Below are 57,671 nucleotides of genomic sequence, written 5' to 3' on the forward strand. Positions count from 1 at the left end.
GGGAGTCTATATAACTATTTCTATGCATCACACCATATCTTAGAATTTCCGCGTTTTCTAACCCAGGAATTAATTGAATTATTCTTCTTTGCTCTCCCCACTTTAATCTTGTCTGGAACCCAACGATATTGTACATAGTCCCTTCAACGTTTTCTTTTCTCAATTGAATGACAGCATATGGTTCTTTCCCCGTTTTTGGATCTACAATACCAACAGGTCTCAGAGGACCGTAACGCATGGCATCCTTACCACTTCGAGCTATTTCTTCAATCGGTTGGCACCTCTCAAATAAAAGTTTTCTGTCAAAATCTTCTATCTCTATAACTTGAGCGTTTACAAGTTCATTCCAAAACCTTTCATATTCTTCTTTTGTCATAGGGCAGTTAATATAGTCACCTGTGCCTACACCGTATCTATCAGCAACAAAACAAACGTCCATATTAATACTTTCTGCACTAACAATTGGTGCAACAGCATCAAAGAAATTAAAAAATCCACCAGTTTGTTCCCTTATCCATTCAGCAAGCTTTCCATCTGTAGTTGGACCTGTAGCGATTATCCATATATCATCGGTATAAGGTTTTTCCACCTCTTCCCACACTACTTTAACAAGTCCAGTTTGAAGAAGTTTTTCAGTAACACACTGAGAAAATTTTTCTCTATCAACAGCTAAAGCCTTACCAGCAGGCACGCTATTATTGTAAGCACATTCTAAAATTAAACTTCCCCATATTTCCATTTCCGCTTTTAGTAAACCTTCGGCATTCTTCAAGTCAGTAGATTTTAACGAGTTACTACAAACAAGCTCTGCAAAATTTTCACTTACATGCACTGGTGATTTCTTTACTCTTTTCATTTCATGTATAACTACATTAAAACCATTTTTTACAAGTTGCCAAGCAGCTTCAGAACCTGCAAGCCCTGCTCCAATGATGTGAACTAATTTATTCATAGAAAAAAATAACTCCTTTCTTTCATTAAATAATTTTCAACAGCAAAAAGATTATACCACAACATCCACAATGGTAATAGTATAAACAAAAACCCCCTGAATCGAAATGATTCAGGGGGTGAGGATTTAAGAAATCCTGGGCACTACCTACTCTCGCAAGCGGTCGCCCGCTTACTACCATCGGCCCACGGTGGCTTAGCGGCCAGGTTCGGAATGGTTCTGGGCGTTTCCCACCGTAGTATCGGCACCCAGGTCATTCAAAAGTGCATAGGGCTTAAAGGTGAAGGTTTCGGCCTATTAGTACCGGTTGGCTCCACGCCTCTCGGCGCTTCCACCACCAGCCTATCTAGGTCCTCTTCTCGGACCGGCCTTATGGAGGCCTCATCTCGGAGCGCGCTTCCCGCTTAGATGCTTTCAGCGGTTATCGCTCAGGAGCGTAGCTACCCAGCGTATGCACTTGGCAGTACAGCTGGTACACCAGTGGCTCCCTCACCCTGGTCCTCTCGTACAAAGGGCGACCCTCCTCAAGCCTCCTACGCCCGCAGCAGATAGGGACCGACCTGTCTCACGACGGTCTGAACCCAGCTCACGTACCCCTTTAATAGGCGAACAGCCTAACCCTTGGGACCTGCTTCAGCCCCAGGATGGGATGAGCCGACATCGAGGTGCCGAGCCTAGCCGTCGATGTGAACTCTCGGGCTAGACTAGCCTGTTATCCCCGGGGTAACTTTTGTCCGTTGATCGACGACCCTTCCACTCGGAGTCGCCGGGTCACTAGGACCGGGTTTCCCCTCTGCTCGACCCGTCGGTCTCGCAGTCAGCCCGGCTTTTGCCCTTGCACTCAACGGTGGATTTCCAACCCACCTGAGCCGAGCTTTGCGCGCCTCCGTTACTCTTTAGGAGGCGACCGCCCCAGTCAAACTGCCCACCTGGCACTGTCCCTCGCATGCTCTCCACATGCGTAGGTTAGAACTCCGCTGCAACGAGGGTGGTATCCCACCGCCGGCTCCACGTGCCCTGGCGAGCACGCTTCTTCGCCTCCCACCTATCCTGTACACGCCGCAACAGAGCACAATACCAGGTTACAGTAAAGCTCCACGGGGTCTTTCCGTCTAGCTGCGGGTACTGGGCATCTTCACCCAGACTGAAATTTCACCGGGTCCCCTGCCGAGACAGTGCCCCAGTCGTTACGCCATTCATGCAGGTCGGAACTTACCCGACAAGGAATTTCGCTACCTTAGGACCGTTATAGTTACGGCCGCCGTTTACCGGGGCTTCGGTTCGGAGCTTGCACCCCTCCCCTTAACCTTCCGGCACCGGGCAGGCGTCAGTCCCTATACTTCCTCTCATCGAGTTGGCAGAGACCTGTGTTTTTGGTAAACAGTCGCCAGGGCCATTTCTCTGCGACCACCTCGGCCTCCGTCAGTTTCCACCTCGCGGCTTCCCCTGACTTCAACCTACCGTGGCACCCCTTCTCCCGAAGTTACGGGGTCAATTTGCCGAGTTCCTTGGCAAGGGTTATCCCGCTCCCCTTAGCTTTTTCAGCCCGCCTACCTGTGTCGGTTTGCGGAACGGGCACCTGCTAACCACTACACGCGGCTTTTCTTGGCAGTGTGGCGTCAGCTCCGTTGACCCCTTTCGGAGTCTCCCCTTCACGGCTCAGCTCAGGCTGCGGACTTACCTACAGCCCTCTTCGCCTAACCGCTTGGAGGGATTTGCCACTTATCCCCGGAGCTTAGCCTCCTGCGTCCCCGCTTGCAGTATCGGTTAGCCGGTGGTACCGGAATATTAACCGGTTTCCCATCGGATACCCCTTTCGGGTTTTCCTTAGGTCCCGACTTACCCTGGGCGGACGACCCTTCCCCAGGTACCCTTAGGCTTTCGGGGGGATGGATTCTCACCATCCTCTCGTATACTCATGCCTGGATTCTCACTTCCGCTTCGTCCAGTAGCTCTCTCGAGTCTACCTTCTCCCTACCGCGGAACGCTCCCCTACCAATCTACCTAACGGTAGATTCCGTGGCTTCGGGGGGTGGCTTCAGCCCCGCACATTTTCGGCGCAGTGCGGCTCGACCGGTGAGCTGTTACGCACTCTTTAAATGATGGCTGCTTCTAAGCCAACATCCCGGTTGTCTGGGCCACACCACATCCTTCCTCTTCACACTTAGCCACCTCTCCGGGCCCTTGATAATGTTAACTAAAAGTATTGAAACTTTCCAAAAACCGCATTATCCTTATAAAGAGGGGACACCCCCCAACCAACTCTCGACAAAGGAGGTATCCCGATATGAACAACTCAACGCTCTCTTGTCCAAAATGCGGTTCCACCAGCTTATACAAAAACGGTCATGACAAATACGGTAACCAACAATTCCTTTGCAAACTCTGCCATCATTCTTTCAAACTCTCCCATTCTCAAAAACGCAAAAACTTCCCTTTCCCTTATCCCAAATGCACTTCTTGTGGTAAATCTATGCAAATTTACAAAGTCCGTCGCTCTTTCGTTGTCTTCCGTTGTAGAGCTTGTCGTACCAAAGATAGAGTACCTTTTAACCTCCCCGAACCAGTCACCCTTATTCCTGAGAAATTTAAATATTTCCGCTTCCCTATCTTTTTCGTCTTAAAGGCTTTTGTTTTGTATATGAAACACAATATGTCTTATCGCTCTCTTGCTCATTCTCTTAATATCAAAGTATCTCATGTCACCATATACAAATGGGTTATTAAATTGTGTACTTTATTCTCTGTACTTTTTCCAACATTTACCATCGAAAATGTTTTCTCAGTTCATGCTGATGAAACTGTTCTTGTGTTCAAAGAACAAAAGTACTATGTTTGGCTATTAGTTGATCACGAAACTAACTTAATTCTTTGTTGGCATGTCTCAAAGTATCGTGATATGGGACAAGTCAAAGTATTGCTCGAGAAGTTCTTTGGTAATTCAAAACCTAGAAACATTGAACTTATTACTGATGGACTTGGTGCATATGAAAGTGCAGTAAAGCTGTTGTTCAGAAATATCAATCACGTAGTGGTACCGCTCGGTAAAAACAATCAATGTGAATCTAAGTTTTCATTGTTGAAAGACTTTTTCCGACTCAAGCGAGGGCTGAAGAATACGAAGAACTTAGCGAAATATATTCAAGGATTTTGTGTAGTGAAGAATCTTTGGAAAACGCACAATGGCAATATCAATCGCATTCTTTCACAATTACACTCTTTCATCACTACAAGTTAACACTATCGGGCCCTTAGCCGACGGTCTGGGTTGTTCCCCTCTCGTCCGTGAAGCTTATCCCTCACGGGCTCACTCCCAGGATCTCGTGTGGCGGCATTCGGAGTTTGACAGGGTTCGCAGGTTACCCCACTAGCCCTACCAGCGCTCTACCTCCACCACAGAACTCCTGAGGCTGCACCTCAATGCATTTCGGGGAGAACCAGCTATCACCGAGTTCGGTTAGCTTTTCACTCCTACCCACAGGTCATCCGAGGATTTTTCACGATCCACCGGTTCGGACCTCCAGTGGGTTTTACCCCACCTTCATCCTGCCCATGGGTAGCTCACCCGGCTTCGGGTCTATCGCTACTGACTCGCGCCCTATTCGGACTCGCTTTCGCTCCGGCTCCGCCTTTATCGGCTTAACCTCGCCAGCAGCGATAACTCCCAGGCTCATTAATCAAAAGGCACATCGTCACCCTCGCGGGCTCCGACTTCTTGTAGGCATGCAGTTTCAGGTCTCTTTCACTCCCCTTCCGGGGGGCTTTTCACCTTTCCCTCACGGTACTGGTTGCGCTATCGGTCGGCGAGGAGTATTTAGCCTTGGAGGGTGGTCCCCCCTGATTCACGCGGGATTCCTCGAGTCCCGCGCTACTCGGGATCACAGTCACTCCTTCATCACTCATTTCGCCTACGGGACTGTCACCCTCTTCGGTCAGCCTTCCCAGACTGTTCAGCTATGAGTGATTACGGAGCGGACTCAGCCTAACTGTGTCCCACAACCCCAGCCTTTCGGCTGGTTTAGGCTCCTCCCCTTTCGATCGCCTCTACTCAGGGAATCTCGTTTGATTTCTTTTCCTCCGGGTACTGAGATGTTTCACTTCCCCGGGTCTCGCGCCTCTCGGCGTGCACGCTTTCACGTGCACAGGTTGCCCCATTCGGGTATCCCGGGATCAACGCTCGCTTGCAGCTCCCCCGGGCTTTTCGCAGCTTGCCACGCCCTTCTTCGCCTCTCGCCGCCTAGGCATCCACTGCATGCCCTTACTACCTTCACCTTCTTCCCTATGCACTTTTCAATGACCTGTCCCATTGGTGGAGACAAGGGGATTCGAACCCCTGACCCCCTGCTTGCAAAGCAGGTGCTCTCCCAGCTGAGCTATGTCCCCACCCATGGTGGGCTCGGGAGGAATCGAACCTCCGACCTCACGCTTATCAGGCGTGCGCTCTGACCTTCTGAGCTACGAGCCCAATCACTCAAATACGAATAGCAGCCACCTGTCTCTCCTTAGAAAGGAGGTGATCCAGGCGCACCTTCCGGTACACCTACCTTGTTACGACTTAGCCCCCCTCACCACGTTCACCCTCAACGGTATGCCTAAGCATTACCGTCTTCGGGTGCCCGCAACTCGGGTGGCTTGACGGGCGGTGTGTACAAGGCCCGGGAACGTATTCACCGCGGCGTGGCTGATCCGCGATTACTAGCGATTCCGGCTTCATGTGGGCGGGTTTCAGCCCACAATCTGAACTGGGGGACGGTTTGAGGGTTTTGCTCACCATCACTGGCTCGCTTCCCGCTGTCCGCCCCATTGTAGCGCGTGTGTCGCCCAGGACATAAGGGGCACGAGTATCTGACGTCATCCCCTCCTTCCTCCGGCTCGTCGCCGGCAGTCCCCTTAGAGTGCCCACCTTTCGTGCTGGCAACTAAGGGCAGGGGTTGCGCTCGTTGCGGGACTTAACCCAACACCTCACGGCACGAGCTGACGACGACCGTGCACCACCTGTGCTGGCTCACTACCTTACGGTAGCGTCCCTCACCTTTCGGCTCGGTACCACCAGCATGTCAAGCCCTGGTAAGGTTCTTGGCTTAGCTTCCAATTAAACCACACGCTCCACCGCTTGTGCGGGCCCCCGTCAATTCCTTTGAGTTTCACCCTTGCGGGCATACTCCCCAGGCGGCTCACTTATCGCGTTAGCTTCAGCACGGAGCCTTCCGGCCCCACACCTAGTGAGCATCGTTTACGGCTAGGACTACCCGGGTATCTAATCCGGTTCGCTCCCCTAGCTTTCGTGCCTCAGCGTCGGTTACGGCCCAGCAGACCGACTTCTCCACCGGCGTTCCTGCTGATATCTACGGATTTCACCCCTACACCAGCAGTTCCATCTGCCTCTGCCGCACCCAAGCCCTGCAGTTTCCAGCGCAATCCCACAGTTGAGCCGTGGTATTTAACGCCAGACACACAGGGCCACCTACGCACCCTTTACGCCCAGTGATTCCGGGTAACGCTCGCCCCCTACGTATTACCGCGGCTGCTGGCACGTAGTTAGCCGGGGCTTATTCGCTAGGTACCATCAGTACTTTTTCCCTAGCAAAAGGAGTTTACACCCCGAAGGGCTTCGTCCTCCACGCGGCGTCGCTGGATCAGGCTTTCGCCCATTGTCCAATATCCCCCACTGCTGCCTCCCGTAGGAGTAGGGCCCGTGTCTCAGTGCCCTTGTGGCCGACCATCCTCTCAGATCGGCTACCCGTCGTCGGCTTGGTAGGCCGTTACCCTACCAACTACCTGATGGGCCGCAGGCCGCTCCCCTGGCGCCTTCCGGCCTTTACTCTCCCGAGTCTATGGCGGATTACCTACAGTTTCCCGTAGCTATCCGCCTCCAGGGGGCACGTTCCTACGTGTTACGCACCCGTCCGCCGCTATGCAGCCTTCAACCGAAGTCTCCAGCTGCACCGCTCGACTTGCATGTGTTAGGCACGCCGCCAGCGTTCACCCTGAGCCAGGATCAAACCCTCCAAGCTAATCTTCAGGTTCAACCCTGCTCTTTATCTTTTTTTCGGTGGCTGCTATTCATATTTCAATGACCGGACTCTTTCCTTCACTTCATCGTGTCAATCTTTTATCGCGCGTTTCATACTTTACCACGTTCGCTTATTTTTGTCAAGGGGTATTTTTATTCGTTTTTTCATTTCGCTTTTTTCTCAAGCGTTTCTTAATTTACCACATTCACTTGTTTTTGTCAACTGACTTTTTTATTTTTTTGTTTTTCTTTTTCTTGCGCTTTGCTTTTTCGCAGCGCGAGTTTCATTCTACACCATCTTTTGTTAACTGTAAAGCCTTCTCGCGTAACAACTATCTACCTTTGTCTGTTACAAATTACATCATCCTTCCTATTACTCAGGCGTTTTAACACATCAAAAATCTTTATCTAATAATAATATAAATCCACATTAAGTTATTAATTTTTTTGTTTCAACTCATCAAAATAATCTATCAACTATTTCCTGCTTTTTATTGATTCAAATTCATGACTTTATTTTTTATCTTTTTGTGATAAAATTATATAAAGTATACAATTAAACTCAATATAATTTATGGAGGCAAAATTATGAAAAAAAGGATTGTAAACAATAATCTAAGTGAATTTGAAAAATTTGTCCTATTTGAGAAAGGAACTGAACCACCATTTACCGGAGAATATGAAAATCATTTTGAGAAAGGAATTTATGTATGCAAAAACTGTGGCATACCACTTTACAATTCTAACGATAAATTCCACTCTGGTTGTGGTTGGCCAGCGTTCGATGATGAAATACCAGGAGCCGTGAGAAAGCAGTTAGATAGAGATGGTAAAAGAACGGAAATTGTTTGTGCTTACTGTGGCGCGCATCTTGGACACGTTTTCTACGGAGAGGGTTTCACACCGAAAAATGTTCGACACTGCGTAAATTCAGTATCAATGAAATTTATTCCCGAAGGCCAAAAACCACCTATTGACAGGATGTTCTTTGCAGGTGGATGCTTTTGGGGAGTGGAACACCTTTTCAAACAACTTGACGGTGTAGTTGATACACGCGTTGGATATATGGGTGGACATAGAAAAAATCCGACGTACGAGCAAGTGTGTACAGGTCTAACAGGTCATTATGAAACCGTTGAAGTTATCTTTGATCCGCTAAAAATCGACGAAGAGACTTTGGTTAAGTATTTCTTCGAAATTCACGATTTCACACAAGAAAACGGTCAAGGACCAGATATAGGCGAACAGTATAAAAGCGTTATTTTCTATACAAACGAAAAGCAAAAAGAGGTGGCAGAGAAAATAAAGGACGAACTTAGTAAAAAGTATAAAGTCGCAACGCAAATAAAAAAGGCAAGTGACTTTTGGCTTGCCGAGGATTACCACCAAGATTATTACGAAAAAACGGGAAAAACCCCGTATTGTCATTACAGAAGGAAGATATTCTAAAAGTGTCTTCTTACTTCTTTCGCAAAGTCAATCAGGTCAATATGAATTACTAAATCAGCGTAATCATCAAGCACCGTTTCATTTTTATTAATTATACACAATTTTGCTCCACTGTGCTTTGCGTAAATAGGCAATTGCGCCGCTGGGTAAACAACAAGTGACGTGCCCATAGCTATGAATACGTCACTTTCTTTAGCCCAGTTCTCTGCTTTAGAGTACTCGTTCAATGGCAACATTTCACCGAAAAATACTATATCCGGTTTTGTTACTCCACCACATTCACATCTAAAATTTCTGTCAATCAAAAATTCTTTATGCTGTGAATTGAATAAATCATATCTTTTACCACATTTCAAACAACTCCAAGTGCGTACATTTCCATGGATTTCCGCAACTTTCTGACTTCCCGCTTTTTTATGAAGATTATCTATATTCTGGGTTATAACCCCTTTTACTATATTCAACTTTTCAAGATAAGCCAGCAAATAATGGATTTCATTAGGTTCGACATCGAGCATTTTTATCAGTTCTTGCTTTGCAAATTCGTAGAATCTGTCAGGATTTTGATGGAAAAGATCTATATCAAAAATTTCCTGTCCCCATTTGGAATAAACTCCATTTTTACTTCTAAAGTCAGGAATACCACTCGGTACACTAACTCCAGCACCGGTAAGCACTGTGGTAAATTTTGAATTCTTAAGCCAACTTACAAGCGTCAAAATTTCTTCCAAATTTTCCACCTCCTTTTGCGGTTTTACAAATTCCGCAAAAGTTATAAAATTTATAGCCTTATCTCATGATAACCTTTGCCTATAAATTCCTCATCGTGGGTTATTATAAACGCTTGAGATATATTTCCAAGTAATATTCTCAAATTCTCAGCTAACAATTTTCTTCTTTCCTCATCAAGATTGACAGTTGGTTCATCAAGTATGTATATATCTGCGTTAGCTAATATTTTAGCGATAGCTATCCTCAACGCAATAGCCGCGCTAACTTGTTCACCACCTGATAGTTCACTAAATTCTCGAACACCTTTAATCGGATCTGAGAGTCTGAATATGTACTTTCCTTCGGAATGGTCAACTTCTATACTTTCCTGATTCCCTGTCATCTTTCTGTAATTTTCTGTAGCTTCCAAAACAATTTGGCGTGTCAAGTACTCCGTAACTTTAACACCCATCACTTTTATTTTCTCTCTGAACTCTTTCGTTAGTTCCAGCTTTTTATTAAATACTGATTTTTTGTCTTCGTAATTTCTTAACTGATTGATTTTCTCTTCTCTTTCTTCAATTTGACTAACTAATTGATTTTCATCTCTTCCCAATTCCCCTAAACGTACCTCTAAATTTTTTAGTTCCTCGTTTTTCTTCTCAAGTTCGTCCTCAATACTCTTTTTTTCTGTTTCTAATTCTTCTAAAGGTTTCAACATATTAATTTTCACCTTTAAATCGTCCACTATCTTCTTGCTTTGTTCTATTTCACTTTCCAATACCTTTTTCTTTTCGTTCAACTCTTCGAGTTTTTCAGCCATTTTTTTATTAATCATATATTCTTTGTAATCAACCTCGCGCTTATTCTTCTCTGACTCAAGTTCTTCAATCTCTTTGGTTACTCTATCTAATTCTTCATCTATACCAACATATTTTCCAAGTTTTTCCTCGAAAGTTTTTAGATTATCTTCGTATTCGCTTTTTTCTTTCAAGAGTTTATCTATCTCGTTTTTAATACTGAGATAACGATTTGTCTTTTCACTGATTTCTTTTTCAATATTTTTTAATTGATTAAATTTACTATCTATTTCCGCATTAATCGAACCTATAGCTGAGTTAATCTCATTTAATCTGTTATCAGCTTCTTCAACTAACTTTGAAATGTCTCCGTATTTTTGCGCTATATCTTCAATGAATTCACTTATCTGCTTTAATTTTGCTTTTTTCTTATCCATCTCATCGATTTGGTGAGATAACGTGCCAGCTTCCGTTTCTTTTTCTTTTAACTGCTTACTAATCTCTTCCTTTTTGTTCTTTGCTGTATTGATTTCTTTTTCCTTTTCTAGAAGTTCACTCAGCTTTTCTTTGTAGTAATCTCGCTTGTTTCCAAAATACACATCTGTGCCCTTGGCTTGAAGTATATTTTGACAAGGCTCATTTAAAAGCGGACAATTTCCACTGGAAAGCTGTCTTGAGGCATTTTCTAAATTTTCCAATTCGTTTTCGATTTTGGCTTTCTCACTTATTATATTAGCTTCTTCTGATATCTTTTTATTCAATTCATCAATAGCATTTTGCAAACTTTGGATTTGTTCAATCAGTGATTGATATTTTTCCCTCTTTTCTTCCTCATTTGATAACTCAATTTCAATATTTTCCTTCTCCTTTAAATTGTCACGGTAATCTTGATATATTCTTTTTATACTCTCTTTTACCTTTTTTGCTTCATCCATATCTTTCTTGGCTTTTTCTAAATCTGTCCTTTTGATTTCTATCTCTTCAATAAGTTTTGACTTATCACCTTGGAGTTTTTGTATTTCTACATCGTAAATAGACAATCTTTCGTTAGTTTCATTTATTTTTGCTTCCGCGACACTGATTTTATTCTTAAGCTCTATAATCCTCATTTCAATATTTTGCTTTTCTTGTTGCTTTTTCCTGAGTTCTTGCTCGAGCTTTCTTTTTTGACTTATTTTCTCACTTAAGGCTTCAAATTCTTTGTAAGAAGGTTCCAACCTTTCGACAATTTTTCGAGCGTTCTCGGCTTCCACAATTTGCTTTGAAATTTCTTCTAAATTCGCCTGCGTGCTCTCCAAAACTTTCAAGTTTTTTTCCAAATCATTTTTTAGATTCCGAGCGTCTTCTATTTGCTTTTCCAACTCAGACTTTTTAGACTTTAGAGAATAAATTAACGTTTCCAAATCTTTCTTTTCAGTTTCTTTCTTTGAAATTTCATCACGAATATTCGATAATTTTTCGTCGATACCTTTGTATTTTTCAATGTCATTCTTCAAAATGTTTATTGAACCATCTAACTCACTAATTTTCGCTTCATATTTATTTATGACATCTTTGAAATTGTTATAAATCTTATCGTACACATCTACCTCGAATATCTTGTTAAAAAAACGTTTGGATTCTTCATTTTGCATCGCGAATACTGTTGTAATATCATTTTGATAAGCGCACATTATGTTCTTGAAAAGTTCTTTGAAATTCGTTACCCCAAGCCCCAAGAGTTTACTAACATACTTTGGAACTTCATCTAATTTGTTAGTAATCACATTGTTACTCCCCACTTGCCTTAGTACCCAACTATTTTTTCCCGATTTGTACACTCTTTCTACTTCGTACCTTATTCCATCTTCTCCCGTAAATTCAACATTTATCTTAAAATAACTATTTTGACTACTCAAACGTGAAATAAGGTCCTTAGGCTTTTTCTCACTTATACCAAACAAAGCCATCCCAAGCGCTTCGAATATGGAACTCTTACCCGCGCCGTTTCTTCCAACGATAACATTAATCCCAGAGACAAAATCAAATTCTCTATCTAAATGACATTTGAAATTCTCCAATTTAATTTTATTAATCATTTCTCTGAACCCCCATGATTCTGCCGATAAATTCATCGAATATCTCGTAAATATATTCGTCTGAATTATTCAAATCTTCGTCTTCAAAGAACATCTTAGCCTTCCTTATAAACTCATACGTTTCATTAACTCTCTCTTCGCTAATTGAAAATACATTATTCCAAGATGATATTAACTCTTTTTCTATCAACTCTTTACTTCGATACCTCATCTCACTGCCATTTATATCGTTGACATTGTTAATCTCGATTCTGCTTTCTACTTTTAAAGCTCCCTTATCCAACAATTCCTTTTTTATTCTATCAACGTCAATAAAATCGTCGTTATCAAGAAAAACCCTCAGGATTACTATCTCTCCATCCTCCACTTCTAAATTGGCGACAAAATCATAAATCTTAGAACTTTGGATCTTATGCATACTTCTTTTTCGTTTGCGGGATTGGAAAAAAGAATGAGTAAAGGTATCTGTGTCGAATATGAAAAATCCCTTTTCGCCATTTTCGTACAAATCCCAGTATTCTGGACTTCCGGGGATATAAAAGAATGGTTGACTTGCTGGATAGATTTTCTTAGAATGAAAATGCCCACCAGCAAAATAAATAACTTTACCACGGAAAGAATCTATAATCTCTTTCGTTACACAACCTGGCAGCAATTCTTGATTAGTCTCCTCGCTAACGATAGCAGTATGACAAATCACGATATTATTATCTCCGCTTATTTGCTCTGAGAGACCTTGCAAAACTTCATCGATAAGATTACCTTGGTACGGAACGCCGTAAATCCTAAAACCCCTAAATTCGCATTCTTCGAATTTAAAAATTTCTCCATCACGCTCAAAACCAAGGTTTACTAATAACCCCTTCTTCTCCAAATAATCAACCCAAGAATCTCTATCGTATGCGATATCATGATTTCCAAGAACAGTAAAAACAGGGATATCTTTATCTTTGAGCTTTTTGAGAATACCTTCCGTGCGCTCGAGTATATCTGGATTTATTTTATTAGAGTCGAATAAATCACCAGCGATAATGAACAAATCAACATTCTCTTCTATAGCCCTATCGACTATATACTCGGCAGCATTGAAATAATCGTTATATCTAAAATCAGAATACGAATTTTCACCTATGCCACCAACTGGCCTTTTACCCAAATGCCAATCCGATGTATGCAAAATTTTCATTCTAAGTATCCCCCCAATTAGTATAAACAATTCACTTTAAAATTATACCAAATACCAGTTGACTTTTCCAAAATTGAGTTGTAAAATATACCTGTCTTAGGGAATTTTAAAAAAATCAAAATTAAAAATTAGGGTATTGACAAATTTTTAGGTGTGTGGTATAATATATACTACCATGAAAAAAACAAGCCCCAGGTTCAAAAACCTGGGGCTTGTTTTTTTCTTAATATTTTCCTAATCTTCCTCAATTATCCTCCATTCCAAATGTTTTCTCCCATTGTATGTTACCTTGACTGTCTAATTTTAGAATATATACATCCTGCCATTCAGCACCAAATGTAGTATATCCAGCAACGATGTATCCTCCGTCTACCGTTTGTTGAACTGAATAGGCCTAATCGTCATTTCCCCCACCAAAAATTCTCCACCATTCTTCGTTCCCTTTACTCTTCGGTCAGTCCCTTAGGAATTAGAGAATAAATATGGAAAATCATTTTTTCTCCAAAAATTCTAAGAGGTGATTACGATTAAATAGAAGATATATACGTTTTTACAATTAGAATTTGTTATATTAATCTTAATTATAATTAAACCAAATTTTGAAAAAACACCATTTAGTGTTAATATATAGCTGAGAATAGTTGAAGTATCATTTGCCAAAGGGGGGATATGGATGAATGGAAATTTTGGCAAGTTTTACTTTTATGTCTTTCTACTCTTTACTTTGTCATTTCTGCTCTTTCCTGTCAATAGTTTTTTCGCTCGGCCAGTTATCGATGTCGCAATAAGGGTTTACGCACCTGACAATGTGTTAAAAACGGTTTCTGAGTCTGCGATTTTCCCAGAGATTGTTGATTCTAAACGATTTGAAGTTGCCCTTCAAAATGCTTTAAAATTGCTTTATTCAGAACTTTGGCTCCAGGATTTACTTTCCTCCGCCGAACAAATTCTCTCCAAGCAAACTTCCCCGCAGGGAACATTCCAAATTGATGTACACGTTCAACAAATCCGTAAAGAAAATGTATACAAAGAATTCATACAAAATAATATTTCTGGTGATTACATTTACAATTTTGGAGATTATATAAGGGTTTATCCAGGAGTTAGATATAAGCTTGAATATGTAAATGGAAAGGAAAATTATGTTCAAAGCTCTGAGGGGAGTTATGTAAAAGGCGTTGATGGGAAGTATTACAGTGTGATTTTTGATTCATTTTACTCGAGAGTCCCACATACGAATGTTGTGTACATAGTTGAAGGAAACGCAGATTATTCACTCTATATAAATAACAATAAAGCTCTTTCTGGCTCATTTGAAATTTCTTCGTCTATTTACGCCGTGAAACACTCATACGATCCGTACAACAACCGATTGCTAAGAGTGGAAAATAGCTTCAACGATGTTATTTCCGGTCTTGCTTCCGATATTGCCAGCAAATTACACTCGGTATTGGAATTTAAAGAAAAGTTGTCTGGTGTCGTTGAGGAAGTTAAATTTCCAAGGGTTATCTTAAATATAGGTGAGGATGATTTTGTAAAGGTTGGAAAGGTTTTCAGTGTATATAGGAACAATAACAAAATAGCGGAAGTTGTTGTTAGAAGGACGGGGAAGGATTACAGCGAATGTGAGGTTGTGTATATAAAAAGAGGGGAAGAAATAAAGCCTCAAGATGAAGTAAAAGAAGGTGGGCAAGAACCTTTTCCAATGGGATTTAAAATGTTGTTTATAACAGATCAAAGTTTTTCTCTCACTGAATCATATATTTTGTTAACATTGCCTATTAAGCAATTCAATATACATCGTGAACCAATCTCTTACTTTGAGACTGGAGTTGGGCTTAATTTGGAAAGTATCATAAATGGAACGTACGATAAATTCATTTTTACATTTAGCGGATTAATCAGGTTAATAGGTACGGGAGATGATGGTCTCTACCTGCTCAGTAAACTTTCCATATCTACGTCTGAAACAATTCCATACGAGGTAAAAATAGAAACACTGTTAGGTTTATCAACCAAATTTGGCTTGTTAAATTTCGAATTTTCTATTCCAATTGAGCAATTAACATCTTTCAACACCTTTAAGATAGGTGGTGGGGTCTCATGGTAAAGAAGTCTTTATCCTTTACTCTTATTATTTTCTTGGTTTTAGCTATTTCAAATATATTTGCCAATAATCTTTACGTTATCATCGATAAGAATTTACCATCTTACTATGAAAATATTGATATTTCAAAAGAACTCTCGAATATTTTTTCAGATGTACCAGAGAAAACTGTAAGAATAGTTCACGTTGTTGGAATACAAAAAGAAACTTACAGTTACAAAGTAAATGAGTTTGTACCAGATAGAGAAGGCACGTATGTTTATCACAAGGGAAGTTATTATTATACATCTTCAAAAGCAATGTACAAATACGATTCCAACAAAAAAATATACGTCCCTGACCCTTATGGTTTGTATGTTTATCTTAGCGATTATCCTTGGGCAAGGAAGGAAGAAGAAAAATATATAATAAGTAGTTTTTACAGAAGGTATGAAAAATACATAACCGAAACAAGTTATTACATCGCTTTGTACATAACGGATATTGATGTTGAGAAGATATTTGTGAAATCTGTAACTCCAATCATCACTAGTGGGGATAGCTTTTCTGAAGCATTGAAATCAACCGGTAGATTATACAGAGAGAATCCAAATAATTACAGTCCATATAAAGTGGATGTCGCGGTAATATTCGATGAAAAATTTGATAAAACACAAAGGATGTATATACTAAAAGAATTACAAAAAGATACACGGTATAACATATACGATAGGTTGTACCTTAATGAATTATTTAAAACAATAGCTTTTGAGGATTTGTTTGGAAAGGGTGTTTTCTTACAATTTAAGCCACCAAAATATATGATAACGTTTGAAAATTACGTTGAAAGAACTGAAAAAGTTAGGTCTGAAAGATACTATTTCTTTGAAAATGATGTCAACGGAGGATATATAAAGAAATCAGCTATTGGATATTATACTGATGTGCCTGTTCGTGTAGAAATTGGAAGGTATTATTCATACGATTCTAAAAATAAAACATATGTTTTAGATATGGAAAAAGGAAACTATGTTAGATACTACGGCGGGCCGTGGGAAAAAGAAACTTATACAAGCGCCTATGGATTTTACGACTATATCTTGACCACCGTTGATATTCTAGAAATGTATACTGGATTCTTACTAAAAGTATTTGACACAGAAAGAGGAACACTAATAGGCTCATACAGTATTTCGAAAAATTACTCAACAGCTTTAAAAGAACCTAAAGATAGGTTTGGCTCAGAATCGGCAAGTTCAGAATATTTATCGAAGATTTGGAGTTACTCAAATAATGCAAGATACGTAGCAAGTTATATTCAAAAACTATTCCCACTTATTTCCATGGTTTCTAGCGTAAGCGATGGAATGGTTACACTTTCATCAGGCGAGAATATTGGAATCAAGCAAGGATATGTTTTCCAAATAATAGATAATGGATACACTTCCGGCTATGTAAAAATCGATAAAGTTTTTGAAAATAAATCTTCTGCAACCGCTTTATATCTTATTCCATATGAAAAAATTTATCCGAACACTTTGGCCTTGGAAACGAAAAATTACCCACAAATTACAGGAATAACATTCCAATTATTTTTAAAGGATAACGGATTTGGTATGGCATCTGGATTCACGAATTTTGATATATACGGTAATTATTACTGGGGGATACTTTTTGGAGCAGGTATTGAAATCACATATGAAGTTTTAGAAGATTTTTACCCATACATGTATCTAGAATACTACAATCCTATTTTTAGTAATTTAAGCTTATTTGGAAGATTTGGTGGAAAATATATCGAATTGGAAGATATTTGGGAGATTTTTGCTGAAAGTGGAGTGAGATTTACAAGTTACTTAAGAGATAGTATATTCTCACCTGGAGGAACCGGTGTTTATACCGATGTTGGATTCGGGGTTTACTTTAGAAACGAAATAAAAATAAAGCCAGCAGTATCATTTGGTATAGAGATGAGGTTTTAGTTTTTTTCTAATTATACAGAATATTAACAAATATTAACAAAAGCCCCGAATGGGGCTTTTGTTAGTTTATTTACTTTTCCATTCTTCGTAAGCTTCATCTGGTTTACAAATTCCGCAGGATGTGTAACCTTTTTGTCTAGCCTCTTCTATATTCACTGGAAAGTATTTACTATTAACGTACCTACAACTTTTTAAGTGGTATTTCTTTCCATCTTTTGATATGTAAACTACAAAATCACTTTTCGTGTTTTCATTGTACATACTCAATCCCCAAAGCCCTTTTTGCTTTTCAAAAGCCTCTCTTTGGAATTTTACAAAATAATCAGCATATTTGACGTTGGGTGGTACGGTCATAACCTGCGCGTACCCTTCGAGTAAAAGTATCGCATTGAACATTTTCTTTCTAATTTCTTCCTCCGAAAAGTTAACTGGTTTTTCCAACCAGACATACGCAAGCAAACGGTTGTATTTATCTTTCTCCTCAACGTCCAATTCAAGCCAAACGGTTTTTTCTGTTAATTGTTTAGTTGTAAATTCTTTGGCTTCAGGTCCATATGGTTCAACTCCTTTTGTTGGATGATTAGTTTCGGGAGTGTTTACTCCTATTAATCTAACTGTGTACGTTTTACCATTTGCTTCAACTTTAATGGTGTCTCCATCGACAACTCTAGTTACACATGCTTTCATTAATCCTTGTTTTTGAGTAAGTATTAAGATAATGGTAATTATTGATAAAACGATAGCAGTTATTAAAGTGTTTTGTTTTGCTTTTTTTGGCATAATTGATATGGAGCACCTCCTTTATAACTCCTCAAAAAAATGTTATCACATATTTAGAATTAGAAAAGAGGTGTGGTTTGAAAACCACACCTCTTCTCTAATTCAGAATAAATTATTAATTTATTTTGCAACGATAGATGGGAATTGAACAGTTGTTATCTTTGTTAACCTCGCAACAATTTTCGCTATATCTGTATTGTCAAGTACTCCTGTGAAGTTCTCAGCGCCAGGTCCAAAGGCATATACTGGTACAGGTTGCGCGGTGTGGTCGTACGTTGTCCAACCAAAACCGACTTTGAAACTAATGTATCTTGCGAGTTCTCTTCTTAAGTTATTTGATGGAACTTTCTTGAGTGTTTCATATTCGGAATCGCTCATATTTACACCGTACCATTCTTTTATTCCAGCGATGAACGCATCTTTATCGTTTATATTAAATTGTTTTAAAAACATCGTTGTTGTTCCCTTTGCTTTTCTCGCTTGTTCAACGTTTATCGCATATCCACCTGTGGAAAGTGATAAACCACCTGTTTCATGGTCACCAAGGACAATCACAAGTGTGTTTCCATCTTTCTTGGCAAAATCAAGAGCGACCTTAACCGCGTCATCAAATTCGACAACTTCTTTCCATACACCATAGAAATCGTTGGCGTGCGCTTCCCAGTCGATTTGCGAACCTTCAACCATGAGCATAAATGGTTTTCCACTTGCGGAGAGAATTTCTAAAGCTTTCTTTGTCATGAGATCGAGTTTAGGTTGCGATGAGCTTCTTTCAGATACTGGGTCTAAATAATTTTTAGCAAATAAGCCAAGAACTTTTTCATTCTCTGCGCTGATATTTTCCAATTCATTTACTGTTGATATGTATTTATAACCTTTTTCCATAGCAGCTTTAATCAAATCAAGTTCGTCTTTTCTTGAACCACCTTTTGAAGCAGGTGTAAACCATTGCCATCCTCCACCAAACGCAACATCTACCACTTCTTTATCAACAAATTGTTTCGCAATTCCAAGCTCATCGTTTCTGTTATCAACATTTGCGTAAACGCCCGCTGGTGTTGCGTGAGTAATTTGGCATGTAACCGCTATCCCTATTTTGTAACCTGCTTTCTTGGCAAGTTCAAATATGGATGGAACAGGTTCACCATTTGGAAGCACCCCTATCACCTTATTCAAAATCTTAAACCCACTGAAAAGAGCACTCGCTGCTGGCGCTGAATCTGTAACCCAAGAATCTGCGCTGTATGTTGTTGTTATACCTGTGTAAGGAAGAGTCATCGTGTTTAAAATTCTTCCTTCAAGAATACTTGCGAGAAATAGTTGATTTGTAGACATACCATCCCCAACAAGAATTATAACGTTGAGGGCAAAAGCAAAATAAACAAAAAGTAGCGTAGCAAAAGTTAAAACCTTTTTACCCATACCTCACACCTCCAATATTTTAATGTGGAACTGTTGAATTTTAGATTATATCATTAATTAAATATTTATTTCAAACTTAAATTAAAACAATTCCCATAAATTAACAAAAAAATAGGCTTATTTTAATTCAATAGTTTATTTAATCGCGAATTTTTTTGTAAAGACGTAAATTTAATTTAGGCAGGCACTTATTACAAAAACCTATGGTACAATTTGTATTGTATCGTTTAAATGTTAAAGCAAAAATAAAAAACATTAAAATAAGTTAAAAATCGAAAATAAAAATTGCGGCTTGGATTGCTCTAATGGTTTTTTGTTTGTTTTTTCAACTCAAAGAAGGGAGGAGCTCGTATGAAAATTAGGGTTTTTAGGACTTTATTTATAACGTTACTCCTAACTTTGGCTTTACAAATGGTTTTTTCAATCCAAGTTCCGGAAAATTCTAAATTTGTACTCTATTTTTCTTCATTGGATGATTTGTTAAATTCTTTGGATGTTCAAGTCGATTACAACATAGGACCTGTAACTATCTTTGGTGATACTTCTATAAGCCTTTTAAAAATTCTTCAGTTATATTTGATTAGTGAATCAGAAAACGAAGAAGAAATGATGGTCAATTTAATTTCTGCTCTCCCAGTAGTTGTAGATATTCAGAAAGCAAAAATCAATGATATACTTGAAATTCTAAACAATTTGATTGGTGAAGAAACGTCGATTATTGTCAGTAAACTGTCTCAAATTACAAAAAAAGTCATTTTAGGTCCAATAACATTTTATTTAATTGAAGGGCCAAACGATGTTTATATCACAGCAAATGAATTACAAAGAAGAATTGTCGAAGACATGATTAATTCAAAAACTCCGACAATTAAAATTGACATCCCTCAAGACGCTTATATATACTACAAAGGATTTGGTGAAAATAGTATTTGGTCATTCCTCACGGTGGACTTGTACGGTAAGACCGTGTCTGACGAGATGAAAGTTAAAGTAACTGACAACGAGATGAGTGTTGAAATTCTAATTGAAAAAGAACTCACGGAATATGAAAAGTCGTTGATGAAGGAATTTGAAACTTATCTTTCTGGTTTGAACATAGTTGAAAATTCCGTCGCTGTAATTGGAACAACAAAGGATTATAAATTATTTTTAGATATGTTTTTAAAAGAGGTCGTTGGTGAAAATATAAGCCAATACTTAACAGATGCTGTATTTTCAGTTAATATGAACCAAGAGATGATATTATCAGGAACATATGATCCAAAGTTTGAAAGAGATATAATAAACCAATTTTCGGATAAACCATTTTTTGTAGAAGTCGACAAAAACAACAGTGTAATCAATGTAAAAACTAAAAACACAAATGGCGTAAGTATAGATAATGCAAACGAAATAAAAAATAGTCTCCTGTATGCTTATATTAATTTGTCAGTTATGGAAACTGGATTAGACAGTATAATAAAATTAAATGTTCAAAGGTTGGAAAACGGTAATCTGAAGATATCGGCAAATATTGAAAATTATCAAAATCTTCTAAAAAGTTTATTAGAAGAGGTTGCATCAAACGAGCTTGAGAATTTGGAATATATCGAAGAATGGAATGAAGAAGAGTATACAGAAGAAGAAATAACTACAACTGAAGAAACAATGACAGAGGAAGCAACGACTGAAGAAGCAACTACAGTTGAAGAAGAAGAAGAAGAAGAAGAATATTATGCAGAAAGTTTCGAAGAAGAATTTGATCCTTATGAAATAAGTGGAATGATAAATGAACTTATTTCAATAACATTTGATAAAATGTATGAAGGTGTCTTGCCAACTTTAAGAGCTTTCCAAAATGTTTTTCCAAGAGAATTTCTAGATAGGATTGAAATTTTCCCGGCTTTCGGTAAAGATGGTACAATATATTTTGTATTCGTCTATTATACCGACTATATTGAGCAAGCGAAAACTATAAGAGATGTATTGTACTATGATTATGGAATTAATTCAAACATAGTATACGATAAGCTCGTTATAACTTTCTACGAACAAGCAGGAGAATAGTTTGAATTTTCGAATTTAGTAAAATATTAGACATATCAACCTAAAAAGGAGGGTGAGTTAACACTGTGAGTATCAAAAAGTTCATTACTGTATTTTTCCCTTTATTAGTATTGATTGTTGTTTTAGTTTCAATTATCATCAGCATCTTTACTCAGAATTCAGCAAATAAAGTTTGGGAGAAGGTCCTTGCGAATGAAATAATGAGAGACTTCTCTGATAAAATAGAATTGGAAAAAGAAAAGGCAAAAAAATCGTTGATAAAATTCTTGCTGATGAAAACATAATAGCCGCATTTCAGAATAAAGACAGAGAAAAGCTTATCGAAACTATAACTCCATACCAAAAAACATTCGAAAGTATTGGCCTCTACCAATTTCATTTCCATACGGAAGATGGTATCTCATTCTTAAGAACATCCAATCCAAACAAATACGGAGATGATTTAAAAACTTACAGAAAAGATATATTAGAGATATATTAGAAATCAAACAATCTCTCAAACCTATAGCATCTATCTACAGTAATGATTCAGGAGTTATTCTAAGATACACTACACCAGTCTTTTTCAACGGAAAATATATTGGGAACTTAGAAGCTGATATTAAAATTTTTGACGAAAATACATTTTTAAAGTCTGAGTCTGAAAAAAGAATATTGGTAATCGTGTATGATGAAAATGTAAATAAGATAGATAAAGTAATAAAACCATCTGATGTCGAAGATTTCACAAATAACCTTAATAAAAACAAAATTTACAATGGATTTTTAGATATGATGAGCAAGCGGAAGTCTCTCTATGTTGGAGTGCCTATAAAAAATGACAAAGGTGAAACTTTTGCGGCATTGTACATTAAGAGAGACATAACAAATGTTTCTTATTATAGGCTATTAGGACTTATATTACAAATTTCGATTATTACTCTCGTCACAATATTTGTCCTCATAATTACTTCTAAAACCGGTAAGAAAATTCAAAAGAGATTTGATAAATTCATTTTAGAAGTTGAGAAGATTGCCTCTGGAAATTTTGATATTCAACTTGAAACAACAGAGAATGACGAAATATCTCAAATGGGAAATAAGCTCACAGAAGCCACCAAAAAATTTAGAGAAATGCTTGATAACATTAATGAAACTGCAACTAATGCCGAGGAAAGAATTAGTGAATTTAGTAAGATATCAGAGAGTATTATTTCAACAGCTTCTTCAACTTCTGAAATTAAATCAATGAGTGAGAATACGGAAAATGCATCAAAGGAACTTGACAAATCACTTGAGGAGTTCGCCGCTTATGTCGAAGAAAGTTCAGCAGAACTTGAAAGTATACTCAAAAGAATAAAGGAGTTCACAGATATAATCGAACAAATTACAAGTTCAGCTTCACATCTTGCTTCACAAACTTCCTTGCTCAACAATTTTACTGAGAAGATAACGGAGATATCAGATAACATAACAGTTCTCGCGATTAATGCTTCCATTGAAACAAGTAAACAAAATATCGATAGAGACGGACTTTCAAGAATTTCTGAAATGATTATGGAGCTCTCAGAATCATCAAGACAGTTAACAAAAGAGTCAAAACAATCGCTTAAATCTCTCGAAGAATCAATAACTTCAACAATTCTTTTAGCAGAAAAAGTCACGGAAAATCTCAGTAGCGTTAAAGAGTCTTTAAATATAATTTCGAATGTAATGAATGCATTGGTGGGAAACGTAAGTAACTTAACAAAAATTTCAAGGGTAACACATGAAGCTGTTGAACAAACTTACGCTGGAGTGGAACAGCTTGAAGAAGCAATAAATGTAATAAAAGATGAGATTGAAAAATTCCAAAATTCATTTGTTGAATTAATAGACGCTTTTAAAAGGCTAAAAACATGATTTCCATGCTGTCTACATTTTCTGGGCTTTTAATCTTCTAATCTTTCAAAGGAAACACCCCCTTAATGGTTTTTTATGCCATTTCGGGGATGTTTCTTTTAGTTTTTTATTCTTGGTTTATTACACTAAAAGGATAGAACTTAAAAAATGAGGATTTTTATACTTCTATATTTTCTTTGCTATAGAGATTAAATAATCCACTGTATCTTGGAACGACATTTTTTCTTTTATTCCTTGTCTAAGGAATTTGTTTATTTCATCGATAAGTTCTATCGATTTGTCTATTTTTGGATTTGCACCTTTTTTGTATGCGCCTACATCTATAAGGTCTTTGGCATCGTTATATGTTGCTATTATATCTCTTATAGCTCTCGCTGACTGTATGTGTTCTGGTTTAGTAATATCAACCATGAGCCTGCTTATGCTCATAAGTACGTCTATAGCTGGGAAATGGTTTGATTCAGCAAGTTTACGAGATAGTATTATATGTCCGTCGACAATTCCGCGAACTGTATCCGAAATAGGTTCATTAAAGTCATCAGCTTCGACAAGCACAGTGTATATACCTGTTATACTTCCTTTATCTGAATTACCGGCACGCTCTAGTATCTTTGGTAATTGGGCAAACACACTCGGTGGGTATCCTCTTGTTGTAGGTGGCTCGCCTATTGCAAGCCCAACTTCTCTTTGTGCCATCGCCCATCTGGTTAGGGAGTCCACCATAAGCATAACCGCATAACCTTTGTCTCTGAAATATTCTGCTATCGTTGTGGCTGTTAACAACGCTTTTATACGAAGAAGAGCAGGCTGATCGGATGTTGAAACAACTACTACGGAACGTTTTATACCTTCTTCTCCAAGGTCTTTTTCAATAAATTCCCTAACTTCTCTTCCACGTTCACCGATAAGTGCTATAACGTTTATATCAGCTGTCGTATTTCTGGCTATCATACCTAAAAGTGTACTTTTTCCCACACCACTTCCTGCGAATATACCTATACGCTGTCCTTTACCCAACGTTAGAAATCCATCTATTGCGCGAACTCCAACGGGAAGTGGTTCCAAAATACGTTTTCTAATTAGTGGATTTGGTGCTTCACTCACAATTTGTCTGTATTCTTTCAAAACAAGTCTTTTCCCATCAATAGGTCTTCCTAGAGCGTCTATAACTCTTCCTTTTAATTCTTCTCCCACAGGTACGCTAACAGTTCGGCCTGTTTTTAAGACTTCACACCCTTTTTTCAATCCAGTCACATCTTCTAAAGGCATTAAAATCGTTAAATCTTCCTTAAATCCGACAACTTCTGCTAATGCTTTTTTATTCCCAACTAATATTTTGCATAATTCCCCAAGTGCAGCATCAGGACCTCGGGATTCAATTGTTAACCCGATTATTTTTTGAACTTCACCAGCGTATTCATATGGATTAAGTTTTTTGACTTTGTCTTCTATAATTTCAAGAAACTTTATATTTTCCTGTAACTTCGGCGTATAAATTCACCTCTATAATTCTTGTTTAAAAACTTCATCGAATATCTCATCAAGCAAAGCAAATTGAAATTTCAAAGTGGTATCAATCGTACCTAAATCCGTTTCAACAATTACACCTTGGCTTACGGAATCATTTAATACAACTTCGTAATTTTTAGAGCGAATTTCGTCTAGGATTTCTTGGTCGATTAATTTTGCATCTTCCGGATTTATATGAATTTTCACTTTTGTCGCTCCAACCACATGTGAAAGAACTTTTTCAATTTTTCTCTTAGTTACCTCTGAATCGATTTCTTTCTCAAGAAACTTTTCAACTAATATTTTAGTTATGGTAGCAATCTTCTCTGAATACATTGAGAGTAAGTTATCAAAAGACGTTTCAAAAGAAAATAATATGCTTTTTATTCTTTCGTTTAATTCTCTCTTTGTTTCCTCAACTTCATTGACTGTGTTATCGATAATTTCTTTGCTTCTTTTGTTTGCTTCCTCGATTATTTTATTGTATTCTTCTTGAGCTTGTTGTATCATTTGTTGTACTTGATTTTGGGCAGAAAAAACTATTTGCTCGGCTTCTTTATTTGCACGAGCCACCATTTCTAATAATTCTTGTTCGTTTCTTATATTTTCCTCTTGTTTTTCTTTTTCTATTTGTCCCTTATTACTTTCTATTTTCATTGGGGCATCTAAATAGACATAGCGCTTACGTATAAGCAAGATAATCACTCCAAAAAATTATTAATTATCAATTTAATTATACCACACAACAAGAAAAAGAAAAATGCCAGGCTCACGCCTGGCATTGAATTATTTACTAACAAAAACTAAATTAATATTCAAGTTGTTTAAGGCCTTTTTCGATAATTTCTTTTGTATCTCTTGCTATCATCAATTCTTCGTTTGTTGGAACGAGTAATACCTTTACCTTTGAGTCAGGTGTCGTTATTATTCTTTCCTCGCCTTTTACGTTGTTCTTTTCATCATCTATCTTTATACCAAGATAAGAGAGATAGTTTTCACAAATTTCTTTTCTTGTTATCGGGGAATTTTCACCAACTCCCGCAGTAAATGCAATTGCGTCAACACCATTCATCGCCGCAATATAAGCGCCTATGTATTTTGCAATTCTGTATTCGTATATATCAAGAGCCAATCTGCAAACTGGATCACCTTCAAGTGCTTTACCTTCTATATCTCTCATATCTGAGCTGAAGCCATCTGTAAGACCTAGTACACCACTTTTCTTATTAAGAATTGTATATACTTCTTCTGCCGTTAGTCCTTCTTTTTCCATAAGGAATGTAACTATAGATGGGTCAATATCACCTGAACGTGTCCCCATGACAAGCCCTTCAAGTGGTGTAAAGCCCATTGATGTGTCTATACTGTGTCCGTTCATTACCGCAGCAATGGAAGCTCCATTCCCAAGATGGACCGTAATTATCTTTGATTTGTGATAGTCAAGTCCAAGTATCTCGGCTGTACGTTTAGAGACATATCTGTGGCTTGTACCGTGGAAGCCGTATCTTCTAATTTTATATTTTTTGTAATATTCGTATGGTATAGCGTAAAGGTAAGCCTTCGCTGGCATCTTTGAGTGGAATGCTGTATCAAAGACAGCTACGTTAGGTACCCCTGGTAAAAGTTTCATCATTGCCCTTATACCCATTATATTTGGTGGATTGTGAAGTGGAGCAAGGTATGAATATTCTTCAAGTGCTCTCATAACCTCTTCATCTATCAATACAGAACCTGAAAATTTTTCTCCACCGTGCACTACCCTGTGACCAACGGCATCAATCTCTTTTAAGTCTTTTACTCCTCCAACTTTCTCATCAACTACTAATTCCAAAACATATTTAAGAGCATCTTCATGGTCCTTCATGGGCTTTTCCACAACGACTTTTTGGTCGTCTTTTTTGTGTACTATTCTACTACCTGGTATACCTATCCTTTCAGCAAGTCCTTTACAAAGTACTTGTTCTGTGTCCATATCAAGAAATTGATACTTAATCGATGAGCTACCACAGTTTACTACCAGTACTCGCACGTAAATCCCTCCTTAGAACACGTTTTATGCTTTGCCAGCACATCCAAGAAATTCAAGTCTGTTCATAACTACTTCTTTCACAAGTTTCTTACCTGCTCCAAGATAGTGTCTCGGGTCGAATTCTTTTGGATTTTCTTTAAGGAATTTTCTCATTCCGGCTATGAATGCTATCCTTAAGTCTGTATCGGTGTTAACCTTGTTTATTCCAAATTGAACACATTTCTTGAGCTCTTCTTCTGGAACGCCTTTTGCCCCTCCAAGGTCCGCTCCGTATTCTTCTGCTAATTTTACGTATTCTGGAAGCACACTTGATGCTCCGTGTAATACAAGAGGAATACCTGTAAGCTTTTTAACTTTTTGCAATCTTTCAAAATCAAGTTTTGCTTCACCTTTGAATTTAAACGCTCCATGACTTGTACCTATCGCTGGTGCCAAGAAATCAACACCTGTTTCTTCAACAAATATTTTTGCTTGTTCTGGGTCAACTAATACGTTTTCTGCAGCAGACACATTATCTTCAATTCCGGCAAGTTGACCAAGTTCAGCTTCAACAGAAACTCCAGCAGCATGGGCAATTTTAACTATTTCCTTTGTTTTTTTCATATTTTCCTCGAATGGTTCTTCGGAAGCATCAATCATAACCGAGGAATACCCTGCCTTTATCGCTGCTATTATATACTCAAAGTGCTTACCATGGTCAAGGTGCAAAGCTATTGGTATATCGACGCTATCAGCAAATAATCTTACTAACTCAACGAAATATTTTGCTCCCTTATGTATGTCTCCGTTTCCTGCATACTTTATCGCACCTTCGCTTGTTTCAATTATTAATGGAGCTCTTTTTTCAATTGCTCCTTCTAATATAGCGTGGAAAAACTCCATGTTGTTAATGTTAAAAGCTGGAACTGCATAATACTCCTTACTTGCTTTTTCAAGAATATCCTTTGTGTTTACGTACATAAATATACCTCCCTTGCTTTTTTCAAGAATGATAATTTCTAAACTCCGCAATTTCATTATATCACATTTAACAACAAAATAATACTCGCGTGTTTGAAATATGGTTAAAAATTAAGATATTTGATTCAAAGCAAAATATAAATAAAATTGATTTTTAAATAATTTTGTATTATGATGAAATTCTAGGTTATCTATCAAGGAGGCATATTTATGGCAGAGGAATCAGCTGATAAATTAATTGAAAAGGTTGCTAGATTGAAAAGCAAACTAATACTTAAAAGCATAGCAGTCGGAATTTTCAGTAGCTTAATGGTAATATTATACAGAATAATGCTCACAAAAGCCGATTCTATAAGAGAATACGCCCTTCATATGTATAATTCGAACCATCTTTATATTTTCTTGATACTATTTTTAGTAGTAATTAACTCTCTAATAATCAAAAAATTTGTAAAAACCGAACCAATGATAAGTGGTAGTGGTATACCACAAATTAAAGGGGTTATTTTAAGACAAATAGATTATAATCCAATAAAAGCTATTTACAAAAAACTTATAGGTGGATTCTTAGCAATCTTAAATGGCTTATCTTTAGGACGTGAAGGGCCTTCTGTACAAATAGGTGCGACTGTAGGAATGTATTTTAGCAGAAAATTAGAACTGACAAAAATGGAAGAAAAGTATTTGATAACGGCTGGAGCGAGCGCTGGTTTAGCAGCAGCTTTTAATGCTCCTTTAGCAGCGGTAATCTTTTCATTGGAGGAGTTACATAAAAATTTTTCGCCTATGGTTCTTTTAACTTCAATGATAGCAGCTATAGTTTCGGATTTCATTTCAAAGACTGTTTTTGGATTAAAACCCGTATTTAACTTTCAGTTATCAAGCACAATACCATTAAAATATTATCCATTTTTAATATTGTTAGGATTCGTTACTGGAATTTTGGGTGTCTATTTTAATAAATCACTTTTAAAATCTACACAGGTATTCAAGAAGATTGAAAATAGAATATTGATATCTTCGTTGATAGGGGTTGTATTACTCTTAACAATTCCAGATGTATTAGGTGGAGGGCACGATTTGGTTATTAAAACTAGTAAAGTTAACATAACTTTGAAACAAATTTTAATAATTTTGGTTATAAAATTTGCGTTCACGATGATTAGCTACGCTTCGTCCGCACCAGGCGGAATTTTCCTTCCCATGTTAGCTTTAGGCGCTCTCATAGGAAAAGCCTTCTATAGTGGTATTTTTATTTTTTTTGATACAAATAATACATACATGGTAAATTTTATAACCTTAGGCATGGTCGGATATTTTGTCGCCATAGTCAGAGCACCTATAACTGGGATAGTTTTGATAACGGAGATGGTCGGAACACTCAACCACTTTTTGGAATTATCTTTAGTCTCATTTGTCTCTTACATAACTGCAGAACTTTTAAATGAAGAACCGATATACGAATCGTTATTAGAAAGAATTCTGGAAAGCAGTGGTGGATTAAGAAACTTAATTAGGCCACATCAAAAGACTTTGATTGAAATAACCATTTCCACAGGTTCAGAATTAGATGGGATAAAAATAAAAGGTTTCAAATGGCCGGAAGGTTGTCTGATAGTCTCCATTAGAAGAGGCAATAAAGAGATAATACCCAACGGTGAAGTTGTACTCCATGCAGGAGATATATTATCAATACTTACAACCGAGGAAAGTGCTTCAAAAAATAAAAGGGAATTAATCAAAAAAGCTACATCGGTAAAAGAATAAAAAAACATCACGTCTTATGAGAATATAAGACGTGATGTTTGTTGAAAAATATTTTATGCGTTTTCTATTCTATAAGATTCGCGTTTCTTGAATGCTTGGTATTCTAAATCGCTTAGTTCATCCAGTTTTTCCTCTACTTTTCTTATTTCGTTTATATCAGATTTTGTTGCTGGTTTTTTCGGAGCAAAAGCAACACAACTGTCTATGTAAGGTTGAATTGAAATTTCGAATGTACCGATTTCTTTCGCTTTATTCGTTGTTTCAATTTTATCGAACCCAATAAGCGGTCTAAGTACAAGTAATGAGCTTGCATCTTCAATGGCTGCCATGTTCGTCAGAGTTTGACTTGCAACTTGACCAAGATTTTCACCTGTGATTATCGCTTTAGCTTTCACTCTGCGGGCAATCATATTTGCAATACGCATCATAGAACGTCTTTGAAGTATCAATGAGTACTCATCAGGCGCATTTTCTTTTATATACATTTGAACTTCCGTCAGCGGGACAATCCACATCCTCAAACCGTTAGGTAAGTATCTTGCAAGCACCCTTCCTAAATCCAAAATCTTTTGAACAGATTTTTCCGTGGTCATTGGGGGGCTTAGGAATGTTAGTGTTTGTAATTCTAGACCTCTTCTCATCGCATACCAACCAGCCACAGGACTATCGATACCACCGCTTAAAAGTAGCAAAGCTCTTCCAGAAACACCAACGGGTAATCCCCCAGAAAGATATTTTTTGCCCGAGAAGACGAATATTTCCTTTTCTCTTACATCTATACCTATTTCAAATTCAGGATTGTGAACATCTACTTTTAACCCGGGGATATTTTCGTAGATGTAACCTCCTATTTCTCTGTTCAATTCGATACTGTTAAGAGGAAAATCTTTGTATCCTCTTTGAGCAGATACTTTAAACGTTTTATATCCTTTTTCAACTTCCAGCTTTGCCAATTCCAAGCTTACTTTCTTAACTTCGTCGATATCATGCGCAAGAGCGTAACCTAAGCTGTAATTTTGAATCCCCATAACGTACTTCAATCTTTCCTCAAGCGCATTTGGGTCATTTCTTCCGATCCTTACAATTATCCTTCCGTATCGCTTATTCACAGCAGCAGGTCTAACAATCTTTAAAATGTTATCTATGAGTTTTTTCTCGAAAAACTCACGATTTTTACCTTTCAAACCTATTTCTGAATACCTGATCACAAATACTCTTTCCAAGATTCATTCCTCCTAAGAAATATTTTGGAAAAGCTCTATATCTTATTATTTCCCAAATCTAATATTTTCTTTTATTTTCTTTCATACAAACCAACAATTTCTGCGCTTTCTATTATATGTCCTTTCATAGCTTTTTCAAGATCTGCTTTTTTTACTTTTCCTTTCAACTCAAGAAGTGTATCAAGTGCATAGACTTTGAAATGATAGTGGTGCACACCATGGCCTCTTGGTGGGCATGGACCGTTATAACCGATTTTTCCAAAATCGTTATATCCTTGCATAGTACCATCTGGCAGTTTTTCTAATTTCTTTAAGCCTTCGGGTATTTTAACGCTATCTCCATCCACAGGTATATTCCAAATCACCCAATGAACGAACGTACCAATAGGCGCATCTGGGTCGTCGCATATTATTGCTATGCTTTTAGCATTCTTCGGAACGTTTGTTATCACCAATTCTGGATTTATATCTTCCCCTTCGCAAGCGTATTTCTTCGGTATAAACTCTCCGTTTTTGAATACACTCGTGACAACCATACGTTTCGCCTCCTTATTCGCAACCTTCTCAGCTCCATAAACAAACCCGAATAAAACTATTAAAATAGCCAACAAAGAGAATAGTTTTTTCATTTTTCATTCACCTCACACAAAAATACACTTATCATCTTAAATTTCTTTTCTCAAAGTATAATTATACATTAAATTTTGTTAAAAGGATTCTATTAATTTTTGATATAGTGATATAATTTATTTTAGAACTTACTCTTGGAGGCGGTAATTATGGAAAATATGATAAAAAATGAAAAATTATCTAAAAGAGTTGCGGTTGTGAGTGGGGGAGCAAAAAATATTGGAAAAGGGATAGCTTTTGAATTTTTAAAAAATGGATGGAATGTTGGAATTATAGATTTTGATAAAAAGGCATTAGAAGAATTTCCAGTGGGTGAATTCGCACAAAATATTTTACTCTACCAAGGTGATGTTTCGGATGAATATTCTGTGGCAGAATTTTATGTGAAGATTAAGGAAAATTTTGGAAGGCTTGATGCGATTATAAACAATGCGGCAATTGGTGGCTTCAAAGATTTTCTGAGTTTATCGGTAAATGAATGGAAGAGGGTTATCGATGTAAACCTCACCGGTTATTTTCTAATGGCTCGTTTTGGTGTACCTTTAATGCTCGAAAATCCTGGGAAAGGTTCAATTGTTAATATATCCTCAACAAGAGCCTTAATGTCAGAACCTGGCAATGAAGCATACAGTGCATCAAAAGCCGGTATTTTAGGATTAACTCACGCATTGGCGAATTCTTTGGGACCAAAAGTTAGAGTTAACGCGATATGCCCAGGATGGATATTGCACGAAGGAGAAGAGATTTCTCAAAAGGAGCACGAACAACACCTAACTGGCAGAGCAGGGACAATTAAAGATATAGCCCATCTTGTCATGTTTCTTACAGACGATGAAAAAAGTGGATTCATAACTGGGCAGACTTTTATTGTAGATGGTGGAATGACAAAGAAAATGATTTACATTTAGAAACACACAAAGGAGATGATTTTATGCTAAATATCATCTACAAGTTTAAATATACGATTATCAGCTTTCTTTTACTAATTTTATCGATAATAATAATTGTGAACTATGCAAATATAGAAACAAAGATAGAGGTATTTTTACCCGGATACAAACCGGGAAAACCTATTACAGAAATAGATAATCCAGCAGTCAAAAATCTTGTAAAGATGGCTCTAAAATTTGGCGACAAGACGAATATTTCAATTATTTACAAATCAGACATCCCATTAAATAAACCTGGTTCACTAGCAAAATTGCGTTTACTTCAATCGAAATTAGAAAAGATGGAAAATGTAAGAACGGTTATATCTATACTCAACTATCCTGGCAGTGAATCATATATCTTTAATGATTCCATTGATATTGAAAATATTCCAGATTATTTGAAGACTTTTATTTCACGTGATGGCCATTATGCGTTATTTCTTGCTATAGTCGAAGTTAACGGTCAAGTTGAGCCAATAGTTAGAAGGATAACAAAGGATTTGAAAGACGAACCTGTTATAGTACTTTCTGAGGCGTCGGTTAATAACAAATTATTCGATGAACTCAAAAGGTCAATGTTCTTTTATCCAATTGTCATGTTCATTGTTATACTGCTTATATTTACCTATCAAACACAATGCATACGCGCTGCTATCATATCACTTTTTATACCTATTCTAGCCTCATTATACACTTATGCATTGTATTTTTTCTTTGGAGGATACGTCAACGTACTAACAGCTATGGTACCATCGTTTCTAATTATAATAGGTTCTGCTTATCCTTTGCATTTTTACAATGCAACTTTTAGAACAGAGGATGCAAGAAAACAGATAGGCACACCGATATTTTTCTCAATGTTGACAACAGCAATAGGTTTCATATCATTTTTGTTCGTTAAGATCCCAGCTTTCAGAGAATTTGGTGTGTTAGTTTCTTTGGGTCTTTTAATTGACTTTATACTAACATTAACAACTGGTCATGAATTACTGAATTTGTCAAAATTCAAATCTAAAAGACCACCAAAAACATTCGGAATTAGGTATTTCGGAAATCATGTAGCAATGTTTATATTAGCAATAGTCATAATTGCTGTTGCTATTTCTCCATTTATAATTTCAAAAATAAAAGTTGGATTGACAAGTACGGATTACTTTTCCAAAAAATCTGATATTGTGAAAGGTTACGAAATACTTGAAAAAGAATTCGGTATTAGAGATAGTATATACATCGTTCTTGAGAAAAAAGCTGGTGTATTTCTACCCGGCGATAATAAAATAATTGATAAGATAATAAATGAATTGTCAAAATCAGAATACATATCAAGCGTTGATTTTCCAAGAAATGTTCCAATCACGGTATTAGTTTTAGCTTCGAGAACACAACCACTTTTAAAGCACTACATAGCTGATGGGAAAACAATACGATTAACCGTAAACCTTACAACCCCAGGTAGTGAAAATCTTGATAAAGTTAGTGAAATTATAAATAATTGCCTTAAAGAGTATAATTATGATTTCTATTTAGCTGGTACACCATTTGTCTGGAAAGCGGTAAATGATAGTATATTACTCAGTCAAATACAAAGTCTTATAGCCGCGCTTTCCATAGTTTTTCTAACGATATTGATTGTTTTTAGAGATTTCTCTGAGGCCTTAAAACTTGTATCACCGGTTATTTTCGCAACTATCTTAAATTTTGTTTACATGGCTTTATTCAAGATGAAACTTGAAATATCTACAGCACTAACATCCAGCATAATTATTGGTTTGGCTATTGATTATTCAATACACATCGGGCATGATTATAACAAGACAAAAAACATATTTACATCTGTTAAAAACGTAGGGCCAGCAATCATCGGTAATGCTCTTGGAATAATAGGTGGTTTTTTAACCTTACTCTTTGGTGGGGAACTTGCTTTGTTCAAAAGAATAGCAATCTTAGTATCCTTAGGTATAGCAACAGCAACAGTTTTAACACTTACTACACTTCCATTCATGCTTTCATTTGGTAACATCAGGGAAAAGGTAAAATCACTAAGAAAACGCAAGGAGGTAAGAAAATGAATAAAGTTAGATTAGCACTTGCCCAGATCAATGCAACCGTTGGAGATATAGAAGGAAATAAGAATAAAATTATCGAGTATATCAATAAAGCTTTAGAAAATGATGTGGATATCGTTATATTCCCAGAACTTTCAATTACCGGTTACCCTCCGGAGGATTTACTCTTCAAATCACATTTTGTAAGGAAAAATAAGGAAGCAATTGAAGAAATAGCAAGGCACGTTCCAAAATCGTTGGTCGTTGTTGTTGGCTTTGTCGATGAAGAAGGCGATATATTCAATGCAGCGGCCGTTATAAATGATGGCAAGGTGCAAGCAAAATACAGAAAGAATTATTTACCAAATTACGGAGTATTCGATGAAATGAGATATTTCCAAAAGGGAACCAAAGCATTAGTCGTTCTTTTGGAAGATGTTCGGGTTGGTATAACTATCTGCGAGGATATATGGTATCCGGGCGGTCCTGCGAGACTTGAATCGCTCTTAGGCGACGCACAACTAATTGTTAATCTATCAGCCTCACCTTACTATGTGGAAAAAATCGCTTGGAGAGAAAGAATGCTCTCTGTTCGCGCGAACGATAATATTGCCACAGTTGCTTACGTGAATTGCGTAGGTGGGCAAGATGAATTAATATTTGATGGTGCAAGCTTAGTTGTAAATGAAAAAGGAGAAATAATAGGAAGAGCAAAACAATTCGAAGAAGATTTACTTATTGTTGATGTCGACTTAATAGATATTGACAAAACATGCGTAAAAGATCCAAGAAGGCGCCAAGATAAACAAATTATGGATGAAGAAAGAAAAAATCTTGAGATTGTAAAATTGCCTTTTGAGAGCAAGCCCAAGAGAACAAAAATAACAAATAGGGTGGAAAAAACTCTTCCAAAAGTTGCAGAAGTATACAATGCTTTGGTATTAGCCACTAGGGATTACATAAGGAAGAATGGAATGAAAAAAGCGGTTATAGGATTGAGTGGTGGTATGGATAGTACGCTTGTTGCTTGTATTGCTGTTGATGCGTTAGGCGCAGAAAATGTTGTTGGTGTTTCCATGCCTGGTCCGTTTTCGTCTGAGCATAGCAAAGAAGATGCAAAAATATTAGCAGAAAACTTAGGAATCAAATTTCTGACAATTCCTATCATGGAAGCTTACAACTCATTCTTGAATATGTTTAAACCTGTCTTTGAAGATAGACCGTTTGACATCACAGAGGAGAATTTGCAAGCAAGGATACGTGGAGTAATTCTAATGGCACTTTCGAATAAATTTGGTTGGATAGTTCTCACAACAGGAAACAAAAGCGAAATCAGCACGGGCTATTCAACACTTTACGGTGATACAGCTGGCGGATACGCGGTAATCAAAGATGTCTACAAAACTTTTGTGTATGAGCTTGCCGAGTACGTAAATCAAAAATATGGTAGAGAAATAATACCAAGAAGAGTATTTGAAAAAGCGCCAAGCGCAGAACTAAGAGAAAATCAAACTGACCAAGATAAACTTCCACCGTATGAGATACTAGATGAAATACTGAAGTTGTACGTTGAGGAAGATTACAGTGTAAGCGATATCGTAGAAAGAGGATTTGATGAGGAAACGGTTAAGAAAGTAGCTTGGATGGTTGATATAAATGAATATAAAAGAAGACAAATGCCTCCTGGACCGAAAATCACACACAGGGCATTTGGAAAAGATAGAAGGCTACCGATTACAAATGCATTTAAAGAATGGCTTGAGAAAAAGTAATTTTAGTAAAAAACAGCGGGATTTTGATTTTCAGATTTGTCCCGCTGTTTTTTTACTTTATTTACTTTCTCATTGACTATTTTCAACTTCTATAGCAACATCTATAAGGACGTCAACGTAATCTTTCCAAATTTTCGATACGTACATTCGAGTGTAGCCTTGAGGGTCGCATCTTTCTTCCAATTTTGGTATCAGCATTCGACAGCTTTCAGGCCGTTCAGAAAAATCTAATTCACATCCAGTATTTGTCAAAAATGTGCATTCTCCATTGTAAGCATGGTCAAAAACGCTTCCCTCAAAGCCTTTGATAGCGGGTCTGACAAAATAAAGTTCAGCATCTTGGTCAACCCAATCCACTGTCCATCTACCGCTTATAAGAGCTTTTAATAGTTTTTCGCGCATTAAATCTCTATCTGGTGCTCCAAAATCCTCTGGTGTTGCTAATCCTGGAAAAGTTTTACAACACTTCCCACCACAAGCTTTACATATCCCTGGAATCTCTATTCCAATATTCTTTTTCATGCCATACCTCCATTTTTTTGTATTTTAATATGATAAAATTGGAATTAAGTAAGAAAATATTTCTTTGAAGGGGTGAACGAATTTGAAAAAATTTATCCCTGAAAAAATTCACTACATGCCATCAAAAAAGATTTTCTTAGCTCGTGCTGGTGCAAGGTACTCTATTACAGTTTCTGATGAAAATTTTATGGATATAGTCAATAAAATATACCTTACCGGTCTTGAATGTGTTGAGCCTGTAGTATACTGGAATATTTTCGATAAGTCAAATATACCACAAGAAGCGATACCAGGAAAGTACAATGAGTTTGAAAAGTTTGTTATATTTGTATCTACCCTGGGTCATAAATTAGACGAATGCATAGATAATATTTCAAAAGATTCCACATTACATAGTATGTTGCTGGATGCCTGGGGTTCGGAAGCTCTTGAAACTTTGAACGATAATTTTCAGAATATTTTGAGCGAAAATTACTCAATAAAAACTCAATCACGCTTTTCGCCGGGTTACGGTGATTTGCATATTTCAATTAACAAACTGTATGTTCAGCTACTTGGAATAGATGACGAAATAGCTGTATTGGATACAGGTATAATGATTCCAAGAAAGACAACTTCCTGCATTTCACCTATAATAGATTAGTGAAATTTACTTTTTGTGAGATATAACTCCACATTCCGGACATCCTTTGTATTCGAATTGTATAGTTGAATGGTAAATTTCCATCTTACTTAATTCTTGTTCTATTTTTTTATATATTACCATACTTTGACTTACAGTAACATCTTCCTTGAGATTAATATGACCTTCAAAGAAATTTGTTTTGCCGTCCAAACTCCAAATGTGAACGTGGTGAACATTTTCTATTTCTGAGATATTCTCAAGTCTTTTGATTATTTCATCAACGTCTATATTATGTGGGGTTGACTGCATCAAAACATTCAGCGATTTGATAAGAATTTCAAATGATTCTTTACCGATGTATAGAGCAATAAATATTGTTAATATTGGATCGATTGTATAAATATTCAAATACTTTATCAATATTGCGCCTAACACAACAGCAACCGATGAAAAGGCGTCTCCCAGCATGTGTAAATAAGCTGACTTAATGTTTATATCTTTCTCAGAGTGCCCCTTTAAAAAAATCATGCTGAGTATATTCGCAATCAATCCTATTGTACCAACTATAATAACTGTATCGGAATGCACAAACTCTGGTTTGATTAACCTTAAAACAGCTTCTTTTATAAGTAATACGGTTATGACCATCAATGTGACTGAATTTACAAAAGCAGAGATTATCTTAGCTCGACCATAACCAAAAGTTTTACCCTTATTTGCGCCTCTTAACGATATTTTGTGAGCAAAGTAAGCAAGTATAATGGAAAGAGCATCACTAAGGTTGTGCATGGAATCGGAAACTAACGCAAGACTTCCCGCTAACATTCCACCAATAAACTCGGCTAAAGTAATTCCAAAATTAAGTAATACAACATAGAACAATTTCTTTCCACTTAGATTTTCAATATCATTGAAATGTTCGTGAGCATGATGATCGTCATTTTCATGGTGTGAGTGAGGAATACTATGTTCATGATGAGAATAAAAATGATTAGACATAGTAAATCTCCTTTCTGTAATTTTATTTAATTCTATTTATGTTTTAAATGTTCTATAGCCTTGTTGATTATACCTTCCACATGTTCATCGTCGATAGAGTAAAACACATTCTTACCAGCCTTTTTGAATTTAACAATCCTTCCTTGCCTGAGTATCCTAAGTTGGTGTAATACCGCCGATTGTGACATATCTAAGTTTTTTGAAATTTGTGAAACATTCTTTTCCCCTTTAATAAGTTCTAAGATAATCTTAAGCCTTGTCGATTCGGAAAGTAAACCAAAGAAGTCAGATAATTTTAGAAGGTCATCTTCTGTAAACTCTGTAAACATTGCTACTCACCTCTTTTTTAAACAATTGAATAATTATTCATATGTTCATATCAATGATATCATTGAATTTGATATTGTCAACATTTAAAATGGGAATATAATATATTAAAACCAAAAAATGAATTAAAGCAAAGGAGGTAACTTCATTGACACGCAGTGAGTTTCATGTTCTTATTTCCGAACGTGTGCTCTTCTTAGATGGTGCTTATGGCACTGAATTTTTTAAGCGAGGGTACATAAAGGGTAAAGAACCAATTGAAATATTGAATGTTAAAGCTCCGGAAAAGGTATTAGAGCTTCAAAGCGAGTATGTTAAAGCTGGTGTAGATTTTCTACTCACGAATACGTTCAGTGGTAATAGGCACAAATTAAAAAAACTTGGATACGAAAATTATTTTGAGCAGATAAATTCAGAAGCCGTTAGGATCGCTAAAGAAGCTGCTAAACATTCTGAAAAGAAGGTATATATATTAGGCGATATGTCTTCTGTTGGTGAGATGATTCAACCAATAGGCGATTTGGATTCAAAGTATGTTTATAACATATTCAAAGAACAAGCGAAAGTGCTTATAGAATCCGGTGTTGATGGGATAATAATTGAGACAATGAGCGATTTGAAGGAACTTAAACTCGCTTACTTGGCGGTAAGGGATGTTTCAGAAGATATCCCATTGTTCGTAAGTATGACGTTTGAAGAAAATAGCGTTGCTGTTACAGGGACAAGCTTAGAAGTATACGTTTCTTTGTTTAACGATCTTGATGTAGATGCGATTGGTATAAACTGTACATTAACGCCAGATAAGATGGTTCCTCTTGTAAAAAAGTTGTCTATCTTTTCAAAAAAGCCTATATTTGCCGAACCTAATGCTGGAAAGCCAACTCTATCAGCCGATGGACGGTTAATTTACAAAACTACGCCAGAAGAGTTCACAGTTTACATAGAAGATTATGTAGAACTTGGCGCAAATATCGTTGGCGGTTGTTGTGGTACAGGTCCTGACCATATTAGATATATGACAAAGCTTATAGGTGAAAGAAAACCTAAAGCACGGAAAACAGAAGAACTTAACGTGATAACAAACAGAACATACATGGTTGAAGTCTCTCCGTTCCTCGTAATTGGTGAAAGGATAAACGCTGCCGCCAAAAAGAAGTTGCATGCTCAAATTAGAGAGTTTAATTTTGAAAATGTATTGAAATTGGCAAAGGACCAAGAAAAGGAAGGCGCACAAGTTCTTGATGTTAATTTAGGTTTGGAAAGTGTATTGAGTGATGAACATTTTAGAAGAATTATTGTGGAACTAGACAGGATTGTAAGTCTTCCTTTATCTTTAGATATACAATTCAACGAATACCTCGAAGTTGCGTTGTTTGAATATCCAGGAAGGGCTATTATAAATTCAGCAAAAGCTATCAAGGAAGATTTGGATGCTAAGATACGGATGCTTAAAAGATACGGTGGAATATTGATTATCCTTGCGATGGGAAAGGAAATACCAAATAGTCCTGAGGAGAGATACAAAACAGCGAAGGACGCTGTTGAATACGCAGAAAAGAATGGAATAGATCGTTCGAGAATCTTCGTCGATCCATTAGTTTTACCACTTGGGGCAAATCAAGATTACAATGTGACGCTTGAAACGATAAAGTTACTTAATAAGGAAGGTATCAAAACAAGTATAGGGTTATCAAATTTCAGTTTTGGTATGCCAAATAGGGAACAACTCAACGCTTCTTTCTTGGCACTTGCAATGCACTACGGCTTGTCTGGAGCAATATTGAATACATCTGAAGTGACGACTGTAAACATACTAAGTGGAATGAAAAAGATACTAAAAAAAGAATCAACAAATGTAAGTGTAGAGGACGTAGATAATGATTTGGCAAAATTACTTTTAGCTGGTGATGGTGTAAATGCTGAGAAACAAATAATGGCGTATCTTGATTCAATGAAACCAATAGAAGTAGCTCAAAATGTTCTTACAAAGTCGATGGAAGTAATAGGAAATCTTTACGCGCAAAATAAGATATTTTTACCACATTTGATATTAGCGGCTGAAACGGTAAAACCAATATTTAATAAGCTATTGTCTATGATAGAAGAGAAAGATTCGGCAAAACTCGGAAGAGTTTTACTTGCAACTGTTGAAGGTGATATACACGATATAGGGAAGAAAATTGTTGCAACGGTGCTTGAAAGTGCAGGTTTTGAGGTTATAGATATAGGTAAAGACGTTCCTGCGAAAGCAATTCTCGAAAAAGTCAAAGAGTTTAACCCAGATATCGTTGGATTATCTGCTATGATGACAACAACTGTCGTACAAGTTGGTGAAGTTGTAAAAACACTAAGAAATAACGGTGTTACAGTACCTGTAATAGCCGGTGGTGCATCGATGAACGAAGATCTTGCCAAACGATTTGGCAGTTTGTATGCCAAAGACGCGCAACAAGCTGTCGAAATATGCAAAGAGTTAGTATCAAAGACTTAATCAAATTTTGTTACTCTGTCTATAATAATCAGTTAGTGCATCGAATAGTTCATCTAGCTCTCTTATTCTTCCTTCTTTAATTGGTCCTGGTAACGACGAATTCTGAACCATACGTCTCATTTGAAAATATCTGTAAGAAGCAGTTGAATACGAATCCTGCGGGGTAAGTCCAAAGACTTTAAACGCTTTAATAATTTTTTCGTTTGGTAAGTCTGTTTTTACTTTGTAGTCTTTGTATAATTCTCTTTTTCTACCAACTTCTGTAGGTGATTCCGGAGAAGTCAGGAATCTTAACATTACAAATAAGGTATAGAACAAAAGCCCTATCGCAAATATTCTCAATATCATAAATATTATGAGAATCATAAACTTCCCTCCCGATACAATTATACACCAAATACGAAGCTTTTTAATCAAAAGAGCGATGCAGATTTTTTAGCATCGCTCTTTTGATTATATATAAACTATGTTCACTAAAAGTTCTTTGAGTAATAATCCGTGATGATTTCGTAAGCTTTATTCAATTCATCAAGTATTCTTTGTCTTTCATTTTCATCCATTTTTTTACTATTTATTTTTTTGACCATTTCGTAGTACTTCTCGCTAACTTTTGTATAACTAACATCAGGTGATAAGCCAAGTATCATAAAGGCTTTTTGAATATCCAAACTCATTTCTGTTTTGTTCCGAGTTGTTTCCAGTTCTTGTGTTTCCTCGTAATTATTTTCTTCATTTTCTCTATACCTTTCTTCATTTATTTCTTGAGTACTCTGCTTAGAATTTTTTGCTACATTTTTTGCACCCTTTAGAACCGAAAATAATACTCTAAAAATAGCATAAATAACAAATATTTGGAAAAAAATAAAAATTAGAGAAAAAATGCCCGATAGAGCAAAAATTTCCTCAAAGGCTCCTAAAACAATAATGAAAAATATTATGAAGAAAAAACTAATAAAACAACCGACAACAAATTTTCCTGCTTTATTTTCCATAGATTATTTAATCGTTCCTTTTTGAATGATTGATTCACCTTCGACATAGCTTACAAATGTTGCTGAGGACTTAACCTTCTTTCCTAACATATTGTATACGAGTGGTTCAAAATTTATGAATATTCCGGCAAAGTATTTTGGATCGTAAAGCGATGTAAAGAATGTTCTATCACCAGGTTTGTATTTATTTGGAGCAACGGTGTACGTTATCATCCTATCATTTTTGATAAGTATATAACTTTCCATACCATTCTCAGCGGTAAGTACTCCATATCTATCTGAGCCTACTGTTACATATTTTTTCACGTCAGCTGGCATCTTAAAACCTGTTCCAAAAACTACAGAATAAGCTGAAATATTCACATTTGAATTTTGATTATTCTGAGTATCTGTATTCATCATCTGTGAAAATGCTTGCCCAATATCTGCACATAGATACATTACGCCCGATGCTTGTAAGTTTGTTAAATTCAAAGTAGAAATAATGGCATCCAAAACGGATTTTTTAAGTGCTTCTGGTATGTTTCTGTTGACAAAGACTAGAAGGTCTCCACCCACGTTTTTATCGGCAAGTATATCGATTGGTTTATTGGAAGCTAATTCCTTTATTGCAGCTTTTGATTCCGCTGTTTTTGCATCTATTTTCTGGTAGAATGTCATCGCTGTTCCTTCAACTTTGAAATATCCGTAACCTTCGAAAGCTTGTTTTCCATCAACTATATTTACATAAGTTACTCCCAAATTACCTTTGAGAACGTTCTGCAAGTTTGCAGGCACTTTTCCTCCACCTGTTTGAACGTCGGAAAGTACGAAATAATTATCGATGAATTTAACTTTTTTCAAGGTTTCTGCGTCAAGAAATGCTTCAAGAATTTTCTTCATCTTTGTTGAACTTTTTACCGGTCCGAGAACTACAGTCATATTACCGTTATTATCAGTTGCTAAAAGCATTTCGCCCATGAAAAGATCAAAATCGTTCATCGTGTATTTCATAGAAAGTAATTGTTGCTCAAGAATTCCTCTAACCAATGATTCAAGACCGATACCCGTGTCTGAGAGAAGTAATTGACCAGTGGGTGTTGTTTTGAAAGCATCGTAAGCTTTTGCTAAATTTGGTATATAGACCAGCGTAGAGTAATCTTTTGGTAAAAATTTTAGTGCATCTGAGAATGAGAATACAAAAGCAAAAAATACAAGTGCTACAACTAAAATCTTCTTGTTCTTCATCTTTTTACACCTCCAACTTTTTTTGAATAGTTTTAATCTTCTAATATTTTTTCAAAATCATCAACTGATAATTTTTTATTATTCATATAGTTTCCAAAATCTTCTTTTCCACCACCTTTACCACCATAGTTCTCTACTAAAGCTTTTATAACATCTTTAACGTTATGTTTCTTCGAAGCAATTATGTACTTTTCTCCATCGAAATAAACGAAAATAGCGTTACTCAAGTCTAATATTTTCCAAAGGAAATTACCAACCTCGTAATAGCCTTCTAAATATATTAGACCTTCTTTTTGTAAATTTGTTGCAAGTAGTTTGGCATATTCTTCCGAAAGTTTCGACAATGTTAATGCCTGCTCACGTACCTGATTAAGTAATTTTTGTGTCCTTAAGTTAAGTTCATCTATCGACGAGGTAAGTAATTTGGATAAATCTTTAAGCACAGAATTGTACTTTTGGAAATATTTCAGAGCTCTCATTCCAGAAACAGCATAAACTCTTGTTAAATTACCTTTGACTTTCTCAGTGTCTATTATTTTAATCAATCCAACTTCCCCCGTGTAGTCTGTGTGGAATCCACCACAAGCTGATATGTCAAAATCACCTATTTTTATAAGCCTTACTTCTTCTTTTATTTTATCACTCAATTTTTTTCTAAGTGGATAAGTATTTGCACCGTTTACGTCTGTTATTATTTCTTCTATTTGTATATTAGATTGAATTATTTGATTAGAAAGTTCTTCAACTTCGTTTAACACATCTGGTTCGATATATGGAATATCTAAATCTATTGTTGAGTATTCCTCTCCCATGTGGAAACCTACTGTCTCGATCTCAGCTACATGTATAAATGCGGCAGATAGTATATGCTGACCAGTGTGTTGCTGTGCGATATCTTTTCTTCTATTTTCGTCTATTTGCACTTCATAGATGCCTAATTCGATAGGTTTGTCTAGCTCATGAATAATCCATTCTTCTGTTTCTTTTACACTTAAAACTTTTGCTCCGTTTATAAAGCCTCTATCACCTAGTTGTCCGCCCTTCCAATCAGGATAAAATGGTGATATTTTCGCGTAGGCATAATATTTTCCGTCTTTATTTTCAAATTTTTCTATATTTACTACGTTCCCAAGATACTTTCCAAGTATCTTCAAATCAATCACCCTCCAATGGTACTTATCATACCTATAGTTCTTCTTATTCTACTGAGCGTCTTTTCTTTCCCAAGAACAGCAATGCTTTCAAACAAGCCCGGTGTAACTAACCTACCAAGTACTGCTCCTCTAATTGTTTGAAATACTTTGTTTGTACCAAGGTTAAGTTCTATTGCGATTTCCCTAAGCACTTTTTCAACGTTTTCTATAGTATAATCGTTTAAATCTGAGAATTTTTTCATACCAAGTTCAAGTATATGAATCGCTTCAGGCTTTTTTAGGAATTTTTCGATATAATCATTTGAGTATTCGTAATTATCATCTACAAATGGAAGGGTAAATTCGTATAGTTGCTTTAACGTGTTAACTTTTTCTCTGGATATTTCGATAACTTTCTCTGGAATTTCAAATTTTTTCTCAGTAAACTCTTGCCACTCCTTAAAATATTTCATAAGCTCATCCAAGCTTAGCGTTCTCATATGCTTTCCGTTAACCCATTCTAATTTTTGATAATCGAACACCACGTTTTTATTTGATATCTGTTCAGGCATAAAAGATTGCACTTTTTGAGTATAATCGAATATCTCTTCATCAACGCTCCAACCTAATATGGCAAGATAATTTACAAGCGCTTTGGGAAGATAACCTTCTTTTCTAAAATGTTCAACCGCGGTTGCACCATGTCTTTTGCTGAGAGGAGTTTTATCTGCACCGAGTATGAGGGGAATGTGCATGAATTTAGGTTGTTCCCATCCAAATGCTTCGTATAAAAGTAGTTGTTTTGGAGTGTTGGATATATGGTCTTCACCACGAAGCACGTGAGTTATGTTCATAAAATGGTCGTCTATTACAACGGCATAATTATACACAGAATAGCCGTTTGATTTTAATATTATAAAATCTTCCATATGTTCTGTTGAAAATTCTATTCTACCTTTAAGCATGTCATCGAACGCTATAACTTTGTTCTCAGGCACTTTGAAAACAACGGTGAATGGATTTTTTGTTTTTGGTTCTTTTGTTGTTTTTTCAATGACTTTCTTAGGATCATTTTCATCGTATATAGCAAAATACGCGTAACCTTTTTCTACAAGTTCATAAGCATATTTTTTGTATATCTCAAGTCTCTCACTCTGTCTATAAGGTCCATAGTTTCCACCAATATCTGGTCCTTCATCCCAATACAAACCTAGCCATTTTAAATCGTTCATTATCATCTGTTCGGACTCACGAGTTGAACGTTCAGTGTCTGTATCTTCTATTCTTAATACAAATTTTCCATTGTTTTTTCTTGCAAAGAGCCAATTAAAAAGAGCGGTCCTTGCTCCGCCAACATGCAAATAACCCGTTGGACTTGGTGCAAATCTTACCCTAACTTCTTGAGATTTTTGATTTATTTCTTGACTCATTGGTACACCTCCAATTTTGGTTCAAAGTTTATCTTATTTACCAATTATCTTCTTACAAAAACTACTGGTACATATAGCTCTTCTTCTGTTAACCCTCCGTGCATTCCGTTCAATCTTTCTTCTCCGCCGCTGTAAAGATATGTAAAGGCATAGTTATCCTTTGCTACCATTATAACATCACCTATTCGATTATACAATTCTGGGTGAGCACGCCCTCTACCAAAAAGTCCCATCTCAACTGCTTCATTTGATGGTATAAATTCACTTTTTTCCGGAAAATTTTCCTCAAAGTATCTCTTGAGTAATTCAAAATTACTTTTTCTAGATAAATAGAAATACATCATTCGCATTTCACCGCCAGGTGGTGATGAAAGTAATCGGTTAAATGGATCCGTTGATTTGATAAAATAATTATTGGCACTTGGTATTTGAATCATTCCGTGGTCTGATGTGATTACAAGTAACGTATCGTTTGGTAAATTCTCACTTGCAAATCTTTTCAATTCCAAAAGTAACCTTTCCATCTCTATCTCGTAAGCCTCAGAATCCGGACCTTTTTTGTGACCAAGCCCATCTAAATAACCCCAGTATACGTATAATAAACCTTTCCAATCTTCTGAAAGTCTTTTTTTCAAAGTTGCAAGTAAATCACCCATGTAAAAATAACTCATTATATGCCCATTCCTATGTATAAGATACGACAAACCAGAGTTTGCTATCGTTGAGTGTGTTAACACTCCCCCGTAAAGCCCTTTATCTTTTAAGATATCAAAAACATTTTCTAATCTATGTATTCTCCTTTTTATTAACCCTGAAAAGATGCCACCTTCAACACCTGGATAAGAGTGTTCTATCATATTTGTTATAGCACCAATTTCGCGCAGGTACAAAATATACCCAAGAAGGCCATGTTCTTTGGGTGTACGCCCAGTAAACCAGCTTGTTACGGCCGCAACAGTTGTTGTTGGAAATACGCTTGAAGCTTTCAGAACATATTCATACCCTATCTTTTTATTTATCTCATTAAATTTTTTGTATCCCATTCCATCGATTAAGAATATAATTACCTTATTTACATTGTTGAAAACCCCCTCGAAGGAGTTTTCGAGGGGGAATTCAGGATGAAACGCCTGACAATCGAATTTTTTTAGGAATGTCGAAACAAGATTAACAATTCCTCTTTCGTAATCTGGTAAAAGTTCCAAAATTTTAAACACCTCTCATTTTTTAGCCTTTTACCGCACCTTTCACAAGTCCACCAACTATGTACTTTTGCATTAACAAGAAGAGTGTAACCATTGGTATCATACCTATTAATGCTGCCGCTGTGAATAACCCCCATTGAGTTTCAAATGGACCTGTTGAGAATGTGTAAAGACCTATAGCGTATGTGTATTGCTTAACATCTTGAAGGATAATCCTTGCCAAAACAAATTCGTTAAATGTTCCCATGAAAGTTAGGATAACTATAACTGCGAGTATCGGTGATGCGAGTGGAAGAACTATTTTTACAAATGTTTGCCATCTCGTTGCTCCATCAATTAACGCAGCTTCTTCAAGTGAATCTGGGATAGTATCATAATATCCCTTTATCAAATACATATTATACGCTATACCGCCAAGATATGCAAATATCAAACCGGATAATTTGTTCAATCCAAACCCAGGTACGTACTTACCAGCAAATGCAAGGAATGAGTAAATCGCAATCATGTACATTATGGCTGGGAACATTTGAATAAGTAACAACGACATAATTCCATACTTTCTGCCTTTAAACCTCATCCTACTAAATGGATAAGCCGCGAGCGCTGTAACAGCTGTTGTTATAATAGCAACACTGAGAGCGACTATAACACTGTTCAATATCCATCTGAGCATGTAATGGTCTGGTTTCCTCTGCCATATTTGGTCAATTCTAAACGCGGCACCATCTAAAGCTTTGAGGAGTTTTTCAGTATCTTTAATTTTCAATTTATCAGATAGTTCTGATGCTTTTCGAGACATAACATTCATATTTGGGACAACATTGGTTCTATAAGTTGAGAGAACTGTATCTGTTAACCTTTCAAGCGATTGAGGTCTCACCTTTATACCTGCTTTCGCCGCAGGCATAAATTTTGGACCTTGAATTTCGACATCTGAGAGGTAAAGCTTTAAATCATTAATGAATGAGTTATAATTTTCGGAGAAAATGTCGTAATTTGTGAACATATCTTTGGCTATTCCTGGCCAATCGATTGTTAAGATTATCTTTTTTAAAGTATTTTTCTTCTTACCATCAGTTAAGTCATTTACTATATCACTTGTTATACCAAATACTTTCTTAGATTGTAGGTTCATAATTTGTAATTGTGCAGGAAGTTTTAAATTCTGAACCCTTTGTTTTGTTTCTTCAAGTTGCTTTTTAACTATTTGAGCTTTCAAGTAAATTTTAGCTTCTGATATTGTTTCGTAAGCTTTTTCAATTTCTTGATTTAATTGGTTAATCTTTGCTTCAAAATCAGAAATCTTTTTCTTGGCTGGATTTATCTTAGCTTGAAGTTCAAGAAGTTTTGAAGTTATATTGTTAAGCTTTTCGATAAGTGTCCTTGTTTCTTTAACAGTTCCTGCTACTCTTGTAGAGAACATGTCAATCGTATTTAAAAAGTCCGCGAACGGTGCTTTGTCCTTATGCTCAAAATTATCCCATCTAGATATTATTTCATCGTAAGCTTTTTGGAATTGTTTCAATGAATTATCTAATTCAACAAGATCTTGGAACTTTTGAGAATTTACTCGAAGATTATTAATTTCTGCAAACATGTTTTCAAATTTGAATCTGACTTCTGATTCATCTGGTGTTAAAGATGAGTAAATTTGTGATTTTTCAGCAGCATTCAAAATATTTTTAGCTGATTCAAGTGAGAGCGTATATTCTTTCAGTTGTGGTATTAAATAAGAATTTATCGTTTTAAGAGTCGCTAGATATTGACTTTGATATACTCTGTAATTTTTTTCAAGAGGGCTAACCTCGTTGTTCAATAATTGTATTTGGTTTTTCAAATCATCTATTTTAGCTTTTCTCTCACCAATTAAAGAATTCCATTGTGCTTCTCCTTTTAAATAATCAACACCATCTAAAAGCGAGACATCGTATTGGTTAGTGTATAAATCGTAAGCGGCAACTTCCAAATACCTCGAAGGTTTTTGAAAATCAAGTTCTTTAATTATTTTATCCATATCTGAATTAAACATTTTTACAAGGGTATCAGAATTTTCTTCAAAATACTTTCTGAGCGTCTCAATGTTTGTATCAATTGTTTTTTTCAATGTTTCTGTTTCAGCGATGTATTTTTTGAATAGTCCGATATCTTTTTTGAAATATTCATTCGCTTTTTCTAATGTATCGTTATCGTGTGGTGGTGCCATAAGTACCAATGCATCTATATCGGAGACAAGCCTTGGTCCGTTTTTTTCTGGAGCAATAAGGTCTCTGTAATTTTGCAAAGTTAATCTATTGCTGAACAATTTTGTAGAGAACGCTGCGTTATCTCTCCTAAGTGATGTTGAAACAACCCAAACTATTGGAAACAAAACTAAAATAGACACAATTATTAGTATTATGTGAGTGAGTAATTTTCGCTCTTTCTTTACCATTATCTATTCACCTCTTCAAAGGAACCTGAGAGTTTAAAGTTTATAAAGCTCAAACTTCCAACGATTAGGAATATGAGAATGGAAATTGCTGACGCAAATCCAAAGTCTTGACCACGTCCACCTTCAAAAGCAAGTTTATAAGTGTAAGATATCAATATATCTGTCGAACCTGCCGGTGTTGTGGTATTTGGCATTGCTGGTCCACCACCTGTAAGTAAATAGATGTTAACAAAATTATTGAAGTTAAAAGCGAAGCTACCAACTAGTAATGGTGCAACTGTTGTCATGAGAAGAGGGAATGTAATTTTCCAAAATCTTTGCCATTTTGTTGCCCCGTCAATGGCCGCAGCTTCATAGTAATCTTCTGGTATACTCTGTAACGCTCCAAGTGTAACAACCATCATGTAAGGGAATCCAAGCCATGTATTAACAGTTAAAACGGCAACTTTTGCCCAAAATGGGTCATTCATCCATTTTATTGGTTCAGCACCAAAGAGTTTGGTTATGATGAACTTATTAAATATACCGTAAGTTTCGTTGAAAAATCCATTTTTCCAAACCAAAACAGATATGAACGCAGGTATTGCCCAAGGGATAATTAAAAGTGAGCGGTATATTGCTCGTCCTCTGAGGTTTGGATTGTTCAAAACAAGCGCCAAAATGAGTCCTATCACAAAGGTGAAAAGTACGCTTAAAGCTGCCCAGGTGAAGTTCCAAACGAATATCTTTGCAAATGGACCAGAAACGGTTGGGTCTGTAAATATTCTTGTGAAATTCTTAAGCCCGTAATTTGAAATATAACCCGCAACAACGATTTTTTTACCATTTTCATCTATGTCGTAAATTGTCCCATTCTCTTCAATCAAAGGCTTACCAGTTGAAGTATTTATAAGAACAGTTTTCACGACACTCTTTCCGTTTTCAATAACTTCAGCAAGTCCAAGTTTGTACATATGTTTAATACCATAAAGCAAAAGTTTGCCCTCTTCATTTTGCCTTATTGAGTATCTATTAGCTAAACTATCAACAAATTCTATTTTACTTAATGTTGGGAAAAGGATTGAATATTTGAAGAATTCTTCATTTATGAAAGTTGTTGGATCTTCGGGTGAATAAAAATATTTGAAAATTTTCCCACCGTCGTTGATTAGTTCTATCATTCCATTTTGCCTTTCCACTCTAACTCCGCTTTCTTCTAACTTAATCAATTCGGCTTCACCAAGTATTAATTCTCCAGCCTCGGTTTTAAGTGGTTTATATTCTCTCGTAATGTAAGTATTTTCTCCGTCAGATACAATTACTCTAAAATCTTTCGTCGGTTGTGTACCTTCAAATCTAACATATACATAATATTTAAGTTGCAATCCGTCATCTACGGCATAAGTGTAAATTGGATCAACAAGAAGTCTTTCAACAACTTCTTGACGTGTCATTATATGGCCAGTCCCGTAATTTGTGAAAGCGGTTCTAATAGTAAAAGCGATAGGATAAAGAACAAGTATAAAAAGCAATATAAGTGCCGGTATCATGTATCTATATGGATAACCAGCTGGATTGATAATGAAAAAATCTATAAGAAAAACTAAAACAAACAGTGTGATTGATAATTCATAAAAACCTCTTCCAATAAGAAATAATCCTCCAAGTATTCCAAAGATAGTAAAAGCTATGAGTAAAAGCCAGCCAAGTATTTTTATTATCTTCATCAATTCATCCTCCTTATAGGTAAATAAAAATACTCTTAAGAAAAAGCACGGGGGCATTATTCCCCCGTGCCCCTGAGATTGTAAGTCTTTATTTAATTTGTGCTTTTATTTGAGCAACTGCGTCTGCAAGTGCTTTTTCAGCTGGTACACCTTGATCAAGAGCTTTTGCGAGAGCATCGCCCATAGCGCCCCAAACTGCTGCCATTTCTGGAACATTTGGCATTGGGAGACCGTATTTTCCAAGGAAGTCAGCAAATTTCTTTGTAAGTGGGTCCTTTTGCATGACAAGCTCGTTAACATCTGTTCTTGATGGACATCTTGGGTCTGCTTGCCAAATTTGGTACATAACATCTTTTGTTGCGATGAACTTTGTTAAGAAGTCAAGTGCAAACAATTTGTTCTTGCTCTTAGCATTGACCATGAATCCTTGTGCTCCAAAGAATGGTTTTGGATCTTTTCCACCAGGAAGTGTTGGAATTGGTGCAACATCAAAGTTGATACCTGCTTGTTTGTATCCTGGAACTGCCCAAGGACCATTGAGTATCATAGCTGCTTGGCCGTCTTTGAAGAGTCCATCCATTGTGTTGTAGTTGTCACCAGATGTAAGTATCTTTTCATCGACAAGTTTCTTTATAAGTTTGAGACCTTCAATTGCTCCAGCATTTGCAAGCCCGACATCTTTTACGTTAACTTTACCTGATTTATCTTTTCCAAATACATATCCACCCATTCCAAAGAATGCAAATGAGCTGAAGTAGAAGTTCTTGTAATCGTAAATGAATCCTCTAACTTCTCCACCATAATCTTTTTCTATTTTCTTTGCAAGAGCGATTAATTCATCCCATGTTTTTGGTGGGTTTTGTACGTAGTCTTTGTTGTACATAATTGCTGGACCGTCAAATGCATATGGTATACCGTAAAGTTTTCCGTTGTATGTGAATCCTTGAAGAGGTGTTGGGAAGTATTTATCTCTTTCTGGAAGGTTAATTTGTTCAAGTAATCCGTTTACAACAAGTTCTCCAACCCAGTCATGTGCACCAACGATGATATCTGGACCTTCACCTGCTGGAGCTGCTGTTAAGAATTTGGATTTTATATCTCCAAAGTTTACTTGGACTACGTCAACTTGAACACCATATTTTGCCTTGTACTGATCTGCAAGTTTCTTAAGAATAGGAACTTGTGCTTCAGATGTCCAAATGGTAATCTTCTTTGCTTGGGCAAAAGCTAAAAAGACAAACAAAGCTGCTAAAATAACCGTAAGTACTTTTCTCATACACTCTACCTCCCTTTTTTTAGTGGTTTCAACTTCGTATTCTAAATCAGAAAAGCCGCATTTTCAAACCAGTATTATTATACTACAAATTTATTCAAAGTAAACAATACTTTGGAATAGTTTCCATAAAAATGCAAAAATTACCATACTTAAGCATACTAAAGCAAAAAATGATATGTTTATCGTTATTATTCTTACTTTTTATTTTTTAGATATTGTAAAGATTGAAATGTAAGAGAAGTTGTTGTATATTATTCTAGGTAAAATTTTAGGCCAAAACTGCTTGACGTTATAAACATTAGGAGGTGTAAAGTATGGAAAAAAGAAGGAGAAGAGTCATTATTTTGGGAGCCGCCGGAAGAGATTTTCACAACTTCAACACATTCTTTAGAAATAACGCAGATTACGAAGTTGTCGCTTTTACAGCAACACAGATACCAGATATAGCAGGAAGAGTCTACCCTGCTGAACTTGCTGGTCCACTTTATCCAAATGGAATTCCTATCGAAGACGAAGCAAAACTTCCAGAACTTGTTAAGAAATACGATGTAGATGAAGTTATTCTTGCCTATAGCGATTTGCCACATCAATATGTTATGGAAAGAGCAGCAATAGCACTTGCAACAGGTGCAGATTTCAAACTTATGGGACCAAAAGCGACAACTGTTGAATCAACAAAACCAGTTGTCTCAGTTTGTGCAATTAGAACAGGTTGTGGAAAGAGCCAAACAACGAGAAGAGTACTTGACATACTTAGAAGTAAAGGTTTAAAAGTTATATCAATAAGACACCCAATGCCATACGGTGATTTAGTTGCACAAAAAGTCCAAAGATTCGCTGATTACTCAGATTTGGACAAACACAACTGTACAATCGAAGAACGTGAAGAATACGAACCACATATCGACAGAAAGAGTGTTATTTACGCTGGCGTAGATTACGAAGCAATCTTAAGATCCGCTGAAGCTGAAAATCCAGATGTAATTCTCTGGGATGGTGGAAATAACGACTTCCCATTCTATAAGTCCGATTTACAAATTGTTGTTGTTGATCCACACAGACCAGGTCATGAAATTTCCTATTATCCAGGTATGGCAAACTTACTCATGGCAGATGTTATAGTAATAAACAAAGAAGAAACAGCCAACAGAGAAGATATAGAAACTGTCAGAAAGAATATCGCCAAATGGAATCCAAATGCTATCGTTGTTGATGCAGCATCGCCAATATTTGTCGACGATCCAGCAATGATTAGAGGTAAAAAAGTTCTTGTTGTCGAAGATGGTCCAACCCTAACACACGGTGAAATGAGGTACGGAGCAGGTTACGTTGCCGCAAAGAGATTTGGTGCAAGAGAAATAATTGACCCAAGACCATTTGCAGTTGGCTCAATTGTTGAAACATACAAGAAATACAACCACCTTGATGTTATCCTTCCAGCAATGGGATACGGCGAAAAACAAATCAAAGAACTTGAAGAGACAATCAATAAATCAGACGCGGAAGTTGTCATCATAGGAACACCTATTGACCTTAGAAGAGTTATGCACATCAACAAACCAGCAGTTAGAGTAAGATACGAACTCCAGGAAATTGGTGAACCAACACTTGACCAAATATTGACAGACTTTCTTAAGCAAAAAGGATTATTGAAATAATTACCCTTCAATGAATAAAAAAGCACCGTGTGGGTTAAACCACACGGTGCTTTGTTTTTTCAAGTAATCCAAGTAATTTAAGCTAATGCATCAAAATTCTTCCCTTGGTAAAGTTCGCCTGCGATTCTTACAAGTTTTAGGTTCATCGCATTTTGCTTGTAGAACGCAAACTCTAATAGTTTAAGCATCATATCACTTGACTGCTGAACTTGTGCCTGCGCTTGCTGAATTTGTGGATTTGCTTCCGACCTTTTAACACTTGCATTTTGGTAAACATAAGGATTCACGCCTATTCCACCTAAGCCTTCTATTCTCATTTTTCATCACCTCGATTCTTTACTATTGAAAATACGGTAAATTCATCGTTACTTACAACTTCTATTTTCAACCCAAGTTTTATCGCAATTTCTTTCGCTATGTACAGTCCAAGACCCGTACCATTTGAGTTTTTGCCTTTGTAAAATCTGTCAAAGATTTTATGAATCTCTTCTTCTGGAATTTTTTCACCATGATTTTTGATATCTATTCTATCGTTCGAAATACTAACCACAGCAGGTGGCGCACCATGAGTAAAAGCATTGTTAAGAAGTATTGTTAATATTATTCCAAGCCCTTCTCTGTTAGAAACAATTACTCCTCTGCCTTCAACACTTACATTTTTCCCCTTAAATCGATGAGTAATAATATCACTCACAAAATCTTCTAAAATAATCTTTTCTTGCGTTAAGGTACTTACCTTAGCAAGTAAAAGCATATTCTCTATTATTTCTTTTATCTCTTTACTACTTTCTTCTATTGCTCCTATGGCTTCTTCGAGTATTTCTTTATCATCAGTTCCCCAACGTTTTAACATACTTACGTATCCAAGCAGATTCGCAACAGGTGTTCTCAACTCATGTGACACAGCAGATACAAAGGTTTCTTGTGCCTTATATTCCCGCTCTATTCTTTCCATTAAATCGTTGAACTTCTCAACTAATTCTTCAACTTCAAAACTTTTTGGTTTAACTTGCACTCTATAAGCTAAATCTGTACCACCAAGTTTTTCAATTTCAGATATAAAATCTTTTAAATCTTTTACATTCCTTCTTGAAAGAAAATAAGTTGACATAAACACAGAGATAGCTATAAAAACTACCGCGAATATAAATATACTTCTTATTGAATAAAGAAATTTCATAGTTGATGTTACATCTCTTCCTAAAACGAGATTTTTGTATTTTACAAAATAAAAATACCTATCAAAAATTTTTTGAAAACCTTCAGCATCTATAAAACCTATACCATATGGATCGTTAATTACTGATTTTTCTTCAGTTTCTGCCACATATAAATCCCATCTTGTAACAACGTAATGTGGTCCAAATGGTGAATACATGATTACAACAGAGCGTTCAACATTACCCATATCGTTTATTATGTTTCTTGTAGCAACAAATGTAAAATACCTGTATATTCCCAAAAGTACTGTACCAACAATTATAATAGTCGCTAATGTGTTAAAAAATGAGAGCTTAGTCGTTAGTTTCAATTTTTTCACCAACCAATTTATACCCAACACCACGTATTGTTTTAATAAGTTCCGGAGATAATTTTTTCCTAATATAATTGACATAGACTTCAACAGTATTGTCGGAACCGTAGTAATCTATTCCCCAAACTGCATCGAGTATCTCTTCTTTACTAACAACTCTATCTTTATTTTTTGCCAAGTACAGCAATAAATCAAATTCAGTTTTGCTTAAATCAACGTTTTTCCCGTTGTAAATTACTGTTCTTTGATTTTCGTATATCTCAAGGCTTCCAAATTTTATAGGCTGTGAAATCGAAATATTTTTTCTCCTAAGTAATGCTTTTATCCTTGCTAACAGTTCTTCGTTGTCAAAAGGTTTTGTTAAATAATCATCCGCACCAGCTTCAAATCCAGCGAGCTTGTCTTTTTTCATCCCCAAAGCTGTTAACATTAGTATAAGCACATCTGGTTTCAATTTCCTAAGGTTTTGTGCTACTTCGTAGCCATCCATATCTGGAAGCATGATGTCGAGTATTACAAGCTCAGGGTTTTCATTTTTAAACTCTTCTATTGCATCAAGACCACTTTCAAAGGATACTACAGAGTACCCCACATGTTCGAGTTCTATCTCAAGAAGTCTTCTAAGTTTTTTATCGTCCTCAACAACCATTAATTTAACCTTATTTTCCATATTTTCACCCATAATTGAATCGCCTCATCTCTTGAAAAATGTACAGCTTATGCTATAATCATTTTGAAAATTTCTAAATTTCTGAATATTTTATTTTAACACTTTGGTCGGAGGCGTGTCCGAATGGCTAAGGAGCCGGTCTCGAAAATCGGTGGGCTTCACAGCCCTTGTGGGTTCGAGTCCCACCGCCTCCGCCAATTTTAGTTTTTTGTTACTCACTTTTCCTTGCTTTCCTCATACATCAAACTCCAAAGCTTTTCAAACTTTATACCATACTCTTCAAATTTTGAGATCTCGTCTTGAAAGATTGAATTAATAAGTGAAAAAGCATATTCAGTATCAAATATAGCTAAAACATAATATGATAAGACTTCTTTTTTATCTTCTTTCCAAATTCTATAGATAATCGCAAGAGAATTATCTTCAGGTATAAATTGATAGAGTCGAGAGAAGATATCGTCAATGATTTTTAATAATTCTTCCCGCTTAGTTTTATCTTCCATGTTAATTGATTGCTTAATTTTTTCTTTTCTTTCATCAAGTTTTTTTATTATTTCTTGATATGCTATTTGAATAGCACTATCTTTTAATGCATCTTCGTTAAATGATGGACCTGAGTATTCACCCAGCCCATAAGTTATGCCTTTTTTGGATAATTCCCTAAGCTTTTCTGAAAAACCTATGTTTTCATAAACCAAAATGGCTTTTTCATTTTTCTTGGTTATATCTGGAAGATATTCGATTTTTTCAGATATAGTACTTGGTTTAACATTCTCTTGCACGTTCAAAACCACTTGACCAGTAAACAGTAAAATCGCTATTGTTAAAAAAATACTCCAAAATACAATTTCCTTAATTTCCACATTATCACCTCTGTTTCTAACCCAACGTTTAGTTAGTTCATTTACTGGTTAGGTATCTTTCAATCGCAACTTTATAATCAATTCCATCGAAAGTTATTCTATCTTCATCAACAATTTTTCTATATACACTCAAAAATTTATTTCCATGTGAATTGAACCAAGCTTCATACTTTTTATTGTATTCTACAGATTTAACATCAAGTTTTTCTATTATTTTTCTAACTATTCTTGATCTTACCATATCACCAAAAGACGGGTGGTATGGTCCAGCAACAATAAATTTTTTTTGACTTTCAGGTATGTGATAACCTATTCTGACAACTTGA

The 57,671-nt window shown here is 36.4% G+C and carries 43 protein-coding genes, 3 tRNA genes and 3 rRNA genes (2 of these 49 only partly in view); 15 read left to right on the forward strand and 34 right to left on the reverse strand.

What is annotated here, in order from left to right:
* The 6 genes from trmFO to FNOD_RS03870 all read right to left on the reverse strand — a co-directional run.
* On the reverse strand, positions 1 to 952 hold the 5' portion of the coding sequence (gene trmFO / locus FNOD_RS03845; RefSeq protein ID WP_011993917.1) for a methylenetetrahydrofolate--tRNA-(uracil(54)-C(5))-methyltransferase (FADH(2)-oxidizing) TrmFO. It extends 341 nt beyond the left edge of the window; 952 of the gene's 1,293 nt are visible here — the first part of the coding sequence; it begins with the start codon at positions 950 to 952; its stop codon lies off the left edge, out of view.
* A gap of 135 nt (positions 953 to 1,087) precedes the next feature.
* A 5S ribosomal RNA gene (gene rrf, locus FNOD_RS03850) occupies positions 1,088 to 1,204 on the reverse strand.
* Positions 1,205 to 1,229: 25 nt separating this feature from the next.
* A 23S ribosomal RNA gene (locus FNOD_RS03855) occupies positions 1,230 to 5,224 on the reverse strand.
* A 35-nt stretch (positions 5,225 to 5,259) separates the two neighbouring features.
* A tRNA-Ala gene (locus FNOD_RS03860) sits at positions 5,260 to 5,335 on the reverse strand.
* Between the two features lie 5 nt (positions 5,336 to 5,340).
* Positions 5,341 to 5,417 (reverse strand) — tRNA-Ile (locus FNOD_RS03865).
* Between the two features lie 41 nt (positions 5,418 to 5,458).
* Positions 5,459 to 6,966: ribosomal RNA gene (locus FNOD_RS03870) — 16S ribosomal RNA — on the reverse strand.
* Together the 16S, 23S and 5S rRNA genes with 2 tRNA genes alongside form the textbook arrangement of a ribosomal RNA operon.
* 587 nt (positions 6,967 to 7,553) lie before the next feature.
* On the opposite strand from FNOD_RS03870, the gene FNOD_RS03875 reads away from it, so the two are divergent.
* Complete coding sequence (locus FNOD_RS03875) at positions 7,554 to 8,414, forward strand: bifunctional methionine sulfoxide reductase B/A protein (RefSeq protein ID WP_011993918.1); 861 nt, start codon at positions 7,554 to 7,556, stop codon at positions 8,412 to 8,414.
* Here FNOD_RS03875 and FNOD_RS03880 read toward each other — a convergent pair.
* From FNOD_RS03880 to FNOD_RS03890, 3 genes are read right to left on the reverse strand one after another with little or no spacing between them, the layout of a single operon-like run.
* Positions 8,411 to 9,145, reverse strand: a complete 735-nt coding sequence (locus FNOD_RS03880; RefSeq protein WP_011993919.1) for an NAD-dependent protein deacylase — start codon at positions 9,143 to 9,145, stop codon at positions 8,411 to 8,413. The two genes, FNOD_RS03875 and FNOD_RS03880, sit on opposite strands and share 4 nt — an antisense overlap.
* 50 nt (positions 9,146 to 9,195) lie before the next feature.
* On the reverse strand, positions 9,196 to 12,003 hold the full coding sequence (locus tag FNOD_RS03885) for an AAA family ATPase (RefSeq protein WP_011993920.1): 2,808 nt from the start codon (positions 12,001 to 12,003) through the stop codon (positions 9,196 to 9,198).
* Complete coding sequence (locus FNOD_RS03890; protein WP_011993921.1) at positions 11,996 to 13,189, reverse strand: metallophosphoesterase family protein; 1,194 nt, start codon at positions 13,187 to 13,189, stop codon at positions 11,996 to 11,998. Before FNOD_RS03890 ends, FNOD_RS03885 begins: the two co-directional genes overlap by 8 nt.
* Before the next feature lie 673 nt (positions 13,190 to 13,862).
* Between FNOD_RS03890 and FNOD_RS03895 the strand changes: the two genes are divergently transcribed.
* Both FNOD_RS03895 and FNOD_RS03900 read left to right on the forward strand, forming a co-directional pair.
* Entirely contained in the window at positions 13,863 to 15,299 is a 1,437-nt protein-coding gene (locus tag FNOD_RS03895; RefSeq protein ID WP_011993922.1) for a hypothetical protein, read from the forward strand.
* Positions 15,293 to 17,257, forward strand: coding sequence for a hypothetical protein (locus FNOD_RS03900; protein WP_011993923.1), 1,965 nt, complete (start codon positions 15,293 to 15,295; stop codon positions 17,255 to 17,257). The genes FNOD_RS03895 and FNOD_RS03900 overlap by 7 nt, the downstream gene beginning before the upstream one ends.
* 66 nt (positions 17,258 to 17,323) lie before the next feature.
* Here FNOD_RS03900 and FNOD_RS03905 read toward each other — a convergent pair whose 3' ends face one another.
* Both FNOD_RS03905 and FNOD_RS03910 read right to left on the reverse strand, forming a co-directional pair.
* Positions 17,324 to 18,037, reverse strand: coding sequence for a thermonuclease family protein (locus tag FNOD_RS03905; protein WP_011993924.1), 714 nt, complete (start codon positions 18,035 to 18,037; stop codon positions 17,324 to 17,326).
* Positions 18,038 to 18,157: 120 nt separating this feature from the next.
* Positions 18,158 to 19,459: an alkaline phosphatase gene (locus FNOD_RS03910; RefSeq protein ID WP_011993925.1), complete on the reverse strand. Its 1,302-nt coding sequence runs from the start codon at positions 19,457 to 19,459 to the stop codon at positions 18,158 to 18,160.
* Between the two features lie 351 nt (positions 19,460 to 19,810).
* On the opposite strand from FNOD_RS03910, the gene FNOD_RS03915 reads away from it, so the two are divergent.
* The 4 genes from FNOD_RS03915 (at position 19,811) to FNOD_RS09375 (ending at position 23,386) form a co-directional block, all read left to right on the forward strand.
* Positions 19,811 to 21,505: a hypothetical protein gene (locus FNOD_RS03915; RefSeq protein ID WP_011993926.1), complete on the forward strand. Its 1,695-nt coding sequence runs from the start codon at positions 19,811 to 19,813 to the stop codon at positions 21,503 to 21,505.
* 65 nt (positions 21,506 to 21,570) lie between these two features.
* A complete protein-coding gene (locus FNOD_RS03920) occupies positions 21,571 to 21,789 on the forward strand; it encodes a hypothetical protein (RefSeq protein WP_041256869.1) in 219 nt (72 codons plus the stop codon).
* Positions 21,790 to 21,824: 35 nt separating this feature from the next.
* Entirely contained in the window at positions 21,825 to 21,986 is a 162-nt protein-coding gene (locus FNOD_RS09985; protein ID WP_420794726.1) for a hypothetical protein, read from the forward strand.
* A 182-nt stretch (positions 21,987 to 22,168) separates the two neighbouring features.
* Positions 22,169 to 23,386 carry a methyl-accepting chemotaxis protein gene (locus tag FNOD_RS09375; protein WP_011993927.1) on the forward strand — a complete coding sequence of 406 codons (1,218 nt, stop codon included), beginning with the start codon at positions 22,169 to 22,171 and terminating at the stop codon, positions 23,384 to 23,386.
* A 165-nt stretch (positions 23,387 to 23,551) separates the two neighbouring features.
* Here the strand turns inward: FNOD_RS09375 and fliI are convergent, their stop codons facing one another.
* The 4 genes from fliI to fba all read right to left on the reverse strand — a co-directional run bounded on the left by fliI (position 23,552) and on the right by fba (position 27,884).
* A complete protein-coding gene (gene fliI / locus FNOD_RS03930) occupies positions 23,552 to 24,856 on the reverse strand; it encodes a flagellar protein export ATPase FliI (protein ID WP_041256871.1) in 1,305 nt (434 codons plus the stop codon).
* A 33-nt stretch (positions 24,857 to 24,889) separates the two neighbouring features.
* Positions 24,890 to 25,591, reverse strand: a complete 702-nt coding sequence (locus tag FNOD_RS03935; protein WP_011993929.1) for a FliH/SctL family protein — start codon at positions 25,589 to 25,591, stop codon at positions 24,890 to 24,892.
* A gap of 112 nt (positions 25,592 to 25,703) precedes the next feature.
* Positions 25,704 to 26,924: an acetate kinase gene (ackA, locus tag FNOD_RS03940; protein ID WP_011993930.1), complete on the reverse strand. Its 1,221-nt coding sequence runs from the start codon at positions 26,922 to 26,924 to the stop codon at positions 25,704 to 25,706.
* Positions 26,925 to 26,948: 24 nt separating this feature from the next.
* Positions 26,949 to 27,884 (reverse strand): class II fructose-1,6-bisphosphate aldolase, encoded by a 936-nt coding sequence (fba, locus tag FNOD_RS03945; protein WP_041256873.1) that lies wholly within the window; start codon positions 27,882 to 27,884, stop codon positions 26,949 to 26,951.
* Positions 27,885 to 28,094: 210 nt separating this feature from the next.
* On the opposite strand from fba, the gene FNOD_RS03950 reads away from it, so the two are divergent.
* Complete coding sequence (locus FNOD_RS03950) at positions 28,095 to 29,651, forward strand: ClC family H(+)/Cl(-) exchange transporter (protein ID WP_011993932.1); 1,557 nt, start codon at positions 28,095 to 28,097, stop codon at positions 29,649 to 29,651.
* Between the two features lie 53 nt (positions 29,652 to 29,704).
* On the opposite strand, the gene thiI is transcribed toward FNOD_RS03950, so the two are convergent.
* Entirely contained in the window at positions 29,705 to 30,874 is a 1,170-nt protein-coding gene (gene thiI / locus FNOD_RS03955) for a tRNA uracil 4-sulfurtransferase ThiI (RefSeq protein WP_011993933.1), read from the reverse strand.
* Positions 30,875 to 30,945: 71 nt separating this feature from the next.
* Entirely contained in the window at positions 30,946 to 31,503 is a 558-nt protein-coding gene (locus tag FNOD_RS03960) for a YbhB/YbcL family Raf kinase inhibitor-like protein (RefSeq protein ID WP_011993934.1), read from the reverse strand.
* Between the two features lie 150 nt (positions 31,504 to 31,653).
* Between FNOD_RS03960 and FNOD_RS03965 the strand changes: the two genes are divergently transcribed.
* The 3 genes from FNOD_RS03965 to FNOD_RS03975 are packed head-to-tail and all read left to right on the forward strand — an operon-like array spanning position 31,654 to position 36,253.
* Positions 31,654 to 32,412 (forward strand): SDR family oxidoreductase, encoded by a 759-nt coding sequence (locus FNOD_RS03965; protein ID WP_011993935.1) that lies wholly within the window; start codon positions 31,654 to 31,656, stop codon positions 32,410 to 32,412.
* Positions 32,413 to 32,435: 23 nt separating this feature from the next.
* Positions 32,436 to 34,505: an efflux RND transporter permease subunit gene (locus FNOD_RS03970; RefSeq protein WP_011993936.1), complete on the forward strand. Its 2,070-nt coding sequence runs from the start codon at positions 32,436 to 32,438 to the stop codon at positions 34,503 to 34,505.
* On the forward strand, positions 34,502 to 36,253 hold the full coding sequence (locus tag FNOD_RS03975) for an NAD+ synthase (RefSeq protein WP_011993937.1): 1,752 nt from the start codon (positions 34,502 to 34,504) through the stop codon (positions 36,251 to 36,253). Before FNOD_RS03970 ends, FNOD_RS03975 begins: the two co-directional genes overlap by 4 nt.
* Positions 36,254 to 36,322: 69 nt before the next feature.
* On the opposite strand, the gene FNOD_RS03980 is transcribed toward FNOD_RS03975, so the two are convergent.
* Positions 36,323 to 36,775: a YkgJ family cysteine cluster protein gene (locus FNOD_RS03980; protein ID WP_011993938.1), complete on the reverse strand. Its 453-nt coding sequence runs from the start codon at positions 36,773 to 36,775 to the stop codon at positions 36,323 to 36,325.
* Between the two features lie 82 nt (positions 36,776 to 36,857).
* On the opposite strand from FNOD_RS03980, the gene FNOD_RS03985 reads away from it, so the two are divergent.
* Positions 36,858 to 37,418, forward strand: coding sequence for a methionine synthase (locus FNOD_RS03985; protein WP_011993939.1), 561 nt, complete (start codon positions 36,858 to 36,860; stop codon positions 37,416 to 37,418).
* 6 nt (positions 37,419 to 37,424) lie between these two features.
* Here the strand turns inward: FNOD_RS03985 and FNOD_RS03990 are convergent, their stop codons facing one another.
* Positions 37,425 to 38,399 (reverse strand): cation diffusion facilitator family transporter, encoded by a 975-nt coding sequence (locus FNOD_RS03990; protein WP_011993940.1) that lies wholly within the window; start codon positions 38,397 to 38,399, stop codon positions 37,425 to 37,427.
* A gap of 32 nt (positions 38,400 to 38,431) precedes the next feature.
* Positions 38,432 to 38,728, reverse strand: a complete 297-nt coding sequence (locus FNOD_RS03995; protein ID WP_011993941.1) for an ArsR/SmtB family transcription factor — start codon at positions 38,726 to 38,728, stop codon at positions 38,432 to 38,434.
* Positions 38,729 to 38,874: 146 nt separating this feature from the next.
* On the opposite strand from FNOD_RS03995, the gene FNOD_RS04000 reads away from it, so the two are divergent.
* Positions 38,875 to 41,217, forward strand: a complete 2,343-nt coding sequence (locus tag FNOD_RS04000) for a homocysteine S-methyltransferase family protein (protein ID WP_011993942.1) — start codon at positions 38,875 to 38,877, stop codon at positions 41,215 to 41,217.
* Here the strand turns inward: FNOD_RS04000 and FNOD_RS04005 are convergent, their stop codons facing one another.
* From FNOD_RS04005 to FNOD_RS04045, 9 genes are all read right to left on the reverse strand, one after another.
* Positions 41,218 to 41,583: a hypothetical protein gene (locus tag FNOD_RS04005; protein WP_011993943.1), complete on the reverse strand. Its 366-nt coding sequence runs from the start codon at positions 41,581 to 41,583 to the stop codon at positions 41,218 to 41,220.
* Between the two features lie 107 nt (positions 41,584 to 41,690).
* Positions 41,691 to 42,209, reverse strand: coding sequence for a J domain-containing protein (locus FNOD_RS04010; protein WP_011993944.1), 519 nt, complete (start codon positions 42,207 to 42,209; stop codon positions 41,691 to 41,693).
* A 3-nt stretch (positions 42,210 to 42,212) separates the two neighbouring features.
* Positions 42,213 to 43,436, reverse strand: a complete 1,224-nt coding sequence (locus FNOD_RS04015) for a hypothetical protein (protein ID WP_011993945.1) — start codon at positions 43,434 to 43,436, stop codon at positions 42,213 to 42,215.
* 32 nt (positions 43,437 to 43,468) lie between these two features.
* On the reverse strand, positions 43,469 to 44,599 hold the full coding sequence (locus FNOD_RS04020) for an alanyl-tRNA editing protein (RefSeq protein WP_420794725.1): 1,131 nt from the start codon (positions 44,597 to 44,599) through the stop codon (positions 43,469 to 43,471).
* The gene (gene gltX / locus FNOD_RS04025) at positions 44,596 to 45,999 is read right to left on the reverse strand and encodes a glutamate--tRNA ligase (protein ID WP_011993947.1); all 1,404 of its coding nucleotides are present in this window, start codon (positions 45,997 to 45,999) and stop codon (positions 44,596 to 44,598) included. The genes FNOD_RS04020 and gltX overlap by 4 nt, the downstream gene beginning before the upstream one ends.
* Positions 46,000 to 46,043: 44 nt before the next feature.
* Entirely contained in the window at positions 46,044 to 47,204 is a 1,161-nt protein-coding gene (locus tag FNOD_RS04030) for an alkaline phosphatase family protein (protein WP_011993948.1), read from the reverse strand.
* A gap of 22 nt (positions 47,205 to 47,226) precedes the next feature.
* Positions 47,227 to 49,638, reverse strand: a complete 2,412-nt coding sequence (locus FNOD_RS04035; RefSeq protein ID WP_011993949.1) for an ABC transporter permease subunit — start codon at positions 49,636 to 49,638, stop codon at positions 47,227 to 47,229.
* Positions 49,638 to 51,347 (reverse strand): ABC transporter permease subunit, encoded by a 1,710-nt coding sequence (locus FNOD_RS04040; protein ID WP_083756795.1) that lies wholly within the window; start codon positions 51,345 to 51,347, stop codon positions 49,638 to 49,640. The genes FNOD_RS04035 and FNOD_RS04040 overlap by 1 nt, the downstream gene beginning before the upstream one ends.
* 85 nt (positions 51,348 to 51,432) lie before the next feature.
* Positions 51,433 to 52,620, reverse strand: a complete 1,188-nt coding sequence (locus tag FNOD_RS04045) for a sugar ABC transporter substrate-binding protein (RefSeq protein WP_011993951.1) — start codon at positions 52,618 to 52,620, stop codon at positions 51,433 to 51,435.
* Positions 52,621 to 52,934: 314 nt separating this feature from the next.
* Between FNOD_RS04045 and FNOD_RS04050 the strand changes: the two genes are divergently transcribed.
* Entirely contained in the window at positions 52,935 to 54,278 is a 1,344-nt protein-coding gene (locus FNOD_RS04050) for a cyclic 2,3-diphosphoglycerate synthase (RefSeq protein WP_011993952.1), read from the forward strand.
* Between the two features lie 77 nt (positions 54,279 to 54,355).
* Here the strand turns inward: FNOD_RS04050 and FNOD_RS04055 are convergent, their stop codons facing one another.
* The 3 genes from FNOD_RS04055 to FNOD_RS04065 are packed head-to-tail and all read right to left on the reverse strand — an operon-like array spanning position 54,356 to position 56,494.
* Complete coding sequence (locus tag FNOD_RS04055) at positions 54,356 to 54,595, reverse strand: hypothetical protein (protein WP_011993953.1); 240 nt, start codon at positions 54,593 to 54,595, stop codon at positions 54,356 to 54,358.
* Positions 54,592 to 55,818, reverse strand: a complete 1,227-nt coding sequence (locus tag FNOD_RS04060) for a HAMP domain-containing sensor histidine kinase (RefSeq protein ID WP_011993954.1) — start codon at positions 55,816 to 55,818, stop codon at positions 54,592 to 54,594. The genes FNOD_RS04055 and FNOD_RS04060 overlap by 4 nt, the downstream gene beginning before the upstream one ends.
* The gene (locus FNOD_RS04065) at positions 55,793 to 56,494 is read right to left on the reverse strand and encodes a response regulator transcription factor (protein WP_238374616.1); all 702 of its coding nucleotides are present in this window, start codon (positions 56,492 to 56,494) and stop codon (positions 55,793 to 55,795) included. Before FNOD_RS04065 ends, FNOD_RS04060 begins: the two co-directional genes overlap by 26 nt.
* Positions 56,495 to 56,591: 97 nt before the next feature.
* Here FNOD_RS04065 and FNOD_RS04070 point away from each other — a divergent pair.
* Positions 56,592 to 56,679: transfer RNA gene (locus FNOD_RS04070), tRNA-Ser, on the forward strand.
* 18 nt (positions 56,680 to 56,697) lie between these two features.
* Here FNOD_RS04070 and FNOD_RS04075 read toward each other — a convergent pair.
* Positions 56,698 to 57,345: a hypothetical protein gene (locus FNOD_RS04075; protein ID WP_011993956.1), complete on the reverse strand. Its 648-nt coding sequence runs from the start codon at positions 57,343 to 57,345 to the stop codon at positions 56,698 to 56,700.
* 37 nt (positions 57,346 to 57,382) lie between these two features.
* Positions 57,383 to 57,671, reverse strand: partial view of a radical SAM protein gene (locus tag FNOD_RS04080; protein WP_011993957.1) — the final stretch only. 665 nt of this gene lie beyond the right edge of the window; the window shows 289 of its 954 coding nt (coding positions 666-954); its start codon lies off the right edge, out of view — the gene reads right to left on this strand; its stop codon occupies positions 57,383 to 57,385.

It is taken from the genome of Fervidobacterium nodosum Rt17-B1, from assembly GCF_000017545.1.
GTDB lineage: Bacteria > Thermotogota > Thermotogae > Thermotogales > Fervidobacteriaceae > Fervidobacterium > Fervidobacterium nodosum.

Bases quoted from the DNA above. Each gene is read 5' to 3' on its own strand.
- FNOD_RS03875 (WP_011993918.1), top strand. From the start codon at position 7,554: ATGAAAAAAAGGATTGTAAACAATAATCTAAGTGAATTTGAAAAATTT.
- FNOD_RS03885 (WP_011993920.1), bottom strand. From the start codon at position 12,003: ATGATTAATAAAATTAAATTGGAGAATTTCAAATGTCATTTAGATAGA.
- FNOD_RS03890 (WP_011993921.1), bottom strand. From the start codon at position 13,189: ATGAAAATTTTGCATACATCGGATTGGCATTTGGGTAAAAGGCCAGTT.
- FNOD_RS03895 (WP_011993922.1), top strand. From the start codon at position 13,863: ATGAATGGAAATTTTGGCAAGTTTTACTTTTATGTCTTTCTACTCTTT.
- FNOD_RS03900 (WP_011993923.1), top strand. From the start codon at position 15,293: ATGGTAAAGAAGTCTTTATCCTTTACTCTTATTATTTTCTTGGTTTTA.
- FNOD_RS03905 (WP_011993924.1), bottom strand. From the start codon at position 18,037: ATGCCAAAAAAAGCAAAACAAAACACTTTAATAACTGCTATCGTTTTA.
- FNOD_RS03910 (WP_011993925.1), bottom strand. From the start codon at position 19,459: ATGGGTAAAAAGGTTTTAACTTTTGCTACGCTACTTTTTGTTTATTTT.
- FNOD_RS03915 (WP_011993926.1), top strand. From the start codon at position 19,811: ATGAAAATTAGGGTTTTTAGGACTTTATTTATAACGTTACTCCTAACT.
- fba (WP_041256873.1), bottom strand. From the start codon at position 27,884: ATGTACGTAAACACAAAGGATATTCTTGAAAAAGCAAGTAAGGAGTAT.
- FNOD_RS03950 (WP_011993932.1), top strand. From the start codon at position 28,095: ATGGCAGAGGAATCAGCTGATAAATTAATTGAAAAGGTTGCTAGATTG.
- FNOD_RS03960 (WP_011993934.1), bottom strand. From the start codon at position 31,503: ATGAAAAAACTATTCTCTTTGTTGGCTATTTTAATAGTTTTATTCGGG.
- FNOD_RS03965 (WP_011993935.1), top strand. From the start codon at position 31,654: ATGGAAAATATGATAAAAAATGAAAAATTATCTAAAAGAGTTGCGGTT.
- FNOD_RS03970 (WP_011993936.1), top strand. From the start codon at position 32,436: ATGCTAAATATCATCTACAAGTTTAAATATACGATTATCAGCTTTCTT.
- FNOD_RS03975 (WP_011993937.1), top strand. From the start codon at position 34,502: ATGAATAAAGTTAGATTAGCACTTGCCCAGATCAATGCAACCGTTGGA.
- FNOD_RS03980 (WP_011993938.1), bottom strand. From the start codon at position 36,775: ATGAAAAAGAATATTGGAATAGAGATTCCAGGGATATGTAAAGCTTGT.
- FNOD_RS03990 (WP_011993940.1), bottom strand. From the start codon at position 38,399: ATGTCTAATCATTTTTATTCTCATCATGAACATAGTATTCCTCACTCA.
- FNOD_RS03995 (WP_011993941.1), bottom strand. From the start codon at position 38,728: ATGTTTACAGAGTTTACAGAAGATGACCTTCTAAAATTATCTGACTTC.
- FNOD_RS04005 (WP_011993943.1), bottom strand. From the start codon at position 41,583: ATGATTCTCATAATATTTATGATATTGAGAATATTTGCGATAGGGCTT.
- FNOD_RS04010 (WP_011993944.1), bottom strand. From the start codon at position 42,209: ATGGAAAATAAAGCAGGAAAATTTGTTGTCGGTTGTTTTATTAGTTTT.
- FNOD_RS04015 (WP_011993945.1), bottom strand. From the start codon at position 43,436: ATGAAGAACAAGAAGATTTTAGTTGTAGCACTTGTATTTTTTGCTTTT.
- gltX (WP_011993947.1), bottom strand. From the start codon at position 45,999: ATGAGTCAAGAAATAAATCAAAAATCTCAAGAAGTTAGGGTAAGATTT.
- FNOD_RS04035 (WP_011993949.1), bottom strand. From the start codon at position 49,638: ATGGTAAAGAAAGAGCGAAAATTACTCACTCACATAATACTAATAATT.
- FNOD_RS04045 (WP_011993951.1), bottom strand. From the start codon at position 52,620: ATGAGAAAAGTACTTACGGTTATTTTAGCAGCTTTGTTTGTCTTTTTA.
- FNOD_RS04050 (WP_011993952.1), top strand. From the start codon at position 52,935: ATGGAAAAAAGAAGGAGAAGAGTCATTATTTTGGGAGCCGCCGGAAGA.
- FNOD_RS04055 (WP_011993953.1), bottom strand. From the start codon at position 54,595: ATGAGAATAGAAGGCTTAGGTGGAATAGGCGTGAATCCTTATGTTTAC.
- FNOD_RS04065 (WP_238374616.1), bottom strand. From the start codon at position 56,494: ATGGGTGAAAATATGGAAAATAAGGTTAAATTAATGGTTGTTGAGGAC.